Source organism: Pseudomonas sp. LAMO17WK12:I5 (assembly GCF_900215165.1).
Lineage (GTDB): Bacteria > Pseudomonadota > Gammaproteobacteria > Pseudomonadales > Pseudomonadaceae > Aquipseudomonas > Aquipseudomonas putida_A.
Genome location: NZ_OBDS01000010.1, coordinates 71,829 through 127,858 on the forward strand (window position 1 = coordinate 71,829; position 56,030 = coordinate 127,858).

The window sequence follows — 56,030 nt, forward strand, 5'->3', positions numbered from 1 at the left end:
CAGTTGTACCTGAATTTTCTGGGTGGCCGGGAAGGTATTGAAGATGTTCGCCAGATCCAGCGTCTTCAGAGCACCCGGGGCCGCGCAGGTAAATTGATAGTGCGCGTGGATTTCGCTGTGATCGTGATGATGCGCTTCACCGCCCTTGGCATCTTCTTCGTGGTCATCATCGTCATGCTCGTCGGCAGCCGGCTTGTCGCCGAACAGCGGGCTTTCCAGTTCCTGGCTGGTGACTTTGCAACCGGCGGCGGCCGGCAGGCTGAACAGTACCAGCGGGTTTTCCAGTTTCGTACGTGCGGCGGCGACCTTGGCCTTATCGGCGTCGCTGGTGGCGGCATGTTCGAAGCCCACCAGGTTCATCGCCGGGCTTTCCAGTTCCAGCTCCAGGGTCTGGCCGTCGAGTGCAGCGTTCAGTCGGCCGACGCCATGTTCGTGGGCACCGAGGCTGCCGTGCTCGTGGTCATGATCGTGCTCATCGGCGGCGTGGGCGATGGCCAGCGGCAACAGGGCAAACGGCAAAGCGAGCAGCAGACGACGCATGGCGGTCTCCGGGAAGTAAAGTGAAGAGTTTGTTATGTAATCTTATAACGAAAGTCCGCAGAGTTTGCCCGTGCGCTTGGCGATGCACAAGTCCCGTGGGAGCATGCAGGTCAGAAATGTGCAGGAGCGAAGCAGATGTTGCGGATACGCGGAACCGTCGGCGCGATGCCGGTGGATTTGACGGTGGAACTGGATGACAGCGATTGGGCGAAGCTCGGCGCAGCCCTTGGCGCGCAGCCGCAGGGCGATCAGCCTGAAGCGGCATTGAGCACGCCGGCAGCGAAACCACTGAACCAGGATGATGCGTTGTGGCAGGTCGCGCAGGATCTGTTGCGCAAGGCCGGGCAACTCAGCGGGCCGGATTTGCTGGAGCAGCTTGAGGGATTGACCGGTAGCGCGGCGGCGGGCAAGCGCCTGCTGGTGCGCCTGCGCCACAGTTCACAGGTGAAAGTGGCGAGCGGCGGCGATACGCCGCTCTACAGCTGGGTCGAGTGAGCGGTTAGTACAGTGCAGCGAAGACCTTGCGCCGGTAAGCGGTCACCAGCGGATGATCGTTGCCCAGCAGTTCGAACACCTGCAGCAACGTCTTGTGCGGCAACCCTTCGCCGTAGCTACGGTTACGGATGAACAGCTTGAGCAACGCCTCCAGCGCCGCTTCGTATTGCTGACGCGCCAGTTGCTGGATCGCCAGTTGATACACCGCTTCGTCTTCTTGCGGATCTTTGGCCAGACGCGCCTTGAGGTCGGCAGCATCCGGCAGATCACGGGCAAGTCCCAGAAATTTGATCTGCGCCTTGGCCCCGGCCAGTGCAGCCTTGTGCTCATCGCTCTTGACCGCGTCGAGCACGGTTTGCGCTTCGTCCAGTTCGCCGCGTTCGGTCAGGCAGCGGGCGTAGAGGATCAGCGCCCTGGCGTTGCTGTTGTCTTCGGTGAGCATCACCACCAGCGCCGCTTCCGCGTCAGCGAAACGCCCTTCATCGAACAGCGCCTGCGCCTGTTCGAACGGATCGGCGGCGGCCGGCGGCGGCATTTGCACATGCGGCTCAAGCAACGCGCGCACTGCGGATTCCGGCTGCGCACCGGCAAAACCGTCCACCGGTTGACCGTCCTTGAACAGCACCACGGTTGGCAGGCTGCGGATGCCGAAGCGGGCGACGATGTCCTGTTCTATGTCGCAGTTGACCTTGGCCAGCAGCAGTTCGCCCTGATAGCTCTCGGCAATGCCTTGCAGCATCGGCATCAACGCCTTGCACGGCGCACACCACTCGGCCCAGAAATCCACCAGCACCGGTTTGTTGAAGGAGGCTTCGATCACCGACTGGTCGAAATCGGCAGTCGTGGCGTCGAAGATGTACGGCGTTTGCTGACTCATGGGGGATCTCGTAAAAGCGTGGATGGGGCAACTATACGGCTTGGCGGGGTGTGGCCGGAAGCGGTCAGTCTTTGAGAGGTGTGTTGCCTGCCAGAATGCTTTCGCGAGCAGGCTCGCTCCCACATTTGGAATGCGTTACCCCTGTGGGAGCGAGCCTGCTCGCGAAGCTTTTAGTCACGCCGCGCATGGTAAAGACTGACATGTCTGAACTCTTCCGGCTCCGCCAGATCCGGCAAGGTCATCGCCTCAAGCATTTCGATTCGCTCATACAACGGATGGCGGAAATCCCGGACCCGTGAATCCGCCACCAGCGCCTCGCGGCCACGGCTGAGAAACGCATCGAGCAGCGGCAGGTTCTCGCGGTCGTAGAGCACGTCCGCCACCAGAATCAGATCGAAGCGATCAGCCTCGGCAAAGAAGTCCGTCGAATAACTCATCTGCACATCATTGAGTTGAGCATTAGCCCGGCACGCAGCAATCGCCAGCGGATCCAGATCACAGGCCACCACCTCCAAAGCCCCGGCCTTGACCGCAGCAATCGCGGCGATGCCGGAGCCGGCGCCGAAATCCAGCACCCGCTTGCCGCGCACCCACTCGGGGAACTCCGCGAGATAGCGCGCCACCGCCAGGCCGCTGGCCCAGCAGAAACTCCAATAGGGCGGCTCGTGAAGGATGCGTCGGGTTTCATCCGGGCTGAACTCGCGGTGCATGTTGTCACCGTCGATCAGCCACAGCTGCAAATCGGTGCCCGGCAATGCACAGGCCTTGAGCCGCGCATCACCGAGCAATTCACCCAACGCCTGTTGCAGGTCGAGCGGTACGGTCATGGTGCTTTGACAAATTGCAGCTGGCCCAGCGCCTGGGTGGTCGGCTGGGTAATGGTTTGCGACGGCAGGTGCAGGATCAACTGGCCCGACTGCGTGGCACGACCGCGCAGCTCAACCCGTGCGCCGGCCGGGAAGGCTTCCGGATTGAAGCGCAGGCGAAACGGCAGGATCTGGTTGTTGCCGATCAGGCTGGAACTGGCGAGCAGTTGTTGCGGGCGCGACTTTTCATCGATCACCAGCAGCGCCAGTTCGACTTCGGCCCCGGCCGGCACGCCTTGCAGGGTGCCACTCAGTTCCCGTTGATAGGCCGGCAGCGGACCAAGATCAGCGGCCTCGCGGGCTTTTTTCTGCGCCTGTTGTGGTGCAGGTCCCGGTGTTGGCGGTTGCGGTTTGGGCTTGTCGCTGCCGCAGGCCACCAGCAGGGCGAAAAGACTGAGCAAAACGAGCGGTCGTAGCGACATTGGCAGCTCCAGAAAATGAAATCCGTGGATCAAACGATCATGGCAGTCTGTATACCGCAAACCCTATGGCTTGTCTTGCCACCGGGATGCGCTACCATGGCCCTCCCTTTTTTTGTTGCCAGCCACCATGCACTGTCCCTTCTGCGGTGCCAACGACACCAAGGTCATCGACTCGCGTCTGGTCGCCGAGGGCGAACAGGTGCGCCGCCGGCGTGAATGCCTGGCCTGCGGCGAACGTTTCACGACATTCGAGACGGCCGAACTGGTGTTGCCGCGCCTGATCAAAACCGACGGCAGCCGCCAACCGTTCGACGAAGAAAAACTCCGCGCCGGCATGCAACGCGCGCTGGAGAAACGTCCGGTGAGCGTCGAGCGCCTCGAATCCTCTCTGGTTCACATCAAGCACAAGCTGCGCGCCACCGGCGAGCGCGAGGTCAAATCCCTCGTGGTCGGCGAACTGGTGATGGCCGAGCTGCAAAAGCTCGATGAAGTGGCCTACATCCGTTTCGCTTCGGTATACCGGCGCTTCCAGGACCTTAACGAGTTCCGTGAAGAGATCGACCGCCTCGCCCGCGAACCGGTGAAAGAATGACCCGCGCCGCCGAGCAGGCGATCCTCGACGCCCACTTCATGGCGCGCGCGCTGGAACTGGCGCGCAAGGGCCACTACACCACCCATCCCAATCCACGGGTTGGCTGCGTGATCGTGCGTGACGGGCAGATTGTCGGCGAAGGCTTTCACGAGCGCGCCGGCGAACCCCACGCTGAAGTTCACGCCCTGCGCGCTGCCGGTGAACTGGCCCGGGGCGCCACGGCTTACGTGACCCTTGAGCCGTGCAGCCACCATGGCCGCACACCGCCGTGCGCCGATGCGTTGGTGAATGCCGGTGTTGGCCGGGTGGTCGCGGCGATGCGTGATCCCAATCCGCAAGTGGCCGGGCGCGGTTTGCAGCGTCTGGCCGATGCCGGTATAGCGACTGAAAGTGGTGTGCTGGAAGCCGAAGCCCGTAAGCTCAATCAAGGTTTCCTGAAGCGCATGGAACATGGCTTGCCGTTCGTGCGGGTCAAGTTGGCGATGAGTCTCGACGGGCGCACGGCGATGGAAAGTGGCGAGAGCCAGTGGATCACCGGCCCGGCCGCGCGTTCCGCCGTGCAGCGTTTGCGCGCGCAGGCGGCCGTGGTGTTGACCGGCGCCGACACCGTACTGGCCGACGGCGCGCGCCTGACCGTGCGCGCCGACGAACTGGGTCTGGATGCTGAACAAACCGCACGGGCCACGAGCCGTCCGCCGCTGCGGGTGCTGATCGACGGGCGCTTGCGGGTGCCGTTGGATGCGCCGTTCTTCAAGGCCGGCCCGGCGCTGGTCGCCACCTGCATGGCGGTCGAAGAGCAATACGCCAATGGCCCGGAGTGCCTGATCGTGCCGGGTGATGACGGTCAGGTCGATCTGCATCAACTGCTGATCGAGCTGGCCAACCGTGGCGTCAACGAAGTGCTGGTCGAGGCCGGCCCGCGTCTGGCGGGCGCGTTCGCTCAGCTCGGTCTGGTCGACGAGTTCGTGATCTTCATTGCCGGCAAGTTCCTCGGCTCCACGGCGCGACCGTTGCTGGACTGGCCGCTGGCCTATATGAAGGACGCCCCCGAGCTGAAAATCACTGAAATCCGCGCGGTTGGCGATGACTGGCGAGTCACTGCGACGCCAGTCGTTTCGGCGAGCGTATAATTCCCGGCCATCGCCTTAGCGCTGGCTTCGTTCTCAAGGAGAACCCCATGTTTACCGGCATCATCGAATCCATCGGCAGTATCCGTGCACTCACCCCCAAGGGCGGTGATGTGCGGGTGCATGTCGAAACCGGCAAGCTCGACCTGAGCGACGTCAAACTCGGCGACAGCATCGCGGTCAACGGCGTGTGCCTGACGGCGGTTGAACTGCCGGGCAACGGTTTTGCCGCCGACGTCAGCCGCGAAACCCTCGACTGCACCGCCATGAATGACCTGAAAAGCGGCAGCCCGGTCAATCTGGAAAAAGCCCTGACCCCGACCACCCGTCTCGGCGGGCATCTGGTCAGCGGTCACGTCGACGGTGTCGGCGAAGTGGTGTCGCGCAGCGACAATGCCCGCGCCGTCGAATTTCGCATCCGCGCGCCGAAAGAACTGGCCAAGTACATCGCCCATAAAGGCTCGATCACCGTCGACGGCACCAGCCTGACCGTGAACGCGGTCGATGGCGCCGAATTCCTGCTGACGATCATTCCGCACACCTTGAGCGAAACCATCATGGCTTCCTACAAGCCGGGCCGCCGGGTGAACCTGGAAGTCGATTTGCTGGCGCGTTATCTGGAGCGTTTGCTCCTCGGCGACAAGGCTGCTGAGCCAAGCGCTGGCGGTATTACTGAAAGCTTTCTGGCCGCCAACGGCTATCTCAAATCCTGACTGAAGGGGGTGCCTTGTGGCGCTCAATAGCATCGAAGAACTGGTTGAAGACATCCGCCAAGGCAAGATGGTCATCCTCATGGATGACGAAGACCGCGAGAACGAAGGCGACCTGATCATGGCCGCCGAATGCTGCAAGGCCGAGCACATCAACTTCATGGCCAAGCACGCCCGTGGCCTGATCTGCATGCCGATGAGCCGCGAGCGTTGCGAGCTGTTGAAGCTGCCACTGATGGCGCCACGCAACGGTTCCGGTTTCGGCACCAAGTTCACCGTATCGATCGAAGCCGCCGAAGGCGTCACCACCGGTATCTCCGCCGCCGACCGTGCGCGCACCGTGCAAGCGGCTGCGGCAAAAGACGCCAAGGCTGAAGACATCGTCAGCCCGGGCCACATCTTCCCGCTGATGGCCCAGGCCGGCGGCACCCTGGCGCGCGCTGGTCATACTGAAGCGGCCTGCGACCTGGCGCGTATGGCCGGTTTCGAACCAAGCGGCGTGATCTGCGAAGTGATGAACGACGACGGCACCATGTCCCGTCGCGCCGAGCTGGAAGCGTTCGCCGCCGAACACAACATCAAGATCGGCACCATCGCCGACCTGATTCACTACCGGATGATCCACGAACGTACCGTTCAGCGGATTGCCGAGCAGCCGCTGGACAGCGAACTGGGCCAATTCAACCTGGTGACCTATCGTGATTCGGTGGAAGGCGACGTGCACATGGCGCTGACGCTGGGCACCGTTTGCGCCGAAGAGCCTACCCTGGTTCGCGTGCACAACATGGACCCGCTGCGCGACCTGCTGATGGTCAAGCAACCGGGCCGCTGGAGCCTGCGCGCCGCGATGGCTGCGGTGGCCGAGGCCGGCAGCGGTGTGGTGCTGTTGCTCGGCCACCCGCTGGACGGCGATGTGCTGCTGGCGCATATCCGCGAAACCGCTGATCAGGCGGCGGTGAAAAAGCCGACCACTTACAGCATCGTCGGTGCCGGTTCGCAGATCCTGCGTGACCTCGGCGTACGCAAAATGCGCCTGATGTCTGCGCCAATGAAATTTAATGCGATATCCGGTTTCGATCTGGAAGTTGTAGAATACGTGCCCTCCGAATAATGACCCGGTGAATTCGGCATTGTTGATGTAGATCCTTGTGGTGAGGGGATTCATCCCCGACGGGCTGCGTAGCGGCCCTATTTGGTTGGGGCTGCTGCGCAGTCCATCGGGGATGAATCCCCTTGCCACAGGGGTGTAGTCGAACAGCAATGCGGTGTTTCCGGTCATGAATTTGTGGCTAATATCACTGAGGGATGCGTACGAAACGTGTCCCGGCTCTTTAAGAGATCTGACGAATGACCCTGAAGACCATCGAAGGTACCTTCATCGCCCCTAAAGGCCGCTACGCTCTGGTAGTGGGCCGTTTCAACAGCTTCGTGGTTGAAAGCCTGGTCAGCGGTGCAGTTGATGCCCTGGTTCGCCACGGCGTGAGCGAAAGCGACATCACCATCATCCGCGCGCCTGGCGCCTTCGAAATCCCGCTGGTTGCGCAGAAAGTCGCCCAGAAAGGCGAGTTCGCAGCCATCATCGCCCTCGGCGCGGTCATTCGTGGCGGCACTCCACACTTCGAATACGTGGCAGGCGAGTGCACCAAGGGTCTGGCCCAGGTGTCCATGGAGTTCGGCGTACCGGTCGCGTTCGGCGTCCTGACCGTTGATTCCATCGAGCAAGCCATCGAACGTTCCGGCACCAAGGCCGGCAACAAAGGTGCTGAAGCTGCCCTGTCCGCTCTGGAAATGGTCAGCCTGCTGGCGCAGTTGGAGGCCAAGTGATTAGCGACGATAGCGATCGTTTCAACCCGCGCGATCCGAAACCTGCGGATGCCGGCAAGCCATCGAAAAGCGTCAAGCGTCGCGAAGCCCGTCAGCTCGCGACCCAGGCCCTGTATCAGTGGCACATGGCCAAGGCTTCGCTGAACGAGATCGAAGCGCAGTTCCGCGTTGATAACGATTTCACCGATGTCGACGGCGCGTATTTCCGCGAAATCCTCCACGGGGTTCCGGCGAGCCGCACCGAAATCGACACCGCGCTCAAGCCGTGCCTGGACATCGAAATCGAAGAGCTGGACCCGGTTGAACTGGCTGTTCTGCGCCTGTCCACCTGGGAACTGCTCAAGCGCGTCGACGTGCCATACCGCGTGGTGATCAACGAAGGTATCGAGCTGGCGAAAGTCTTCGGTTCGACCGACGGCCACAAGTTCGTCAACGGCGTACTCGACAAGCTGGCTCCGCGCCTGCGTGAAGCTGAAGTGAAGGCGTTCAAGCGCTGATACGCGCTTGAGACCTCATGGGCGAGTTTGAGCTGATCCGCAATTTCTTCGCCGCCGCGCCTTGTGCGCAGGGCGGCGAGGGCGTTGCTCTGGGGATCGGCGACGACTGCGCCTTGCTGGCGGTTCCCCCCGGGGAACAGCTGGCGATTTCCACCGATACGCTGGTGGCCGGCGTGCACTTCGCCGATCCCTGCGATCCGTTTCTGCTCGGTCAGCGCTCGCTGGCCGTCGCGGTCAGCGATCTGGCCGCCATGGGCGCCACGCCCGTTGCCTTTACCCTTGCCCTGACTGTGCCGACGGTGACTGCCGATTGGCTGCAAGCCTATGCCCGCGGTTTGAATCGCATGGCGCAGAGCTGCGGCGTCGCGCTGGTTGGCGGCGACACCACGCGTGGGCCGTTAAGCCTGACCGTCACGGTGTTCGGTCGCGTTCCGGCCGGGCAGGCGTTGACCCGCAGCGGCGCACAACCGGGCGACCTGCTTTGTGTTGGCGGCGAACTGGGCAATGCCGCCGGTGCCTTGCCGCTGGTGCTTGGCCAGCGTGAAGCCGCAACGGATATCGCCCAGCCGTTGCTCGATCATTACTGGTCGCCCCAGCCGCAACTGGCTCTTGGTCAGGCGCTGCGTGGCAAGGCCACTGCCGCTCTCGACATCTCCGACGGCCTGCTCGCCGACTGTGGGCATATCGCCCTGGCCTCGCAGGTTCGCCTCGAAGTTGAACGTGAGCGCGTACCGTTGTCCGATGCTTTAGTGGCTTTTCTCGGTCAGCGCGGTGCCGAACGGGCGGCGTTGAGCGGCGGCGATGACTATGTGCTGGCCTTCACGCTACCGTCCGTCGAGTTGCCGGCACTGCTGGCCGATGGCTGGCCGATCCATGTGATCGGGCGTGTGGCGCAGGGCCAGGGTGTGGTCCTGCTGGATCGCGAAGGACACGACATCACCCCGCAAATCCGGGGTTATCAACATTTTCAGGAGACACCGTGACAGATCACCCGAAACAGGTTCCGGCCGAATTCGTTCCGCCGTCGGTCTGGCGCAATCCCTGGCATTTCCTCGCGTTCGGCTTTGGCTCCGGCACCTTGCCGAAAGCGCCGGGCACGTGGGGTTCGTTAGTTGCGCTACCCTTTATCCCGTTGTGGCAGATGTTGCCCGACTGGGGTTACTGGCTGATGCTCGGAATCACCATGCTGTTCGGCTTCTGGCTGTGCGGCAAGGTCGCCGACGATCTGCGGGTGCACGACCACGAAGGCATCGTCTGGGACGAAATGGTCGGGATGTGGATCACCCTGTGGCTGGTGCCGGAAGGCTGGTACTGGTTGCTCGCGGGTTTTCTGGTGTTCCGCTTTTTCGACATTCTCAAGCCATGGCCGATCCGCTGGATCGACCGGCATGTACACGGTGGCGTCGGCATCATGCTCGACGACGTGCTGGCCGGCGTGTTCGCCTGGCTGGCGATGCAGGGGCTGGTGTGGATTTTCGCCTGATCCGGATCGTCAGGATTAAGTGAGGAAACTAGGGATGGCTCGACGCTGGTTGGCGCTTGTGATGTTTACCTTGCTGGGCACTGTCGCCAGTGCGCAGGAAGCTGCGCCGACGCCCGCGGTCATCCATCTGGCCAGCGAAGACTGGGAAGACTACACCGCCGACGACGGCCATGGCCTGGGCTGGGACGTGCTGCGCAAGGTGTTCGAGCCGGCCGGGGTGAAACTCGACATTCGCAGCGAACCATACACTCGTTCAGTTGGGCTGGCCCAGCGTGGCGAGGTCGATGCTTGTGTCGGTTCTTATCATGAAGAATTCAGCGACCTGCTCTATCCGCGCTGGAATTTCGACACCGACCACATCTACGCCCTGGGCCTGGCGAGTAATCCGGCACCGACCCCGGAAACCCTCGGTCAATATCGGCTGGCCTGGGTTCGTGGTTACGACTATCAGAATTATCTACCCGGCGTACGCAACTTCAACGAGGTCGTGCGACGTACCGGGATCCTCTCGATGCTCACCCACAACCGCGCCGACTATTACATCGATGCTTTGACCGAAATCGATTACGTGCTTGGCCGGGCCAGGGAACCGACGCAGTTTCGCAAGACGCATATCGCCGAACTGCCGCTGTACCTGTGCTTCGCCAACACACCGCAATCGCGCATGTTGATGGCAGTGTTCGACCGGCGCATGGAGCAGTTGGTCAAGAGCGGCGAGCTGAAGCCGATTTTCGAGCAGTGGAGGCAGCCGTATCCGTTCGAGCCGAACTGACAGGGCCGTCCCCCCTGTGGGAGCGGGCTTGCTCGCGAATGCGGTGTGTCAGCCAGCCTATTGATCGACTGACACGACGCTTTCGCGAGCAAGCCCGCTCCCACAGGGATCTGCAATGGCCGGGTGTTATCAAACTTTTTGATCGTTATGCCCGATAATTCAGCCTAAGCGTCTGCAGGAACCTGCTGTTACAATGCCGGCCTGCGAATTTTCAGAATTTTTAGATCAGGAGCACACCGGTGCCTGTCGTTTTTGTCGCCGCTTCCAAGCTGCCAACGCCTTTTGCGCAATTCACCATGCACGGTTTTCTCGATGAGGCTACCGGCCGCGAGCACGTTGTGCTGAGCCTGGGTGATTTCGCCGACGGTGCCCCGGTTCTCGGCCGGTTGCACTCCGAGTGCCTGACCGGTGATGCGCTGTTCAGCCAGCGCTGCGACTGCGGCTCGCAACTCGAAGCGGCGCTCAAGGCCATCGCCCGTGAAGGCCGTGGCGTGCTGCTGTACCTGCGTCAGGAAGGTCGCGGCATCGGTCTGCTGAACAAGATCCGCGCCTACGAGTTGCAGGACGGCGGCGCTGACACTGTTGAAGCCAACGAGCGTCTGGGCTTTGCCGCCGATCAGCGTGACTACGCCATGTGCCTGCCGATGCTCGAGCATCTGGGCGTGAAGTCGCTGCGTCTGATGACCAACAACCCGCGCAAGGTCAAAGCCCTGACCGACATGGGCATCGTCGTCGCCGAGCGCGTGCCGCTGCACACCGGCCACAACCCGCACAACAAGCTGTACCTGGCGACCAAGGCCAGCAAGCTCGACCACATGATGGGCAACGAGCATCAGGGCGAGGTCGACCGCGCGTGACCCGCGGTCAGGTGCGACGCCGCCTGGCGGTCGACTGGTGGAAATACCTGGCGCTGGCGCTGCTGCCGCTGTTTGTCCTCAATGGCCTGTTCGGCCAGGGCGAAGGCATTCTGCCGGTGCTGGCCATGCCGTTGTTCATTGCCGGCGTGGCCTCGATGTTTGTCAGTCTGAAGTTTTTCGGCCGCTACAAGCACGCGCTGATCGCCACGCAAAAAGCCCTTGATACCCCCGACGAACCGGCGGCCTGGATTGCCTTGGCGGCCCAGCGTCGCAGTGCATTCCTCGCGGCCGCACTGCCGGCATGGATCGGTGCGCTGGCGGTGTTCGTCGGCCTCGAAGCCGTACCGCTGATGCTGCTGGCGTTGTCCACGGCGGTGCTGTTCTACCTCTATCGCATCCCGCGTCAACTCGGCTGATGCGTCGTCTGTGGCTGGCGGTTCTGCTGCTGGCCTGCGCCGGCCCGGTGCTGGCGAGTCTGCGAGTGGTCAGTCTCGCGCCTTCTCTGTCTGAAATCGTTGTTGAGCTGGGCTCGGTCGATCTGCTGGTTGGCGTGCTCGATGCCGGCGAGCGTCCGGCTGCCATTGCCGATGTTCTCTCGGTGGGGCGTTATGGCCAACTCGACATGGAGCGCCTGCTCAGTCTCAAGCCGGATTTGCTGCTGCTGTGGCCCGGCAGTGTCGGCCCGGCACAACGCGATCAGCTCAAACGCCTGAACATTCCGACCTACGTCGCCGAGCCGCATAATCTTGAACAGCTGTCTGCGCAGATCGAGACGATTGCCGCGCAACTGGGGCGACCTGAGCGTGGGACGAAACTGGCGGCGGACCTGCGCCAGAAGCTCGATGACTTGCGCCAACGCTATCGTCGGGACACGCCGCTGAAAGTGTTTTATCAAGTCTGGGACAAGCCGCTGTACACCGTCGGTGGCGGGCAGATCATCAGCGATGCGCTCGAGGTCTGTGGCGCACGCAATGTGTTTGCCGACCTGAGTTTGCCGGCGCCGCAGGTGAGTATCGAGGCGGTGCTGCAGCGCAATCCGGAGGTGATTTTGGCCGGTGATCAGGCCCAGCTCGATGCGTGGAAGGCCTGGCCGCAGGTAGCCGCAGTGAAGCAAGGGAAACTACTGTTGGTTACCGATAAAGGCCTTGAGCGCCCAAGCGGCCAAATGATTGATGCCACCGCCAAACTCTGCCATTTGATTGCGCCTGAGCGCTGAGACCGAGGTGAATTCTTCGCGAGCAAGCCCGCTCCCACAGTTGGAATGCGTTACCCCTGTGGGAGCGGGCTTGCTCGCGAAGAGGTCAGTCAAATCAGCGAAAACCCTGGATCAGAGCTCCGGTGTCCAGGTCACCCCAAACACCCACGCCCGACCTTCCTCGCGATAGCCATACTGCCTGCCGTCATAGCTGTACAGCGCACGGCTGTAACCCTTGTCCAGCAGATTCTCGACCTTCAGATCCAGTTTGATCTCGCGATTCAGCGCCCAGTTGCTGCGCAGTCCAAGCGTGCCGTAGCCACCCAACGGCTGGGTGTTGTTCAGATCGTCGTAACTGCCGCTGACCAACTGCCAGCTCGCGCCCACGCCCAACTGGTCGAACTGGCGATCCAGATCCCAACTCATCGTGCGCCGCGCACGACGCGCCAACGTGTGCCCGCTATCGCGATCACGCGGGTCGATAATCGCCACACCGAGATTGCTCTGCCAGCCGAACAGTTCCTGTTTCAGCGCCGCTTCAAAGCCATTGATCCGCGCCGAGGCCACGTTCTCCGGGCGTGAGTTGCTGCCAAAGATGATCGCGTCTTGCAGATCAGTGCGGTAAATCGACGCCTCCAGCCGACTGCTATCGCTCAACTGACTGCGCCATTGCAGCTCGTAGCTTTTCGAGGTTTCCGGCTTCAGATCAGGGTTGCTGAAGTCCGGGTAGTACAGGTCGTTGAAGGTCGGCGCGCGGAAGCCTTCGCTGTAGCTCAGCAACAGATCGTTGTCCGGGTTCAGCGGCAGGGTGAAGGTGCCGCTCCAGGTGTTCTGGCTACCGAATTGCTGGTTGTCGTCGTGGCGCAGACCCAGTTCGGTGGAGAAGCTGTCGGCCTGATAACGATGCTGGATGAACGCGGCGCGGTTCCAGCGGCTGTCTTCATTGAACGCGGTGCTGCTGTTGACCCGGTCTTCGTACCAGTCGCCGCCGAGGATCAGGCTGTTGCGCGCATCCAGAGTCAGGTCGTTCTGCCAGTTCACCGAATCGCGATAGGTATTGAACACCGTGCGCTCGTCGCTGAGCTTGTCGAAGGTTTTCTCGCGATTTTCGCTGTGACCGAATTCGACGCGGGTTTTCCAGATTTCGTTGACCCGGGCATCGACGTAGCTGCTGACACTGCTGACGTTGAAGTCGCTGTAAGGCTGCTGTTGCACCGACTCGAAAGTAGTCGTATCGAAGCGGCCGAACGGGTTGTCGAACTCGCTTTTGCCACGGTTATCCAGCAGGTTGGCGCCGACTTCGATGTCATCGGTCAGTGCATGGCTGAGACTCAGGCTGACGGATTTATTGCGGTAGGCATCATGATCGCTGTCGCTGGGATAGGACTCGTGAGTGCGGTCGAGACCGGCGGTGTCATCGAGGCTGGCGCCCAAGTTGAAACGGGTCTTGTCATCGCCACCGGACAGGCCGAGGCTGCGTTCCCAGGTCTGGTTGCTGCCGAAGCCGACGTGCAAGCGCGGCTGCAGGCCTTGTTCGGTGCCGCGGCGGGTGAAGATCTGAATCACCCCGCCAATCGCATCGCTGCCGTAAATCACCGAACGCGAACCGCGCAACACTTCCACGCGTTCGATCTGGTCGATGTTCAGGTGCTGCAGATTGCTATCGCCGGAGGTCGAACTGCCAATGCGCTGGCCATCGACCAGCACCAGACTCTGCGCCGATTGCGTGCCGCGAATGTAGATCCCCGGCAGGCTACCGCGCCCACCGGCCTGCGCCACTTGCACACCCGGCACCCGCTGCAGCAGATCGGTGACGCTGCCCGGTTGCAGGCGGTCGATGTCTTCGCGGGTGAACACGGTGTTGGCGGCGCTGCTGTCGTTGCGCGCTTCGACCTGGCGGTTGGCGCTGATCAGCGTGTCAGACAGCTTCAGCGCTTCGTCGCGTTCGAAGGTGTCGGCGAGGGCGCTGGCGGCTGGCAGCAGGAGAAAGGGCAGGGCGAGGCGCGAGAGGTTCATCGGTGTTCCCGTGGGTATTTCTGATGTACACAAATCAAATGTGGGAGCGGGCTTGCTCGCGAAGGCGGTGTATCAGTCCACTCATCATCGACTGATCCGACGCCTTCGCGAGCAAGCCCGCTCCCACATGGGTATTGCGTGTTACTTGTTGAGCAGTTCCAGGCGCTCACGAATCGAAGCTTCGATTCCCGCTTCGTCCAGCCCGCACTCGGCCAGCATCTGCGCGGGTTTGGCGTGCTCGACGTAGATGTCCGGCAAGCCCAGATGCAGCATCGACTTGAGGATGTTCTCGCGCGCCAGGAACTCGCTGACCGCGCCACCGGCACCGCCCATGACCGCGTTCTCTTCGATCGTCACCAGCAATTCGTGGTTGCCGGCGATTTCGCGCACCAGTGCCTCATCCAGCGGCTTGACGAAGCGCATGTCGACCACGGTCGCATCCAGCTTCTCGGCGACTTTCAGCGCTTCGGTCAGTTGCACGCCGAACACCAGCAGGGCGACTTTGCTGCCCTGGCGGCGGACGATGCCCTTGCCGATTTCGATCGGCTCGAGATCCTTGTCGATGGTCGCGTTCGGGCCGGTGCCACGCGGGTAGCGCACCGCCGCCGGGCCGTTGTACAGGTGGCCGGTGGTGAGCATTTTGCGCAATTCGTTTTCATCGCTCGGGGTCATGATGACCATGCCCGGAATGCAGCGCAGGTAAGACAGATCGAAGCTGCCGGCGTGAGTCGGGCCGTCTTCGCCCACCAGACCGGCGCGGTCGATGGCGAACAGCACGTCGAGGTTCTGCACCGCGACGTCATGCACCAACTGGTCGTAACCGCGTTGCAGGAACGTCGAGTAGATCGCCACCACCGGTTTGGCGCCTTCGCAGGCCATGCCGGCGGCGAACGTCACGGCGTGCTGTTCGGCAATCGCCACGTCGAAGTAGCGCAGCGGGAAGCGTTCGCTGAACGCCACCAGGTCCGATCCTTCCTTCATCGCCGGGGTAATCCCGACCAGGCGCGGATCAGCCGCGGCCATGTCGCACAGCCATTCGCCGAACACCGCCGAATACTTCGGCCCGCCGGCCTTTTTCGGCGCAGCAGCCGGGGCGTCGACCGGCTCGAGCTTGGTGATCGCGTGGTAACCGATCGGGTCGACTTCCGCCGGGGCGAAGCCTTTGCCTTTCTTGGTGACGATGTGCAGAAACTGCGGGCCCTTCAGATCGCGCATGTTGCGCAGGGTGGCGATCAGGGTCGGCAGGTCGTGGCCATCGATCGGGCCGATGTAGTTCCAGCCCAGCTCTTCGAACAGGGTGCCGGGGACCAGCATGCCTTTGGCGTATTCTTCGGTGCGACGGGCGATTTCCCAGGCGCCGGGCAGGCGCGACAGGACTTTCTTGCTGCCCTCACGCATGCTCGCGTAGGTGCGGCTGGACAGGATCTTCGCCAGATAATTGGACAGGCCACCGACGTTGCGCGAGATCGACATGTCGTTGTCGTTGAGGATCACCAGCATATTGGCGTTGACTTCCGGCGCGTGGTTCAGCGCCTCGAAGGCCATGCCGGCAGTCAGCGCGCCGTCACCAATCACCGCAATCGCCTTGCGATCACTGTTCTGCAGGCGGGCGGCAATCGCCATACCCAGCGCTGCGCTGATCGAGGTGCTGGAGTGGCCGACGCCAAAGGTGTCGTACTCGCTCTCGGCGCGACGCGGGAAGGCGGCGATGCCGTCCTTCTGACGCAGGGTTTCCATGCGCTGGCGGCGGCCGGTGAGGATCTTGTGCGGATACGCCTGATGACCGACGTCCCACACCAACCGGTCATCCGGGGTGTCGAAGACGTAATGCAACGCGATGGTCAGCTCGATGACGCCCAGGCCGGCACCGAAATGTCCACCGGTCTGGCCGACCGTGTAGAGCAATTCCAGGCGCAACTCATCGGCCAGGGTTTCCAGCTCGGCTTCGCCTAACCGGCGCAGGCCGTCCGGCGTGTTCGCGCGGTCGAGCAGGGGCGTGGTCGGGCGCTTGCGGGGAATCTCATGAAACGTCGTGGGCATCAGGCGAATCGTTATAGGTATAAAAGATGCGGCAGTTTACCTGATGCATCGCCCCCTGCCCACGCGTTGGTCTTTTTTGGCAGGTTGGCGTTCAGTTGCGCCGCTCGACGATATACCGGGCCAGGTCGCGCAAAGGCTCGGCTGCCGCGTCAAACGGTCGCAGCGCGTGCAGCGCCTGATCGCGCAGTTCTAGGGCGTAGACCTTGGCCGCGTCCAGCCCCAGCAGGGCCGGGTAGGTCGGTTTGTCGCGAGCGATGTCGGCGCCCTGGCGTTTACCGAGGGTTTCGGTATCGCTTTCGACGTCAAGAATGTCGTCCTGCACCTGGAAGGCCAGACCGATGGCCTGTGCATAAGTCTGCAAAGCCTTGAGTTGGTCTTTTTCGGCACGGCCGCTGGCCAGAGCGCCAAGTTTGACGCTGACCTCGATCAGCGCGCCGGTCTTGTGTCGGTGCATCTGCTCCAGCGCTTGCTGATCCAGCTTCAGGCCGACCGAGCCGAGGTCGATGGCCTGACCGCCGACCATGCCTGCCGGGCCGGCCGCATGCGCCAGCGCCGTGACCTGTTGCAGACGGATGTCAGCGTCCAGATCGCTCAGGCGCGGGTCGAGCAGGGCGCTGAACGCCAGGCTCTGCAAGCCGTCACCGGCGAGAATCGCGCAGGCTTCATCGAATTTCTTGTGGGTGGTGGGCTGGCCGCGACGCAGATCGTCGTCGTCCATCGCCGGCAAATCGTCGTGTACCAGCGAATAAGCGTGGATCAGCTCCACCGCGCAAGCCGCACCGTTGGCTTGCTCAGCCTTGCCGCCCAGCGCTTCGCACGCAGCGTAGGCGAGTAGCGGACGTACGCGTTTGCCGCCGATCATCACGCTGTAGTGCATCGCCTCATACAGGCGCGACAGCTCCGGCAGCGGAGCCTTGAAGAGGATTTCCAGTGCCGCATTGACCCGCGCCTGGCTGGTCGCCGAATACGCGGCAATCATTCTGGCTGTTCCGCGTCGAAGGGTTCCTCGGCGAGTTCGCCATCGCGCTCCAGCAGCACTTGCACCTTCTGCTCGGCCTGGGCCAGCGCTGCCTGGCAGTCACGGGTCAGACCGATGCCCTGCTCGAAAGCGGTCAGCGAGTCTTCCAGCGACAATTCACCGTTCTCCAGACGCTCGACCAGTGTTTGCAGGTCGGCGAGGGACTGTTCGAAATCCAGTGCAGCTTTTTTGCGGGCCATGGCGGCGATTTCCGGTTGACGTTAAACCGGCGCGACACTAGCAGATAGGGGGTTTATGGGCAAATGAGTGGGCCGACGGACAAGGGTGTCAGTCGGTCGAGTCACCCGGATATTGAATCTGATACCGAGTGCTCCGCCCCCCGCCCGGAAGACGTTGCAGGCAGCCTTTTTCCAGCAGTTCCGCCAGATGTCGGGTGGCCGTGGCTTTGGAAACCTTGGCCACACTCTGGTATTGCGCTGCACTGATACCGTGCTCGAAACCACGCTCACCACCGTCGAGCAAACGATTGAGCACTTTGATCTGCTCCGCCGACAGCCCGGATTCGCGGTGCGCCTGCCAGAAGCGTGATTTTCCCAACACACTTTCAATCCGCGCAATGGCCTGTTGCAGACTGCGCAGTAAGGTTTGCAGGAACCATGTGAGCCAGTCGGTAATGTCCAGCGTGGCTTTCTGACTGGATTCGAGAATCCGGTAATAGCCCGCACGATCATCGAGGATGCTGGCGGACATCGCATAAAAACGAATCGCCTGCGCTTCGCTCTGAGCCAGTGCCAGATCGGTAAGGGTGCGAGTCAGGCGTCCATTGCCGTCGTCGAACGGATGCAAGGTGACGAACCAGAAATGTGCGATGCCAGCTCGCAAGAATGGATCGAGGCCTGCCTGTTGCCGACTGGCGTCGAACCACTTGAGAAAACTGTCGAGTTGCCGCTCAAGGCCTTGTCGCGGTGGCGCCTCGAAGTGCACGGTCGGACGGTCGATTCGCCCTGAAACCACCTGCATCGGCTCATCGCCGCGTAATGCGCCGACATTGATTGCACGCGAAAGGAAACCACTCTCCTGTTCTGGAAACAGCCATGAATGCCATTCCAGCAATCGTTGCAGTGTCAGCGGTTCGGCAAAGCGTTGAGTGGCATCGAGCATCAGTTGCGCGAGCCCTTCGCTGCGCTTGCTGACGTTGTCGCCATCAGGCGATTCCAGCCCCAGGCGTCGTGCCAGTGAAGAACGCACGGATTCAACATTCAATTGTTCCCCCTCGATGGCCGAGGAGGTCACGATGTTTTGCAGCAACGCGTCCAGTTCAGTCTGAGCGCTCAATGAATTGCCCACTGATCCCGCCATGCCCATCAATTGTCCCTGCGCCTGAACGCATTCGCGCAACAGCGCAGTGAGACGCTCTGCCTGCCAGTTGAAGTCGGGCCAGTCGGGCTGCTGCCAGATCCAGTGAGTTGCCATGAAATGCCATTCCTGAGTGCGTGAGCCGAATAGAAACGCTATTCGGCTCATTTCGTGAGCCGAATATGACGCCTATTCGGCTCATCGTCCACCCGAGGGCGTGATTCCTGCCGCATTTCAAGATGTATCCGATTGTTAAAAAACTGCCGAATCGCTAATCTTCGCGCCTTCTACGACCCCATAGTCACGGGTCTTTCAGACGAAACGCAGTTTCCACCGCTGTGAAGTACCGAGGATCGGGTGCAAGGTTTCGTTCAGGCATGGCAGGAGGCATTACATGCGTTCATTTCTTTGGCTGCTGATCGGTCTGGCTTGCGCGCCTGCGCTGCTGGCAGCGCCGACTGCCGAGCTGTCGGAACCATCCGGTGGCTGGCGTTATAACGGCTTGCTTGATCGCAGTGAAAACCCACAAGTCGCCTATCCCACGTCGCCGATCGATCGCGGCATTCAGCGCAATCGCACGATGATTCAGGGCCAGCTCAAGGCCATCGGCAATCAGCGCGGGCCGCATACGCTGGCGGTCAACGGCAATCCATTGAATCTGTACACCGACGATGACGGGCGGTTCGCCCGGCCGTATGCGTTCGGCGCCGGTTCCAACAGTGTCGAAGTGCGCAGTGCCGAGGGCCAGTCGCTCAAGCGTGTGCAGTTCTACGAAGCGAACAACCTGCGCACGCCGGCGAAAATCCGTGTGGTGCTGGGTTGGGACGATCCCAAGGCCGAACTCGACCTGCACATCATTACGCCCGACGGCCAGCATGCGTTTTTCGCCCACACGGCGTTGACCAACGGCGGCGGTCTGGACCCGGATGGTGTCGATGGCCCCGGCCCAGAAATGTTCACCATGACCGCGCCGCTGCATGGCACCTATCTGGTTTACGTCAACTATTGGGGCAACTTCGGCGACGGCGGCTATAACTTCGAGGAGGCCAGCAATCAGAACGAGGTGATCACCTCGCAAATCACGCTGGTGCTCAACGAAAATACGGTCGACGAAAAACGCGAAACATTCATCGTGCCCCTGCGGGCGATCGGTGATCTGCTGCTGGTCAAGACTTTCAACTATTAAGCATCCCGCACCACGGATGAACTTCGGGTTTTGTGAACATGAGTGATAACGCTGCTTCTCCGGCCGTCCCGACACCTGCCGGCCAAACCTCCCGGCGCTGGCCGGCGCTGCTGATCGGCCTGGTCCTGGTAGCCGGGGTGGCCGGTGGTCTTGGCTGGCTCCTGCACAAGCCCAAGGTGCCGGCGGCGGCACTGGCCAGTGACAAACTCGGCCTGAGTCGTCCGGATGCGCTGCTGGAAACCCGCTCCCTGAGCCAGTTGCCCAAGGACCTGCTGACGGTGCCGTTCCTCAAGGCCACGCTCACCGAGGATTTCGTCTTCTATTACGAAACCCACGCCGACCGCCTGGGGTTGATCGGCAGCCTGCGCCGGATCATTTACGAACACGACCTGAAGCTGCAGGACAGCCTGATCGAGCAGCTTTTCGATCAACCGGCCGACGTCGCGCTGTGGCGTGGCGCCGATGGCCGGCTCAAGGATTTTCTGTTGGTGATGGATCGCGGCGGCTTGGCGAAGCTGCTCGAACCGTTGGCGAAAGTCGCGCTGGACGATTCGCAGCTCAGCGTCTTCGGCAGCCTCAAGGTCGGCAGCGACGAAGTGCCGCTGTACCAGCTCAGCTACAACGCCAGCAAATCGCTGCTGTTCGCTTCGCGCGGCGACAAACTGGTGGTGCTGTCCAACCCGAACAAATATTACGACCCGGCCAACGGCGAGTCCGAGGAGTCCGGGCACGTCTCGCCGCAAGCGCTGGCAGCGCTGCTCAACGGCGACAAACTGTTCCCCGAGGCCTTCGGTCTGCCGGCCAAGGCGCCGGAGATCAAACAGCGTCTGTCGGTCAATTCCAGCGTCCTTGCGATGGGTTACCAGCGCTTCATCCCGAACTTCGCCGGGCTGCGTTTCGACATGGACGACAAGGGCTGGCACAGCTACCTCGCCATGGACGAACTGGATAATCAGCCGGACTTCGATTTCAAACCGGTGTGGCAAGCCATGCCCTTGGGCGCCAGTGCCTGCGTGACCTTGCCGGTGGCGGCCGAACCGCAGAAACCGCTGCTGGTGAAACTCGGCGCCGACGAAGCGGTGGCGCAGAAGCTCACCGAGCATGTGGCCGGCGCGGCGGGCCTGTGCTGGTACGCCGATTCACGGTTGTACACGCCGTTGCTGGTCGCCAGCCTGAAGGACGAAGACAGCGGCAAGCTCGATGGCGACCTGGGCACGTTGTTCGGTTCGATGGTGGGCGCCTACGAGGCGAATATCGATGAACACGCATTCCCGGTGGTCGAGAAACAGGAAGGCCAGAGCCATGTCTGGCAGCGTCAGGTCAGCTCGAACTTCGGCCCCTACGCAGCGAAGACTGCCGAGAATCCGGATGCGATCAGCGGTAAAGCGTTCATGAAAGTCAGCCTCGCCCGTCACGGTTCGACGCTGCTGTTTTCCCTCGACGACAAACTGGTGGACAAGGCTCTCGGTACTCTCGACAAGCGCTTCCCGCCGATGGCCGACGTGCTGCCGAAAGATGTGCTGATGCCGATCTACTTCGGTCCGGATTCGATGGCGCAACTGATGCAGCAGGAAACCCTCGACAGCCTGCCGCAGGACATGGAGCCGGTGTTCTACAACGCCGCGCAAACGTACCTGATTCCGAAACTGCGCACCCTCGGCGGCTACGGCAAATACGCCCTGACCCTGCCGGAAGGCAGCGAGCCTGACGGCCACTGGCAATGGCTGCCGCTGGAGTGGAAAGCGCTGTGACGACACTGATCCGCAGCCTCGGCCTGCTCGCGCTACTGCTCAGCGCGGGCGCCCGAGCCGTCGAAACGCCGGCGCTGGATCCGGCGCAGTCCCAGGTGTTCCGCGCCTGGTTCGTGCGCATCGCTCAGGAACAACTGAGCCAGGGCCCTAGCCCGCGCTGGTATCAGCAGGACTGCGCCGGGCTCGTGCGTTTCGCCGCCAACGAAGCGCTGAAAGTCCACGACGACAAGTGGCTGCGCAGCAATGGCCTGTCCAATCGCTACCTGCCGCCGGAGCTGACGCTCAGCGATGAGCAGCGCAAGCTCGCCCAGCAATGGCAGCAGGGCGGCGGCAAGGTCGGGCCGTACGTCAACGCGATCAAACTGATTCAGTTCAACAGCCATCTGGTCAGCCGCGACGTGTCCCAGGCACGCCCCGGCGACCTGATGTTTTTCGATCAGGGCGACGACCAGCACCTGATGATCTGGATGGGCCGCTACATCGCCTATCACACCGGCACGACCACCCCCACTGACAACGGCATGCGTTCGGCAAGCCTGCAGCAACTCATGACATGGAAGGACACCCGATGGATACCCGACGCAGCCAACCCCAACTTCATCGGCGTCTATCGACTGAACTTTCTCTCCCAATGACCGGTGCCCGCATGCTGCGACTCTGCGCTCGAATTCCCCTGCTGCTGGCGCTGTTGCTGCCATTGGCGACCGTCAACGCTGAAGATTCGGTGGAGCCGAGCGGCTACACGCCGGTCGCCGGTGAAAGCTTCTTCCTGCTGGCCGACAGCAGTTTCGCCGCCGACGAGCAGGCGATGGTGCGTCTCGAAGCACCGGGCCGCGACTACCGCCGCTTCCGCATGGAACCGTACGGCGGCGCCGACATTCGCGTGTACCGGATCGACAAGCCGCTGGATTTCCTCAAGCGCCAGAAGAATCTGCACCGCGTGGTCAGCGACGGTCAGTTCAAGGGCGAAGGCCTGTCCAACACCCTCGCGTACCTGTGGGACAACTGGTACCGCAAATCGCGGCGGGTGATGCAGCGCGCGTTCTCCTACGAGTCGCGCAAGCAGGTCACCGAGGAAGTGCCGGAGCTGAAGATGGGCACCGCCATCGCCGCGCCAACCCCGTACGACGCGCAGCCGCAATTCGCGCTGATTCCGGGTCTGCCGGTGGTCAGCCAGTTCCGCTATCCGCTGTGGCAGGCCAAACCGATACAGCCGCCGGCCGGGGTCAATCTGGCCGGGTCTTCCAGCGAGTTCGTCAGCGTTGCACCGGGTAACGTCTACATCCCGCTGGGCAACCTGAAGCCGGGCCTGTACCTGGTCGAAGCGCTGATCGGCAAGTATCGCGCGACCACCATGGTCTTCGTTTCCAACACCGTGGCAGTGAGCAAGATTGCCGGTGATGAATTGCTGGTCTGGGCCGCACGCAAACACGAAGGCAGTTCGGTGCCGAAGGTCAATGTGCTGTGGACTGACGGCCTCGGCGTGATGAGCAGCGGTGCCACTGATGCCGATGGTTTGCTGCGCCTGAAACACGTCAGCCCCGAGCGTTCGTTCGTCATTGGCGAGGACGAAGAGGGCGGGGTGTTCGTCTCGGAAAACTTCTATTACGACAGCGAAATCTACGACACCAAGCTCTACGCGTTCACCGACCGACCGCTGTATCGCCCGGGGGATTGGGTGTCGCTGAAAATTGTCGGTCGCGAGTTCAAGAATGCGCGGGATTCGGTGCTGCCGGGCGCTGCTGACGTCAACGTCAGTGTGCTTGATGCCACCGGCACCGAGCTGCAACGCCTCGACCTGAAACTCGATTCCAAGGCTGGTACCCAGGGCCGGTTCCAGTTGCCGGACAACGCTGTGGCCGGTGGTTACGAGATCCGCTTCAACTACAAGGATCAGGCCTACAGCAGCGCCTTCCGCGTGGCCGAGTACATCAAGCCGCACTTCGAAATTTCGCTGAATCTGGCCAAGCAGGATTACCGCACCGGCGAGCCGGTGAAGGGCAGTCTGGTGCTGCTGTACCCGGACGGCAAACCGGTGGCCAACGCCAAACTGAGCCTGAGCCTGCGTGCCCAGCAACTGTCGATGGTCGACAACGAGCTGCAATACCTCGGGCAATTCCCGGTGGAGTTGACCAGCACTGAACTGACCACCGACAGCAAGGGCAACGCGACCCTCGACCTGCCGGCCGCCGACAAACCGAGCCGTTACATGCTCACCGTGTTTGCCAGCGATGGCGCGGCGTATCGGGTCAAGACCACCAAGGAAATCCTCATCGACCGTGGCGCCGCGAGCTTCCGCCTGAGTGCGCCGCAACGTTTCAGCGCAGTCAACGACAAAGTCGCGTTCAGCTACGCCAACGAGGGCGGCAGCGAGCAGAGCAAAGCTGTGACCCCAAGCAGCTACAGCTGGGTGCGTCTGGAAGACCAGAGCACTGGCGAAGGCAAACTCGCGGCGACTGACAAAGGCTTTAGTCTGGCCTTCGAGCGTCCGGGTACTTACAACCTGACGCTGAAAGATCAACACGGTCGCGTCCTCGGCGCCACCGGCCATTCGGTCACCGGCGACGGTGTCAAAGCGGTGCCGGGCACTGTGGAAATCGTCCTCGACAAGCCCGAGTACAAGGCCGGCGATGAAGCGCTGGCACTGATCACCTTCCCGGAGCCGGTCAGCGATGCACTGCTGTCGCTGGAGCGCGACAAGGTCGAAGCCACCGCGCTGCTGGCCAAGGGCGGCGACTGGCTGAAACTGGAAAAACTCAGCGACACCCAATACCGCGCGCGCATTCCGGTGAAGGACAACTTCGCGCCGAACCTGACCTTCTCGGTGCTCTACACCAAGGGCGGGCAGTACAGCTTCCAGAACGCCGGGATCAAAGTGATTGCCCCGCAAATCGACGTGGCGATCAGCACCGACAAACAGGTGTATCTGCCGGGCGACACGGTGACCGTCGACCTGACTACGCAGTTCGCCGGTAAAGCAGTTCCGGCGCATCTGACGGTGAGTGTTGTCGATGAAATGGTCTACGCGCTGCAACCGGAAGTCGCGCCGACCATCGACCAGTTCTTCTACCACCCGCGTCGCAATAATGTGCGCACCAGCGCCAGCCTGTCGTTCATCAGTTATGACGTGGCGTTGCCGGGCAGCCCCGGCGCGCCGGGCAAGGCCAACCGCAGCGAACGTGGGGTGAAAGTGCTGGAGCGCCCACGTCGTGAAGACGTCGACACCGCCGCGTGGCAGCCGGAATTGCTCACAGGTGCCGACGGCAAAACCCGTTTCACCTTCAAGATGCCGGACTCGCTGACCCGCTGGCGCATCACCGCCCGGGCCATTGCCGATGACGGTCAGGTCGGGCAGAAGAAGCAGTTCGTCCGTTCGGAAAAACCGCTGTACCTGAAGTGGAGCGGGCCGAGCAAATTCCGCAAGGGTGATCAGCCGCAACTCGGTGTGTTTGCCTTCAGCCAGGCCGAAAAACCGGTCAAGGCTGAGCTGGTCACCCATTACGCTGGCGCCGAACAACGCCTGCCGGTAATCCTGAACAACGGCATCAACTACGTGCCGCTGCCAGCGTTCGCCCTGGCCTCGGGTGAGTGGACCGCCGAGCTGGTGCAGGATGGCAAAACCGCTGACGCCCTCGCCGTGCGCCTGAGCGCGACCGGTGACGGCTGGCAAGTCACGCAAACCCAGAGCCTCGACGTAGCCAGCGGCGACACCCCGTTGAGCCTGCCGGCCGACGCCACCGACATTCGCCTGCGTCTGGATGACAGTCCGCAAGCGCTGTTCCGTTCCGCGCTCGACGATCTGCTGAGCTACCCGTACGGCGGCGTCGAGCAGACCGCCAGCCGTTTGCTGCCGCTGAGCATCGCCTATCCGTCGCTGGCATCGAGCCCGCAGATCCGCGATCGCCTGCGCCTGATCATGCAGAACAGCCGTCTGCGTCTGGTGCAAATGGCCGGGCCGTCGGCGAGCTTCACCTGGTGGGGCTTCGACGGCGAGCCGGACGCGTTCCTCACCGCTTACGCCTACTACGCCGACTGGAACGCCAGTCAGGTGCTGGAACTGACCTTGCCACCGGAGCACTGGCAGCGAGTGCTGGAGGTCTACGCCAAGCAAGCGCCGAACACGCCGCTGCTGCAGCGGGCACTGATTCTGTCGTTCGCCAAGCAGATGCACCTGCCGGTGAATACCCTGCTCAGCGGTTTGATGGACGATCTGACCAAGGCCGGTGAGGGCAATGCCGAAAACCTGATGGACGACGGTGAAGACAGCCTGGTGATGAGCGACCCGGATTCGGCGCTCGGTTTGGCGGCGGCGCGGGTGTTGACCGCGGCGCTGGCCACGCAGTCGAAAGTTGCGTTGCCGGACGCATTCAACCGTCAGGTCGGCGCGGCGCAACAGCGTCTGGCGGTCAGTTCGCAGCCGTTTGCCGAAGCGCTGAACCTGTCGCTGCAACCGTTTGATCAAGCGCGGGCGACGGCGTTGTTGCAACGTCTGTTGCCACAGCAATCGACCCTCGAACGCGCCTTGGCGCTGAGCTGGTTGCAACGCAGCATCGCTCAGGCCTCGCCGACCATCGCGCTGCTGCCGGGTGAAGGCTGGAAGAAAAACTACGGCGCAACCGGTGAGATGTTCTGGACCTGGCAGGGTGCGACGCCGGTGCCGAGCGTGTTGTCGGTGTCCGGCACTCAGGAGCGACCGCTGCGCGCGGCGCTGAGCTTCCAGACCCAGCAACCGGCCTTCGATCCAATGGCCGTGACCATCACCCGCCGTTTGTCGCGGCTGGTGCCGGGCGACGAAGCGTTCACCTTCAAACTGGAGCCGGTCGGCAGCAAACCGCTCTCCAGTGACAGCCTGTATCTGGACGAAGTGATCCTCACCAGCAAGGCGCCGAAACCGCTGCGCTACGGCATGCTCGAAGTGCCGCTGCCACCGGGCGCCGACGTCGAGCGCACCACCTGGGGCATCAAGTTGCAAGGCAAGGACGGCACCGAACCGACCGCGCTGGAAAAGGCGCGCTTCGAACCGGGGCAATTGGCCTACGCGGTGCCGGTGGATGCGCTGAGCGGCGAATTGCGCCTGCGCCATCTGGTGCGGTTCTCGCAGAAGGGCCAGTTCAACCTGCCGCCGGTGCGCTTCACTCAGGTCTACGCGCCGCAGCATCAGGCCCGGGAAGCGAAAGCCGCCCTCGGTCAGGTCACGGTCAACTGACATGAACCGGCCGCTGCTGTGGCTGCTGATGTGTGTGATGCCTGCGCTGGCGACGGCGCAGGATGAGCCGCTGCGGCTGGCGTACAAGGGCGAGTTGCTGTCGTTGAATCAGACGCAACTGATCGCTCGCGAGCCGTTGCCGTCGACGCTGGATACCCCGCTGGGCAGCCTGTGGAAATTGTTCGTCTATGCGTGGCTGGTGGATACCGGCGCGCGCGAGCCAGCGTATGAATGTCGCGGGCAGTCGAAGGAAGAGGTTTATTGCTGCTCGGCGGGCGGCAGGATCGAGCGTGATCAGGCGTTGGTCAAATCCTGCGGCTTGTACTTTGAGCCGGCGAGATTGGGCATTACTGCCGCCGATTGGCGCACCTATTGGCAGGCGCGGCAGGCGCCGTCGTGGTTGCTGGATTTGCCGACCGTGCAACCGGCTACTCGGGTTTCCGTGACGGACTTGCTGAAGGTGTTGTCGGTGCTGCCAGCGCAGGAGCAGATGCGCCGCGTGTTGCTCGACGTCGTGCTGAATGCGGCGGACGGCAATGTCGTCGGCGAACTGGGTGGTCGCCTGCGGGTTAAGACCTGGAGCTGGCTCGGCGATCAGGATCCGCAATCGCGGCAGGGCGGTTTCGCCGGTTGGACGGCGGACGGCTCGCCGATCTGGGCCAGTGGGCGTGGTACCAGTCAGATGGTTTTGCGCCATTACGGTCAGGCGCTGGCGACGGTGCTGCCTTCTTCGTGGCCGGCGGAAGCAGGGCGTTGTGTTGAGGTTGGACTGTTCTCGCGCTATCCGCTGACGCGTGTTCTGGCAGGGGATCGGGTGATGTCTTCCGGCCCGTTGCAAGGCGACTACCGCGTCGAATTCGCCAACGGTAACGCGCTGGATATCCACAGCGCCGGCGAACTGTTTCTGCTCAACGGCAAACTCGTTGCACGGCTTGATCGCGAAGAATACGTCGCCCGCGTCCTTGAGCGCGAAGCCAAACCCGAACCTGCCGAAGCCGCCAAGGCACTGGCCGTGGCGATCCGCACCTATCTGCTGCAAAACGCCACGCGCAATGGCGATTGCCTGAGCATCGACGACAGCAGCAACCGTCAGCGCGTCGCTCCGCGTCCGGCCTCCGCCGAGTCGCGCAACATCGCCGCATGGACCGCGGATCTGGTGCTGGCCGGCAGCACCGTCACCTATCACTCCGATCAACCCGGCCCGGACAAACTCGCCTGGCAACAAGCCGTCGAACAGGCCAACGCCGGTCAGCGCTACGACGCGATTCTGCTGCACGCCTATCCGCGCGCCAGCCTCAGCCGTTGGGACAACCCGGTTGCTTCCTGCGAAGCACTGCCCGCCGCACAGGACTGGCTGCAAAAGCAGCGTCGCGGCTGGCGTCCGACGCTGGAAAGCGAAACCGGCTACAACGAAGTCAGCTCGTTCGCCGTGTGCAAACTGGCGTTCGGCCGCCCGTTTGTCGATCGCGAACGCCAGCGCATTTACGTGCGCGGCGTGCTCACGCTGCAGGATCGCCTCGACCTGACTCACGAATACCTGCACCTGGCCTTTGAAGCACATCCCAATGGTCAGGATGAAACCTACATCGAAGGGCTCGCCCGTCACCTCTTGCTGGAATAGACCATGACACTCCGTTATCCACAGGTCTTGCTGTTGCTCTGTGCGTTCAATGCATTGCCGATGGCAATGGCCGCCGACAGCGTCAAACTCGACACCCCGGTCGGCGGCTGGCGCACCGGCGCGCCCGAGGGCGAAGGCGAAAATTTCCGCCAGACCGTCAACTACCCGGCTTCCTCGGTCAACACTCCGGTGGGCCAGGCCAACACGGCGCGCATCAGCGGCGAAATCAAAGCCACCCCCAAGAGCAGGGAACCCGGCCGGCTGATCGTCAACGGCGTCAGCATGCCGCTGAAAATCGACGACAGCGGCCGCTTCGACCGCCCGTTCTCCTTCCCCAACGGCAGCAACAGCGTCGAAGTGCGCAGCCCCGACGGCCAGCAACGCCATCGCACGCAGTTCCTCAACGCCAGCGGCGGCGCCACCCCGGCCAAACTGCGCGTGCTGCTGTCGTGGGACAGCGATGGCACCGACCTCGACCTGCACCTGATCACCCCCGACGGCGCGCACATCTGGTACGGCGATCGCGTCGCACCCAACGGCGCCGCGCTCGACGTCGACGTCACCACCGGCTATGGCCCGGAAATCTTCGCCATGCCGGCGCCGATCAAGGGCCAATATCTGGTGTATGTGAACTACTTCGGCGGAGGTTATCGGGGGGATGATGAAGGCGGGGAGGAGGCGGTGCAGCCGCTGACCACGGCGCAGGTGACGGTGATTACCGAGGAAGGCACGCCGAGCGAGAAAATGGAGACGTTTGTGGTGCCGATGCGGGCGGTGGGTGAACTGACGTTGGTGAAATCGTTCAGCTATCCCTGAGCAGCAGCCTGCTCAGGGTTGCACTAGAAACCGGGCGGAATATAACCAGGCACGAACGGCACGTTGATGCACTTGCCGTGGATGATCTTTCCGTCTTCGATTCTGAACAGCACGATCTTTTTCGCCTTGTTGACGGTGGCTTCGAGCTTGCAATCCGAGCTGTGGCCGACCGTCTCGTAGTACTCGGTGTAAACCATGCCGTTACCGGTGTGATTCATTGAAGTACCGGCCGCTTCCGTGGTGGTCCAACTGGACGATTTGTACCAGGTGAGCACAGCCAGATTCTCGCCGTTGGCCCCGGTCTGTTTTTTCATCGAGTCAGGTTTGCCGAACAGATCGAGCGCTTCCTGAACATCGCGTCCTTCCCAGCGCGACTGGGCAATCAAGTGGCAGCCACTGGTCAGCAAAACAGCGGGCGTTATCAGCAGCGCCAATAACGTTTTAGTCCATGGGTTCATCGTGATTCCCGCCGCTTACTTGTTGCCCAGGATCGAGTCGAGGTTGTCCATCATCTGGCCTTTCTCCTGAATCGGCGCCAGCTTGAAGAACATCTGCTGCAGACCCTGAATCATCTGCAGGTACTCCATCTTGCCCAACGCGATCATGTCCTTTTTGGCAGGTGAGCAAACGAACTCGCTGGTGCGCTGCACCCAGAACTCTTTCGGCTGCTGCCATTGGTCATTAACTTTCAGGTTGCGCATCATGTAGGCGATGCGATCAACCGACTGGCCATTGAGCATTCGGACCTTGTTCGTCGAACACTGAACTTCGAGGTTGTAGGCATCGATCATCGGTTTGCCGGGTTCCTCATACACCAGCGTCACGGCGACCAACTTGGCCCCTTTGGTCTGCTTCGACGGCACGACTGAAGTGCTGTCGGCGACATACATGATGTTCTTGTGGGGAACGCCGTTGCCGTAAATGATCCACCAGTCACCGACGAGCTTCTGCTCCTCTGCCATGGCTGAAGAGGTAGCGGTCAGGAGTGCGGTCAGTAGAACAACGGATTGATTGAGTTTGAAAAACGACGACATGGTGTTGCTCCATTCCTTGGCGCTTTTGTAATGCACAAAAACAGAATGGAAATTTAGTGGTGAGGTTGGGCGCGGGGCAATTAGGGCGGATGTGCTAATGGCTTATTGCGATGCCTGAGTGGCGGGTGCTGCCCGGTTAATCTGTCGAGCTCGTCAAGATAACGTTGCTTTCAGGCAGGCATTAAAAAGCCGGCTTGTGGCCGGCTTCTCGGGGACTGGCTTGGTTTATTTTTGGTAAACCGCGTCAGCCTTCAAAACGTACACCCGGATCTGCGTCCGGCTGTGGGACTTGGTCAGACGTTGGTCTGCCGCGTCAGGCGTCATCTGAGCCGCGGGAGCGGGTCGATGCGCAAATGTGGGGCGCAGGATACTGAGTTTTGTTGGGGATTCCCAGCCTCAACTGCGGAATAGAGCCACTGCGGCGGTCGATATTTGTAATTTGTACTGATTTTCGGGGCCTCTTCGCGAGCAGGCTCGCTCCCACAGGGTTTGGTGCAGGGTTGAAGATCCGTATCCGATCAGAGAAACGGCACCACCGGCCGGCGTTTGCCCAGGGTCGACCACCAGAATACCCAGCCCAGAATGTGGATCCGCTGCTCATCGATCTGCGCTGCGCGGAAGATTTCGTCCGGGTATTCGGCGCTGTTGTGGCTGCGCAGGCGCAGGGCGTTGCCGGGCATGCGGTGCAGGTATTTGATGCGCAGCATGCCGTCGTGTTCGATGGCGTAGATTTCGCCGTCGACCACCTGGGTCAGGCCGCGGTCGATGCCGACGATGGAGCCGTCTTCGATGCGCTCGGCCATGCTGTTGCCGATCATGTGCGCGCAAATGGCGTCGCTTGGGCGGATTTCCAGTTGGGCGAGATGGGCCCGGGGCAGGCGGACGGTCTGCTCGGGGTCGAGGATGACGTGGGTTTTGTCGGCGCCGGCGCTGAGCGGTGTTTCCTTGAAAAACGGCAGTTCGATGTCGTTGGGGTTGATGATGGAATAGACGCCGTTGACGGACTGCGCGTCGAAGGTGTCGCCGTTGCTGGCAGGCGTTTGCAGGCGGGGTGACTCTTTGCTGCCTTCGCCGGTTTTCAGCCACTCGCTGTTGACCGAGAGCAGGCGTGAGACTTCCTCCATGCGATACGCCGGGACGCCCCGGGTGTACCAGTTATGAATGTTTTGGGCTTCCGTGCCCCAGAACTTTGCGAATCCCGTGGTGGTGATGTTCGCTGCTTCCAGGAGTGCCTTGAATCTTGGACCGCTAGTGTTCTTTCTCATAAACACCGAGTCTACGGCCGTGCCAGAGCGGTTTGAATAAACCGGCTGTTCAAAAAAAGCCTGTATTTTGCGACTGGATGTAAGACGTGCTTGTGGGAAATCACTCACTTCGAAACTTTTCTGTAGTCCGCAATAAACACACTGTTTAAAGCGGCGTTTCTCAGGCACAAAAAACCCCGGATCAACCGGGGTTTTCTTCAAGCGTCATGCAGCCAGCCGGCGCTTAGCCCTTGTAGGCAGCAACCGACTTGGTGATCGCGTCGCGAGCGGCATCAGCGCCAGCCCAGCCTTCGATCTTGACCCACTTGCCTTTTTCGAGATCTTTGTAGTTCGCGAAGAAGTGCTCGATCTGCTGGATCAGCAGCGGTGGCAGGTCGGTGTATTCCTTCACGTCGACGTACAGCTGGGACAGCTTGTCGTGTGGGACTGCGATGACTTTGGCATCGCCGCCGCCGTCGTCGGTCATGTTCAGGATGCCGACTGGACGCGCGCGGATCACCGAGCCTGGAGCAACCGGGTAAGGGGTCACAACCAGCACGTCGAGGGGATCACCGTCGTCAGCCAGGGTGTTCGGGATGTAACCGTAGTTGGCCGGGTAGAACATTGGGGTGGCCATGAAACGGTCAACGAACAGGCAATCGCTGTCTTTGTCGATTTCGTATTTGATCGGCGCGTGGTTGGCCGGGATCTCGATCGCGACGTAGATGTCGTTCGGCAGGTCTTTGCCAGCCGGAATCTTGCTGTAGCTCATTGGGCGTTGCCCCCGTAGTTGACCAAAAACACTTGGCCGGATTGACCAAAAAGTGGCGGCGATTATAGGCATATTCCTACGCCGACGCCACGTACCAGAAGTCGTGCAGCGCTTACTCGTGCGCCTGATAGACCGGGTCTGTGGCCTGAAGTTGCCGCAGCCTGCCCAACGGATCCTGCCGGTAGAAAAGCTGCAGTTGCAAGTAGACCTGTGGATAAGCCGCGTGCAGCAGATCCGGAGCGCTGAAGAAGTATTCGCTGGTGACCGCAAAGAACTCCGCCGGGTTTTCCGCGGCGTACGGGTCGATGGCGGTTTCGGCGTCGGGGTTGCGGTCGAGCTGGCGGTTGAGGTCGTCGTAGGCGTGCTGCATTACTTCGGCCCAGTCGCTGACGCGCATGTCGGCGTGCAGCGGCGGCAGGCCGTTGGCGTCGCCGTTGAGCATGTCGAGTTTGTGCGCCAGTTCGTGGATCACCAGGTTGTAGCCTTCCCAGCCACCACTGGCCATCACCCCCGGCCAGGCGAGGATGATCGGCCCCTGTTGCCAGGCTTCGCCGCTGTGCTCGCCGTCCCACTCGTGCTCGACCCCGATGGCATCGCGATGGCGTTGCGGACTGAGGAAGTCGTCGGGGTAGAGGACGATTTCGTGGAACCCCTGATACCAGTTCAAGTCGCCCAGATTGAGCAGCGGCAACTGGGCCTGCGCGGCGAGCAGCAGGCGCTGTTCCTGATGCAGTTCGACACCAGGCAGGGCGGTCAGGTGTTTTTCTTCGAGGAACAGCACGCTGGCTTCACGCAACCATTGGTCTTCGGCGGCGCTGATGCCATCGAGAAAGCTCAGGTGATGGCGCACCCGTTGCCAGAGGTCGTCGGCAATCGGGTGCCTGGCCAGAATGCGCCGGCGACGCCAGGCGCTCAGTGACCACATCGGATCAGTGGGTTTCGGCTTTGGAGCTGGAGCCGCCGAAACGGCTGCGCACCACGCCGATGATCATCGGCACCAGCGACAGCAGGATGATGCCAACCACCAGCAACGACAGGTTCTTCTTGATGAACGGCACGTTGCCGAAGAAGTAACCCAGGGTCACCAGGCCGCCGACCCAGAGGATGGTGCCGAACACGCTGAACGCGAAGAAACGCGGGTAGGGCATTTTCCCGACGCCGGCGACGAACGGGGCAAACGTGCGGATGATCGGCAGGAAGCGCGCCAGGGTCACGGTTTTGCCGCCGTGCTTGTCGTAGAAATCGTGGGTTTTTTGCAGGTAATCGCGACGGAAGATTTTCGAATTCGGGTTGCTGAAGAGTTTTTCGCCCGCCGTTCGTCCAATCACATAGTTGGTGCTATCGCCAAGGATCGCCGCGAGCATCAGCAGCCCGCCCAACAGCACCGGATCCATGCCACCGCCCGCCGCCACGGCACCGGCGATGAACAACAGCGAATCACCCGGCAGGAACGGCATCACCACCAGACCGGTTTCACAGAAGATGACAGCGAACAGAATCGCGTAGATCCACGGCCCGTAGTTGGTGACCAGCAAATCGAGGTACACATCGAGATGCAGGATAAGGTCGAGCGGGTTGAAATCCATGGGGGCACCTGTGGTGACGGCCCGACTCGGCAGGCCTGTGCGGATGATTCGGGTGTAAGCCTACAGTGGGGTGTAGTTTTTCTTACAAGCCGGAAAGCTCGGGATTATACGGTCTGAGAGGTGAAAAGCGCGTTGGTTTTGTAGCGAGGGATGTCGGGGTGTGAACAAATGTCAGGCAGACTTCGGGTTTGATAAAAGATCAAAAGATCGCACCTTCGGCAGCTCCTGCATTGGAATGCGTTCTGCCGAAGGCTGCGATCTTTTGATTTCAGAGCTCGTCGCTGATCGGCAGCACGTAGTTCTTGAACTCGGTGTCTTCCTTGAAACCAATGGATTCGTAGGTTTTCTGCGCCACTTCGTTATTGCTGCTGGTGGAAACGCGCATGCGCACGGCCTGGGTTTCCTTGGCCATTTTCTTAGCGGTGCGGATCAGGTTGTCGGCCACCAGTTGGCGGCGGGCATCTTCGGCGACATAGATGTCGTTGAGGATCCACACGCGCTTGAGCGACAGCGAGGAAAAGCTTGGATACAGCTGGCAGAAACCCATGAGCTTCTTGTCGTCATCATCGGCCAGGGCCAGATAAATCACCGACTCCTTGCGACGCAGGCGTTTTTCGAGAAACGCGCGGGAGGAATCCGGGTAGGGCAGGGAACCGTAGAACTCGCGATATTTGACGAACAACGGGGTCAACAAATCCAGGTGTTCGAGGGTCGCTTGAATAATCCGCATGATAGGTCTCGTCTTCAAGTGGCTGTCTTCAACTGCTCTGACGGCGATGGGAAACCCTGCGGCCGTGCGTCGATCCTGCCTGAAAGCAGCGCAGAAACGCAATGCGGAAACGGTTCAGGTTGTGGGCGGATCAAGCAGGAAATTTCCCTTCATGTCCGCACCGGCGTCCGACTCCAGCGTCTGCACCTGTGCTTCGTCCTTCAGATTGACCCCCGACAGCTGCCGCCGGCAGGCTTCGCGCATCAGATACAGCAAGCGATGCGCCGCCATGCCGTAGCTCAAGCCCTCAAGCCGCACGTTGGAGATGCAATTGCGGTAGGCATCGGTCAGCCCGACTTTTGGATTGTAGGTGAAATATAAACCGAGGCTGTCGGGCGAGCTGAGGCCCGGACGCTCTCCGATCAGCATGACGACCATTTTTGCACCCAGCAACTGGCCGATCTCGTCACCGATGGCGACGCGACCCTGTTCCACCAGCACTACCGGGGCAAGCGACCAGCCGTCGGCGCTCATCTGCTCCTCCAGGCGGGTCAGAAACGGCAGGGTATGCCGATGCACCGCCAGTGCCGACAGACCGTCCGCCACCACAATCGCCAGATCGACCCCGCCGGGGTGCGCCTCTGCGTAATCCCGCAGGGACTGCGCCGAGGCGTCGCTGAGCTTGCGCCCCAGATCCGGGCGTTGCAGGTAGCTGTTGCGATCAGTCGCGGCGCTGTGAAGCAACAAGGTCTCGCGCCCGCGCTCGCTCAGTTGCGCGCTGAGCCCGGCGTGGTCGAACGGCAGATGCACCGCATCCCGTGCCTGAGCGTGGGCGAACTGGAAATCCAGCTGGGCGCTGGTTGGCAGGCTGGTGCCGGTACGGCCCAGAGCGATGCGCGCCGGGGTCAGGCGGCGCAGCTCCAACCATGGGTTTTGCGGGTCGACAGGCGGTTTGTCCATCACACTCATCCCAGTTGCGCCAGCGCCTGGCGGAAGGCCGGCGGCAGGTTGTTGCCAAAGCGAACCTTGCCGTCCGCCTGGGTGAAAATGCCCATGTTCGCCAGCCATTGCTCGAACTCCGGCGCCGGTTTCAGGCCCAGGGTCTGACGGGCGTAGAGCGCGTCGTGGAACGAGGTGGTCTGGTAGTTGAGCATGATGTCGTCGGAGCCGGGGATGCCCATGATGAAGTTGATCCCGGCCACACCGAGCAGGGTCAGCAGGGTGTCCATGTCGTCCTGATCGGCTTCGGCGTGGTTGGTGTAGCAGATGTCGCAACCCATCGGCACGCCGAGCAACTTGCCGCAGAAATGGTCTTCGAGGCCGGCGCGGATGATCTGTTTGCCGTTGTAGAGGTATTCCGGGCCGATAAATCCTACGACGGTGTTCACCAAAAACGGCTTGAAGTGTCGCGCCACGGCGTAGGCTCTTGTCTCGCAGGTCTGTTGATCGACACCGTGGTGGGCGTTGGCCGACAAGGCGCTGCCTTGCCCTGTTTCAAAATACATCAGGTTCTGCCCCAGAGTGCCGCGCTTCAGACTCAGCCCCGCGTCATAGCCTTCCTGCAATACATTGAGGTTGATGCCGAAACTGGCATTGGCCGCTTCGGTGCCGGCAATCGACTGGAACACCAGGTCCAGCGGCACGCCACGGTTGATCGCCTCGATCGAGGTGGTGACGTGGGTCAGCACGCAGGCCTGGGTCGGAATGTCGTAGCGCTGGATGATCGCGTCGAGCATCTCCAGCATCGCGCAGATCGAGGCGATGCTGTCGGTGGCCGGGTTGATCCCGATCATTGCGTCGCCATTGCCGTACAGCAGGCCGTCGAGAATGCTCGCGGCGATGCCGGACGGTTCGTCGGTCGGATGGTTCGGTTGCAGCCGGGTCGACAAGCGCCCGCGCAGGCCGAGGGTGCCGCGAAATTTTGTGACCACGCGGATCTTCTGCGCCACCAGCACCAGATCCTGCACGCGCATGATCTTCGACACGGCGGCGACCATTTCCGGGGTCAGGCCGGGGGCGAGGGCGCGCAGGCTGGTTTCGTCCGCCGCGTCGCTGAGCAGCCAGTCGCGGAAACCACCGACGGTGAGGTGGCTGACCACGGCGAAGGCTTGTTTGTCGTGGGTGTCGATGATCAGTCGGGTGACTTCATCGGCTTCGTAGGGAATCAGCGCTTCCTGCAGAAAATGCGTGAGCGGGATGTCGGCCAGCGCCATTTGCGCGGCCACGCGTTCGCCGTCATTGAGCGCAGCAACGCCGGCCAGAAAGTCACCGGAGCGCGCCGGGCTGGCCTTGGCCATGACGTCCTTGAGGCTGTCGAAGCGGTAGGTCTGGGCGCCGACGGAATGGGCAAATGCGGCCATGGGGCGGTGTCCTCCTGATTCTGTGGGTAACTCGGTCTCCCTGTGGGAGCGGGCTTGCTCGCGAAAGCGTCGTGTCAGACGACATCGTTGTTGGATGAGACGACGCCTTCGCGAGCAAGCCCGCTCCCACATTGGATCTTCATGCACTTCTATATAGCGGGCACCGGGCGACAGGCCCGGTGCCGGTGCAACTAGATACCTTCGAGCATAGCGTCTGCCGGGGCTTCGGCGCGTTGCCTGGCGGTGAGCTGGAAGTACAGATAACCAGCGGCCATGAAGCCAAGGAACACACAGCCGATCAGCGTGTTGAACCAGGCCATCGCCACCAGGCACACCACGGCCAGAAACAGCGCAATCGCCGGCACCACCGGATAGCCCGGGGCGCGGAAGGTGCGTTCCAGGTTCGGTTCGGTCTTACGCAGTCTGAACAGGCTGAGCATGCTGATGATGTACATCACGATGGCGCCGAACACCGACATGGTGATCATCGCGGCGGTCAGGGTCATGCCTTGCAGGTTGACCAGTCCGTCGCTGTAGATCGCCGCGATGCCGATCACGCCGCCGGCCAGAATCGCCCGGTGCGGGGTCTGGAAGCGCGACAGCTTGGCCAGGCTTTTCGGCAGGTAACCGGCGCGGGCGAGGGCGAAGAACTGTCGCGAGTAGCCGAGGATGATCCCGTGGAAACTCGCCACCAGGCCGAACAGGCCGATCCACACCAACATGTGCATCCAAGATGAGTTGTTGCCGACCACCGCTTTCATTGCCTGTGGCAGCGGGTCATTGATGTTCGACAGTTGACGCCAGTCGCCGACGCCGCCGGCCATCACCATCACGCCGATGGCAAGGAACACCAGGGTCAGAATGCCGCTGACGTAGGCCTTGGGAATCGTGCGTTTCGGATCCTTCGCTTCTTCGGCGGCCATGGCCGCGCCTTCGATGGCGAGGAAGAACCAGATCGCGAACGGGATCGCGGCAAAGATTCCGGGGATCGAGCCCAGGGTGAACTCGTTGGCACCCGACCAGCCGTTGAGCACGAAGTTGCTGAAGCTAAAGCCCGGCGCGACCACGCCCATGAACACCAGCAGTTCGGCGACCGCCAGCACGGTGACCACCAGCTCAAAAGTCGCGGCAATGCTGACGCCTAGGATGTTCAGGGTCATGAACACGAAATACGCGCCGACCGCTGCCACCTTCGGATCAAGCTCCGGGTACTGCACATTGAGGTAGGCGCCGATGGCCATGGCGATCGCCGGTGGGGCGAAGACGAATTCGATCAGCGTGGCGATGCCGGCGATCAGTCCGCCTTTTTCGCCGAACGCCCGGCGGCTATAGGCAAACGGCCCGCCCGCGTGGGGAATCGCGGTGGTCAGTTCGGTGAAGCTGAAGATGAAGCAGGTGTACATGGTCGCGACCATCAGCGCCGTGACCAGAAATCCGAGGGTACCCGCGGTGCCCCAGCCGTAACTCCAGCCGAAGTATTCGCCGGAAATCACCAGGCCGACGGCAATACCCCAGAGGTGCAGGGTGCCGAGTGTGGGTTTGAGCTGTGTGGTGGAAGTCATAAGTCCTCTCTGTTTTTTATTGTTCGATCTGTTGGACTTTCGGGTGCAGTGGTTGAGGTGGATGGATGCTGTTCACGCAGCGGCAGTTTTTGTGCAAATCCTGAATGACGGGTACGCAAGGGCCGTGCCAGAGCGGCCAGGCCTTGTGTTGTGTCATTGAGGACGCCATCGCGAGCAGGCTCGCTCCCACAGTGGATTTGTGCCGAGCCTGTGTATGTGGTGCGACACGACTCCCTTGTGGGAGCGAGCCTGCTCGCGAAAGCGGTCGAAAGGGCGACACAGAAATATCTGTATCGCCCCCGGGTTTTAGAAGAAGCCCAACGGATTGATGTCGTAGCTCACCAGCAGGTTTTTCGTCTGCTGATAGTGATCGAGCATCATCTTGTGGGTTTCACGGCCGACGCCGGACTTCTTGTACCCGCCGAACGCGGCGTGCGCCGGGTACAGGTGGTAGCAGTTGGTCCACACACGACCGGCCTTGATCGCGCGGCCCATGCGGTAGGCGCGGTTGATGTCGCGGGTCCACAGGCCGGCGCCGAGGCCGAACTCGGTGTCGTTGGCGATCGCCAGGGCTTCGGCTTCGTCCTTGAAGGTGGTGATGCTTACCACCGGGCCGAAGATTTCTTCCTGGAACACGCGCATTTTGTTGGTGCCCTTGAGCAGGGTTGGCTGGATGTAATACCCGGTTGCCAGGTTGCCCTCGAGTTTTTCCACCTTGCCGCCGGTCAGCAGCTCGGCGCCTTCACCCTTGGCGATTTCCAGGTACGACAGGATCTTGTCGAATTGCTGTTCGGACGCCTGCGCGCCAACCATGGTGTCGGTGTCCAGCGGGTCGCCGCGTTTGATCTGCAGGACTTTCTTCATCACCACTTGCATGAATTCGTCGTAGATCGATTCCTGTACCAGTGCGCGGGACGGGCAGGTGCAGACTTCGCCCTGGTTGAAAAACGCCAGCACCAGGCCTTCGGCAGCTTTTTCGATGAAGGTCGGTTCGGCCTGCATGATGTCTTCGAAGAAGATGTTCGGCGACTTGCCGCCCAGCTCCACGGTCGATGGAATGATGTTCTCGGCCGCGCATTTCATGATGTGCGAGCCGACCGGGGTCGAGCCGGTGAAGGCGATCTTGGCGATGCGTTTGCTGGTGGCCAGGGCTTCGCCGGCTTCTTTGCCGAAACCTTGCACCACGTTGAGCACGCCCGGTGGCAGCAGATCACCGATCAGCTCCATCAGCACGCAGATGCCCAGCGGGGTTTGCTCGGCAGGCTTGAGTACCACGCAGTTGCCAGCGGCCAGTGCCGGGGCGAGTTTCCACGCGGCCATCAGCAGCGGGAAGTTCCACGGGATGATCTGCCCGACCACGCCCAGCGGTTCATGGATGTGATAGGCCACGGTGTTGCCGTCGATTTCGGCTGCGCTGCCTTCCTGGGCGCGCAGGCAACCGGCGAAGTAGCGGAAATGGTCGGCAGCCAGCGGGATGTCGGCGTTGAGGGTTTCGCGGATGGCTTTGCCGTTGTCCCAAGTTTCGGTGATCGCCAGCAGTTCGAGGTTCTGTTCGATGCGGTCGGCGATTTTCAGCAGGATCAGCGAGCGCGCCTGCACCGAGGTCGCGCCCCACGCATCGGCAGCGGCGTGGGCGGCGTCCAGTGCCTTGTCGATGTCTTCGGCAGTGGAGCGGGGGAATTCGGCAATCGGCTGGCCATTCACTGGCGAGGTGTTGGTGAAGTACTGACCTTTGACAGGCGCGACGAACTCGCCGCCGATGTAGTTACCGTACTTGCTCTTGAACGAGACTTTGGCGCCTTCAGTACCGGGGTGAGCGTAACGCATGATGTTGTTCTCCTTGGCTTTGTACTTATTAGAGAAACGCGCAAGTGCGCTTGCGATAAGCGTAGAGCAAAGGTCGGGCCACTGCCGTGCAGGGCAGGCAAATCAAGGCTTTGCGCGGTTTGTGTCGGACGGGCGGACGCAGCCTGTGATGGTTTCGGTACAGAGGGGGTGACAGTTTGTACCGCTTTTGGCACAGCCAGTGACCGGCTGGTCTTGCCAGCATTGCAATGCCGGGGCGGCTGGAGGATGCTGGGCCTCACCTCAGCATTGGGCCATCGAGCCTCGGGGAGAATAATAAGAAATGCACGACAACCATTTGAGTCGCCATGCCCAGCAGGTTCTCACCGTCAGTCAGGGCAAGCCGCACCTGCACGGGCCCGGTGCCGATCCGTCGATTGCCCGCTCGTGGCTGCGCTGTCTTGAGGACTATCACCTCGATCCGGCCCTGACCATGGCGCCCACCGTGCTCGAACACGGGCGCGTGCTTGAAAGCCGCGAACGCCTGCAACAGGTGTTGCAGATCGCCGGTAATGAAATGAGCAGCCTGCATCAACAACTCTCCGGCGCCGGTCATGCGGTGCTGCTGACCGACGCGCGCGGGGTGATCCTCAACTGCGTCACCGCGCCGGCCGAGCGCAAGATTTTCGAACGCGCCGGTCTCTGGCTCGGCGCCGACTGGAGCGAAGCCTGCGAAGGCACCAACGGCATCGGCACCTGTCTGGTCGAGCGCCAGGCACTGACCATCCATCAGGACGAACACTTTCGCGGCCGCCACACCGGCCTGACCTGCTCGGCGAGCCCGGTGTTCGACCCGCACGGCGAACTGCTGGCGGTGCTCGACGTGTCCTCGGCGCGCCACGATGTCTCGCGGCAGAGCCAGTTCCACACCATGGCGCTGGTCAACCTGTCGGCGAAGATGATCGAGAGCTGCTATTTCCTGCGCTGCTTTGATAACCAGTGGCTGCTGCGTTTTCACTTGCAGGCCGAGTCCGTCGGCTTGTTCAGCGAAGGGCTGCTGGCGTTTGACGGGGAAGGGCGGATCAGTGCGGTCAACCAGAGTGCGCTGAACCTGCTCGGGCATATTCGCGGTGGTTTGCTCGGCAAACCGGTGGAAGCGTTTTTCGATTGTTCGCTGGATGAGCTGCTCGGTCGGGCCAGCGCCAATGCCAGCGCCAGTTGGCCGCTGCGCACCCGCGACGGACGGCATCTGTTTGCCTTGTTGCGCGGCGAATCGCGCAAGCCGGCGCCGATCCTGCCGGCCCCGGTCGTGGCCAAGCCTCAAGCGCTGGTGGGCATTTGCCTCGGTGACGCGGCGCTGCAAGCGGATTTCCGCAAGGCGCTGCGGGTGTTCGAACGCGACGTGCCGCTGCTGATCAACGGTGAAACCGGCTCCGGCAAGGAAGCCTTTGCCAAGGCTGTGCATCACGCCAGCCAGCGCGCCAACAAAGCCTTCGTCGCCCTCAATTGCGCGGCGATCCCGGAAAGCCTGATCGAGAGCGAGCTGTTCGGTTATCGCGGCGGCAGTTTCACCGGCGCGCGCAAGGACGGCATGCGCGGCAAGCTGCAGCAGGCCGATGGCGGCACGTTGTTCCTCGATGAAATCGGCGACATGCCGCTGGCGCTGCAAACCCGGTTGTTGCGAGTGCTGGAAGACCGGCAGGTGGTGCCGATTGGCGGCGAGCCGGAAGCGGTCAACGTGCGGATCATCAGCGCCACGCACCGTAATCTGCTGGAGCGCGTGGCGGACGGCAGCTTCCGCGAAGATCTGTATTACCGTCTCAATGGCCTCGAAGTTGCGCTACCGGCGTTGCGCGAACGCAGTGATAAATCGCAGTTGCTGGATTTCCTGCTGGCCGAGGAGGCCGGCGGCGAAACAATCTTGATCGACGAACCGGCGCGTCAGGCGTTACTGACCTTCAACTGGCCGGGCAACGTGCGGCAGTTGCGCAATGTCTTGCGCACATTGGCGGCATTGTGTGATGAAGGGCGAATCGGGCTGGAGGATTTGCCGGCGATGATTCGGCAGGGGCGGCCAACGCTGGAACTGAAGTCGGTTGAGTCCGAGCATCCGCTGGAAGACGCTGAACGTCTGGCGTTGCTCGATGTGCTGGAGCAAACGCGCTGGCACATGACCCAGACCGCGCAGCAGCTCGGGGTCAGCCGCAATACCCTCTATAGAAAGCTTCGTAAGCACGCGATCTCCCGTTAAACCGCGTCGCGTCATTCGCGAGCAAGCCCGCTCCCACAGGATCAGCGCCAACCTTGTGGGAGCGGGCTTGCTCGCGAAGGCGTCGGCGCAGGCGAAACACCAGGTGCGATTTCCCCCTCCCTGCGCTAACCTGCGGCCATGTTTTACGAGGTCGACTATGCACATTCATATTCTGGGTATCTGCGGGACTTTCATGGGCTCGATGGCGGTTCTGGCCAAAGAGCTGGGCCATCACGTGACCGGCTCCGACGCCAACGTCTATCCGCCGATGAGCACGCAGCTTGAGGCCCAGGGCATTCAGCTGACCCAGGGCTACGACCCGGCCCAGCTCGATCCGGCACCGGATCTGGTGGTGATCGGCAACGCCATGTCCCGCGGCAACCCGGCGGTGGAATATGTGCTGAACAAAGGCCTGCCGTACGTCTCCGGCCCGCAATGGCTGGCCGATCACGTGCTGCAAGGGCGCTGGGTGCTGGCGGTTGCCGGCACGCACGGCAAAACCACCACCAGCAGCATGCTCGCCTGGGTGCTGGAACATGCCGGGATGAGCCCGGGGTTCCTGATCGGCGGCGTGCCGCAGAACTTCTCGGTGTCCGCGCGTCTGGGCGGCACGCCGTTCTTCGTGATCGAGGCCGACGAGTACGACAGCGCGTTTTTCGACAAGCGTTCGAAGTTCGTCCACTACCGTCCGCGTACCGCGATCCTCAACAACCTTGAGTTCGATCACGCCGACATCTTCCCCGATTTGCCGGCGATCGAGCGGCAGTTCCACCACTTGGTGCGGACTATTCCGAGCGAAGGTCTGGTGATCCACCCCACCACCGAACCGGCCTTGCAGCGCGTGATCGAAATGGGCTGCTGGACCCCGGTGCAGACCACCGGCGTCGGCGGTCAGTGGCAGGTCAAGTTGCTCAAAGACGATGGCTCGGCGTTCGAAGTAATGTTCGAAGGCGTGTCCCAGGGCACGGTCGAATGGGAGTTGACCGGTCAGCACAACGTCGCCAACGCCTTGGCTGCGCTGGCAGCGGCGCGGCATGTCGGTGTGGTGCCAGCGATGGGCATCGCCGGGTTGAGCGCATTCAAGAACGTCAAACGCCGGATGGAGAAAGTCGCCGAAGTACGCGGCATCACCATCTACGACGACTTCGCCCACCACCCGACCGCCATTGCCACCACCCTCGATGGCTTGCGCAAGCGCATCGGCGACGCACCGCTGATCGCGATCATCGAGCCGCGCTCCAACTCGATGAAGCTCGGCGCACACCGTGACGGTCTGCCGGACAGCGTGGTCGATGCCGATCAGGTGATCTGGTACGCCCCGGCCAACCTCGGTTGGGATCTGGGCGCCACTGCCGCACTGTGCAGCGTGCCGTCGATTGTCAGCGATTCGCTGGAAGGCATCATCGAACGCGTGAAGAGCCAGGCCCAGCCCGGTACTCACGTGGTGATCATGAGCAACGGCGGCTTCGGCGGCCTGCACGGCAAACTCGCCGAGGCACTGCAATGAACACTTTTGCCCAGAGCGGCGGCCCGGAACGCATCACGCTGGCGATGACCGGCGCGTCCGGCGCGCAGTATGGATTGCGCCTGCTCGACTGTCTGGTACGGGAAGATCGCGAAGTGCACTTCCTGATCTCCAAGGCCGCGCAACTGGTGATGGCTACCGAGACCGATGTCACGCTGCCGCCCAAGCCGCAGATGATGCAGGCGTTCCTTACCGAATACACCGGGGCGGCCGCCGGGCAGATTCGCGTGTACGGCAAGGAAGACTGGATGTCGCCGGTAGCCTCGGGCTCCGGCGCACCAGCGGCGATGGTGGTGGTGCCGTGTTCCACGGGTACCTTGTCGGCGATTGCCACGGGCGCGTGCAACAACCTGATCGAGCGCGCGGCGGACGTCACCTTGAAGGAGCGCCGCCAGTTGATTCTGGTACCGCGCGAGGCGCCGTATTCGAGTATTCATCTGGAGCACATGCTCAAGTTGTCGAACATGGGCGTGACCATCCTGCCGGCCTCGCCGGGTTTCTATCACCAGCCGCAGACTATCGATGACCTGATCGATTTCGTCGTGGCGCGGATTCTCAATCTGCTGGGCATTCCTCAGGACATGCTGCCGCGTTGGGGCGAGCATCATCTGAGCAGCGATGAATAAGCTGTTGATGATTGCGCTGGCGCTGCAACTGGCCGGCTGCGCCACCGCGCGCACGCTGGATGCGGCCAAGCCGGGGGCGCCGGTGGTGTATTCCGGGACACGCCTGGATTTGTACGCGATGAATGGCGGGTGCTGTGCGATGGACCGCTTCGGGGCTGAGGCGCCGAGTTATCCGGGAGTGGACCTGCCGGCGAGTGCGTTGCTTGATACGCTGCTGTTGCCGTTGTCTTTGCTGACCGTGATTGGCGTGGGGTTTCAGGCGACTGGTGGGTTGTAGGGGAGTGTGGCGAGGGGATTTATCCCCGATGGGGTGCGCAGCGCCCCCAAAATCTGAAAAACGACGACTGCTGCGCAGCCGATCGGGGATAAATCCCCTCGCCACAAAGTACGGTGTTTACTTGCCGAGCTTTCGCAGCTCATCCGACTCGACGATCCGCACCCCATCCTGTTCTTCCAGCGCCAGGCGCCACATCGCCCGGGCCAGTTGGCAGGCTTCGATGCCGCGGTACTTGCCGGGAATCAGTTTGGAAAACGGCGCCGCCAGCTGTTCGCCCAGGCGCGGTTCGGTACGATCACCCAGCAACAGCGATGGCCGGCAGATGGTCAGTTGCGGCCAGTCCTGCGCGCGCAACGCCTGCTCCATCTCGCCTTTGACCCGGTTGTAGAAAATCGACGATTTCGGATCGGCGCCCAGCGCGCTGATCACGATCAGGTGCCGCGCGCCCATCTCCCGCGCGCGTTTGGCGAAGGCCACGACCATGTCCAGATCCACCGCGCGGAACGCGGCTTCGGAGCCCGCCTGTTTGATGGTGGTGCCGAGGCAGCAATAGGCGATATCGACGCGACCACTGAGTTGCGGCAGAAACGCCTGTGGGTCGCCCACCGGGTTTTCCAGATGCGGATGTTCCGCCAGCGGCCGACGGGACGGCGCGAGCACGCGGGTGATCGTCGGCTCGTTGAGCAAACGGTCGAGCAGATGCTCGCCGGTCAGTCCGGTGGCTCCGGCAAGCAATACGTGCTGAGGCGTCAAGTACATAGTGTTTCTCCCTTGATACTGTTCAGCTTAGTTGCTGTTTGTTGCTCCGTCGTTCAATGCAGCACTCTGCAACGCTTTTCTGGCCTGCTGTTTACGCAGCAGTTGCCAGTGCGCCAGCACGGTTTTCGGTGCCCAGATCTGTGGCTCCGAGGCTTCGAAGTTGTCCGCCAGTTCGCGCTCGGCGACGGTGGCCTTGGCCAGTTTGAAGGCTTGCTCCAGATCGTCGGTCTGGTTCAGGGCCTGAGCGAACAGGGCGTCGCCGAAGTAGGTGAAGTTGGCTTCTTCCGAGCAACCGAACGACACGCGGTCGGCGCGCGAGGCGGTCATGATCAGTGTGCGCTCATCTTTCAGCGCGGGGATGAAACCGCCGGAATAGCACGATGAGATCACGATCACCTTGTCGCGATTTTTCAGTGGAGCAAGCACGGCGGCGAGTTCGTCGGCGGGCAGGTCGGCCAGCTCCATGCGCGGCTGGTCGAGCACCAGCTCGTGTTCGGCGGTGCCGTGGCTGGTCAGGTAGATGAACACCAGGTCTTCCGGGCCGCTGCGTTCAGCGAGGGTCTGCGCGGCGCGGCGCAGGTTTTCGCGGGTGGCCATCGGCCGGTCGGCGAGATGCTCGCGGTGGTTGACCAGACGAATCTGGCCGTAGGCACCGAAACGTGTGGTGAGCATGTTGGCGACGTAGTCGGACTCGCGCAGGAACACGCTTTGCTTGCCGTCGCCGCCGAGGGTCAGGGTGTACAGCTCGACTGCCGGAGTTGAGGCAGGCACGGCGGCCAGTGCGTCATCGAGCAGACGCCCTTGGGCCAGCAAGCCGAGTTCGAGGGTGTCGGGCAACAGCTTGCCGTCGGCGTCACGTACGCGCTGGCCGTTGATCCACGTGCCGCTGAGCACGGTGCCGTCAGTCAGCACCAGAGTGCCGCGTCCGGCGTAGCTGTCGCCGTCGAACCCGCCGATGTAGAAGCTGCCGTCAGACAGGTTCAAGCGGCCCTGACCGCTGAAGCGCCAGTCGTTGAAGAAGCCGATGTAATGGCTGCCGTCGGCACCGATCAGTTCGCCCTTGCCGGTCAGCGCACCTTCCTTGAACTGGCCGAGCCACACGTCGCCGTCGGCGTTCTCGTAGCGGCCCTTGCCGTGCAACTGACTGTTCTTGAAACCACCGACATAGATGTCGCCATCGGCACTGTTGAATGTGCCATTGCCTTCGAGCTGGCCGTTGACGAAATGGCCGCTGAAGGTATTGCCGCTAGAGTCGCCGCGCTGGCCTTCGCCGTTGGGTTTGCCGTGGGCGAACTGGCCCTGATAGGAACTGCCGTCGTCCATTTCCAGACGACCCAGCCCGGAATACTGGTCAGCCTTGAACTCGCCACGGTAGGTCATGGCGTTTTCCTTGAGGGTGCCTTCGCCGTCGCGTCGGCCCTGCTTAAAACCGCCGGTGTAACTGCTGGCGTTGGTGGTCAGGCTGCCCTGGCCATCGAACAGGCCCTGCTGGAACTGGCCGCGATAGACCTCGCCGTTGCTGCCGTGCCACTCGCCTTGGCCATGCCATTGGCCCTTGTCGAACTGCCCGGCGTACCAGCTGCCGTTAGGGTAGTCGACCCGGCCCTGGCCTTGCAGCAAGCCGTTGACCAGTTCACCGCGATAGCGTCCGCCGTCCGGCAGCCGTGCATCCGGGGGCAACAGCGATTCGCCGTCGCCGCACGCGGTGAGCATCAGGGTCAGGGCAAGGGGTGCAAGAGAAGCGAGTGGGCGCATAGCGGGATCCGGGCAATTAGGCGACCGAGTATGCCGCAGCTATGTGACCTTATACAGCCGGGAAAACAGCGCTGATGCGAAACAGCGTGCGCTGTTTCGCATCCCGTGACTCAAACGAAGCAGAGCGACAGCGGTTCGGCGATATAGGCCGGTTTGTCCGAGCCTTCTATCTCAAGCGTTGCGGTGGCCTTGAGCAGCCATTGACCGGGTTTTTTCTCGGTCACTTCGGCCAGATCGACTTTCAGGCGCACTTTTGAATTGACCTTCACCGGCTGGATGAAACGCACGCTGTCCAGGCCGTAATTGACCACCATCTTCAGGCCTTGCGGCAGCACGAGGATGTCTTCCATCAGTTTCGGGATCAGCGACAACGACAGGAAACCGTGGGCAATGGTGCTGCCAAAAGGCGTTTGCGCGGCTTTGACCGGATCGACATGGATGAACTGATAATCCCCGGTGGCTTCGGCGAACAGGTTGATGCGCTCCTGATCGATGGTGAGCCATTCGGAACGTCCGAGTTCCTTGCCGACATAATCTTTGAGCTCTGCAACGGGAACATAGGGCATTGAGACTCTCCTTGGGTTCATCGGTTTTATAGTTTTTCAGGTGGGGGATTTGACCGCCCTGCGAACCACTGTAGATCAACATGGCGATTTGCTCCGGTCAACCGACCATGCTTTTGGCGAATGCCGATCCATAGCGCTGCCGTGCTTATAATGCCGAGGACTTGCGGGGGGAGATGTCTGATGTTGTTACGTGGCCTGACCATGCTGGTGCTGTTCCAATTGCTCGGCACGGCACTCAACCATTTGCTGTTGCCGGTGCTGCCGGGGCCGATCATCGGTCTGCTGCTGTTGCTGGTGTTCCTGATCATTCGCGGTGAAGTCGGCGAGCCGCTGAACCTCGCGGCCGGCAGCCTGCTGCGCTATCTGCCGTTGCTGCTGGTGCCGCCGGCGGTGGGCGTGATGGTTTATGCGAGCGACATTGCCGCCGATTTCTGGGCGATTGTCGGCGCGCTGGTGCTGTCGTTGATCCTGTCGATGGCTTTCGCCGGGGTGCTGATGCAACGCCTGGTCAAGCGCCATGCGCCGCACTCGGAGGAGTCGTGATGCTCTTTGATTGGCAAGGCGCCTGGGCTTCGGTGATCCATCATCCGCTGTTCGGCATCGGCATCACCCTCGGTGCCTATCAACTGGTACTGGCGGCGTTCGAGAAAACCCGCTGGATCTTTCTGCAACCGGTGCTGGTCTCGATGCTGGTGGTGATCGGCGTTCTGGTCGGCTGCGGCCTGACCTACGCCGAGTACCGCAAGAGCACCGAAATCCTCAGCATTCTGCTGGGCCCGGCGACGGTGGCGCTGGCGGTGCCGCTGTATCTCAACCTCAAACGCATCCGCCAATTGTTCTGGCCGATTTTTACTACGCTGGTGATAGGCGGCGTGGTCGCCACGGGCATGGGCGTGTTGCTCGGCTGGTGGTTCGGTGCCGAACACATGATTCTGATGACCATGGCGCCGAAGTCGGTGACCTCGCCGATTGCCATGCTGGTGGCCGAGCAGATCGGTGGCGTGGCGGCGCTGGCGGCGGTGTTCGTGCTGATCACCGGGGTGATCGGCGCGATCTTCGGCCCGGCGCTGCTGACCCGGCTCGGCGTGCACAGCCCTGAGGCGCGCGGCATGGCGCTGGGCATGACCGCACACGCGGTAGGCACCTCGGTGGCGTTGCAGGAAAGCGATGAGTGCGGCGCCTTCGCGGCGCTGGCGATGAGTCTGATGGGCGTGGCCACGGCGGTGTTCCTGCCGTTGGCGGTGTCGATGGTGGTGTAAGGAAATGTCTATGAGTCTGCCGCTTTTTCCGCTCAACACAGTGCTGTTCCCCGGCTGCAACCTCGACTTGCAGATCTTCGAGGCGCGCTACCTGGACATGATCGGCCGCTGCATGAAACAGGGCGGCGGTTTCGGCGTGGTGTGCATCCTCGATGGCCACGAAGTCGGCGTTGCGCCAGAGGGCTTTGCCCTGGTCGGCTGCGAGGCGCGGATCACCGATTTCCAGCAACAGGACAACGGTCTGCTGGGGATCCGGGTGCAGGGCGGGCGGCGTTTTCAGGTGTTGCGCACAGAGGTGCAGCGCGATCAGTTGATCCTCGCCGACGTCGAGTGGCTGGACGATGAGCCGGAGCAACCGTTGCAGGACGAAGACGCCGATCTGGTGGCGCTGCTCAAGGCCTTGGCCGAGCACCCGATGGTCGAGGCGTTGAACATGGGCACCGAAGCGCTGGGGCAGCAGTCGCTGGCCAATCAGCTGGCGTATCTGCTGCCGTTCGCCGAAGAAGACAAGATCGACCTGCTGCAACTCGACGATCCGCAGCAGCGACTGGATGCGATCCAGGCGCTGCTCGATGAGTTGCAGGGTGAGCTGTTCGCCTGAGTATCAGTAGGCGTAACGCAACATCGTGTCCGGCAGATGCCGAAACACGAACAGGCTGAACAGCACCAGCAGCGCGGGCAGAACCAGCCACCAGACCTTGAACGGCATGGCATTGAGCGGTGCCTTGCGCTGACTCAGCCACAAGCCCGCCGCACATACGCATGCCGCCAGCATTGCGCCGGCCAGAATATCCGTCGGCCAGTGCGCCCCCAGATAAACCCGTGACAAAGCAATCGACAGCGCCGGAATACAGCCGAGCAGCAGCCAGGTCAGGCGCATGCGCGGCGGTTGGCCGCGACCGGCGAGAACCGCCAGCACCAGAAACAGCGCGAACGAACCGGAGGCATGACCGCTGGGCATGCTGTAGCTGGTCAGCGGATCGGTCAGCACTTCCGGGCGGACCCGGGCGAAAAACTGTTTGGTGACGGTATTGAGGAGCGCGGTGCACAGCAGCACGCCACCGGCAAAGATTGCCTGACGCCATTGCCGGCACAGCAGCAACAGACCGGTGAGCAGGGCGCTGAACATCAACATATTGCGGAATTCACCGATCAGGGTGAAGGTCACTGCGATTTCATCGAGCATCGGCTGCCGATGTTCCTGCACCAGGGTCATCACGCCCTGGTCGAGGGCGTGCAGATACGGATAGCCAATAAACAGGCCGATCAGAATCAACAGGCTCATGCTGCTGATCCAGATCGTCGCACGGCGATGCTGGCGCAAGCTGCTGTTCACGCTCATGCCGACCATCACCGCAATACTGGCGGCAACGATGCCGGCCTGCAGCCAGAAACCTTCCGGCAGCGGCAGACGGATCGCCGCGCCGGTGGCCCAACCCGGCAGCAGGTAGGCGACGCTCCAGCCGGCGGCGGCCAGCAGGCTGACGGCGGCGAAACGCGGGAAGGGCATGTCGCACATCCCGGCAACCATCGGCAACATCGGCCGCAACGGGCCGATGAAGCGCCCGACCAGCAGACTGGCGATGCCGTAACGCTGGAAGTAGGTTTCGGCCCCGGCCATCCATTCCGGATGGTGGCGCAGTCCCGGCAGGCGGCGGATGTTCTGATGGAAATGGCGGCCGAGGAAGTACGAGATCACATCGCCGAGTATCCCGCCGAGAAAGCCCAGCAGCAGGGTTTCACTCAACGACAGTGCGCCGCTGCCGGCGAGTACGGCCACGGCAAACAGCAACACCGTGCCGGGCACGATCAGCCCGGCAATTGCCAGGCACTCCACGCAAGCGACGATAAATACCGCAGCGGCCAGCCACTGCGGATTGGCGGCGAGCCACCCGGTCACGCTATCGAGCCATGGGCCCATACACACAACTCCATCAAATCTTCAAATTGATCCTTGTAGGAGTGAGCCTGCTCGCGATGGCGCCTGGTCAGTCGATTTCTTCGTTGACTGACGCACCGCTATCGCGAGCAGGCTCACTCCTACAGTGAATTACTTTTACTTCAGCCCTGCCTCTAACCCCGGCAGCAAAAAATAATCGCGACCTTCGACCTGGCCCCGGCGCAGCGGGTTCCGCGTGCACCACTGGGCATACGCGGCGTCGACGAAACGGTACATCAGGTGTTCGTCGCGGCCATGGGGGATGCCCAGGCGGGTGGTCTGGATAATCTGGGTCGGCGCCGGCCCGGTGTCTTCCACCAGCATCAGCTCGTGATCGAAACGCTTGGCGTCCCACATCGGCACCTTCAACCCCAGCGCCTTGCACAGCAGCGTCTGCCCGGCGCAAAGTTTTTGCGAAGGGCGCGGCCGGCCTTGGGCATCGGGGTTGTTCAGCAGCATCTGCGCCAGACTCGCCGGCCCACTGATTTCATCGACCCACGGGTAGGCGGACTTGATCAGCACCGCGTTGCCCGGCCCCTGAGCACTGAAGTTCAGCGAATCGCCGCCCCTGGCGTAATACATATAGATGTGCCCGCCATCCAGAAACAAAGCCTTACGTTTTTCCGTGTAGCCGAGCGATGCATGACTGCCTTTTTCCGCGCAGTAATAGGCTTCGGTTTCGATGATCCGGGCGCTGAGCCACAGATCGCCGACCCGGTGGCGGATGACTTTGCCGAGCAGATCGCGGGCCAGCACTTGCGCGTCACGGTCGAAAAAAGCGTCCGGAAGGCCCAGTGGCAGGCGCTCGGCGGTGGCGCGAAAGGTCAGGTTGGACATGGCAAACGGTGGTTATCCAGGCGAAGGAGGTCGTGATGATAACAATCCGAGGCTTAATTACGGCTGAACGTCGGCAAATTGCAGTCCATTTCGACCATCCGCCTGTCACCGCTGTTAGTCCCGGGACGCGACAGCTATAATCTGCCGCTTTCCTCTTTGCCAAGACCCCAGCAGACCATGACTGAGTCCGTTCTTGACTACATGACCCGATTGGGTCGCGCCGCCCGCGAAGCTTCCCGGGTCATCGGCCGTGCCAGCACCGCGCAGAAAAACCGCGCCTTGCAGGCTGCTGCCAATGCGCTGGACGCTGCTCGCGCCGAGCTGGCCGCAGCCAATGAACAGGATCTGGCCGCCGGTCGCGCCAACGGTCTGGAGCCGGCCCTGCTGGAGCGTCTGGAACTGACCCCGGCGCGCATCGACGGCATGATCGTCGGCCTGCGTCAGGTGGCAGCATTGCCCGATCCGGTCGGTGCGATCCGTGACATGAGCTTCCGCCCGTCCGGGATTCAGGTCGGCAAGATGCGCGTACCGCTGGGTGTGATCGGGATCATCTACGAATCCCGGCCCAACGTGACCATCGATGCCGCCAGCCTGTGCCTGAAGTCCGGCAACGCGACCATCCTGCGCGGTGGCTCCGAGGCGATTCATTCCAACCGCGCGATTGCCGCGTGCATTCAGCGCGGTCTGGCCGAGGCCGAATTGCCGGCAGCCGTGGTGCAAGTGGTCGAAACCACCGACCGTGCCGCCGTCGGCGCGATGATCAGCATGCCCGAGTACGTCGACGTGATCGTGCCGCGCGGTGGCCGTGGCCTGATCGAACGTATCAGCCGTGATGCCCGGGTGCCGGTGATCAAACACCTGGACGGCATCTGCCACGTATTTGTCAGCGAGCACGCCGATCTGGCCAAAGCCCAGCGCATCGCCTTCAATGCCAAGACTTACCGTTATGGCATCTGCGGCGCGATGGAGACCTTGCTCGTCGATCAAAGTGTTGCGAAGGATTTCCTGCCGCCGATGGCTGCCCAGTTCCGCGAGAAAGGCGTCGAGCTGCGTGGCTGCGAACGCACCCGCGCGATCATCGACGCGGTGGCGGCCAGCGAAGACGACTGGAGCACCGAGTATCTGGCGCCGATCCTGTCGATCCGTGTGGTCGACGGACTGGATCAGGCCATCGAACACATCAACCATTACGGCTCGCATCACACCGACTCGATCGTCAGCGAAAACCTCGCCGACACCCGGCGTTTCGTCGCGGAAGTCGACTCGGCGTCGGTGATGATCAACACCCCGACCTGCTTCGCCGATGGATTCGAATACGGATTGGGTGCCGAGATCGGCATTTCTACTGATAAGCTGCACGCCCGCGGCCCGGTGGGCCTCGAAGGACTGACCTGCGAGAAGTACATCGTGGTCGGTGATGGCCAGTTGCGCGGCCAGGCGACGGTCTGACTTGACCGACCTCGACTTGACAGCGCCGCTGCCTGACGGCGAACTCCGACCCCGGCGCATCGGCGTACTGGGCGGCACGTTCGACCCGGTGCACATCGGCCATTTGCGCGGTGCGCTGGAAGTTGCCGAAGCGCTGCTGCTCGACGAGCTGCGCATGATGCCCAGCGCCCGGCCGCCGCACCGCGATACGCCGCAGGTGTCGGCGCAGGATCGGTTGGCAATGGTTGAATGCGCGGTGGCCGGAGTGCCGCCGCTGGTGGTGGACGCCCGCGAATTGCAGCGGGACAAGCCGTCTTACACCATTGATACCCTGGAGTTGATGCGTGCCGAAATGGCCGCCGAGACCCAGGTTTTTCTGCTTTTGGGCTGGGACGCATTTTGCGGCCTGCCCACTTGGCATCGCTGGGAAGAGTTGCTCCAGCATTGCCACATCCTGGTGCTACAGCGCCCGGACGCCGACAGCGAACCGCCGGATGCCTTGCGCAACCTGCTGGCAGCGCGTTCGGTGAGCGACCCGCTGGCCCTGAAAGGGCCGAGCGGACAGATTGCATTCGTCTGGCAGACACCGCTCGCGGTTTCCGCCACCCAGATCCGTCAACTGCTGGCCAGCGGTAAGTCGGTACGTTTCCTGGTGCCCGACGCGGTCCTGGCCTACATCGATGCGCACGGTCTTTACCGTGCGTCGAACTGAACAAGGCGTGCTTCACTGATACGAATCCACGTATCGCCAAGCCGCCGAATATACGAGCAAAACGAGTTTTATATGACTGACAAAGACGTAAGCAAAGTTAAGCGCAAAGGCACGTTCAAGAGCGCACCGCTGCCGGAAGTCGCCAACACCAACGAGCCGCTCAAGGGCGACGAGCTGGTCAAGGTTGCCGTGGCAGCCCTGGAAGACGTCAAGGCACAAGACATCCAGATCATCGATGTGCGCGACAAGCAGAGCATCACCGACTACATGATCATCGCCACCGGTACGTCCAATCGCCAGATCAACGCGATGCTGGACAAGGTCCGTGAAGAAGTCAAAAAGCAGGGCGCCAAGCCGCTGGGCGAAGAAGGCAAGGGCGACAGCGACTGGGTTCTGCTCGACCTGGACCTGGTGATCGTGCACATGATGACTGCCTCGGCACGTCAGTTCTATGATCTGGAGCGCCTGTGGGCCGGTGCCGAGCAAAGCCGTGCGGCAGACGCCAAGCACCACAGCCCGGAAAACACCCACGAGCATTTCACCAAGCTCAACAAAGACCAGCTGTAAGGGATTGCTGTGCGACTGCGACTGATCGCCGTCGGTTCACGCATGCCCAAGTGGGTGGAAGAAGGCTGGCATGAATATGCCAAGCGTCTTCCGTCCGAGCTGGCGCTGGAACTGGTGGAAATTCCGCTCAATACCCGTGGCAAGAACGCCGACGTGGCCCGTTTCATCCGCCAGGAAGGCGAAGCCATGCTGGCCAAGGTCGGGCCGAACGAGCGGATCGTCACGCTGGAAGTCCACGGCAAGCCCTGGAGCACCGAGCAACTGGCGGTCGAACTCGACCGTTGGCGGCTGGATTCGCGCACGGTCAATTTCATGGTCGGTGGCCCCGAAGGGCTGGCGCCGGAAGTCTGTGCCCGCGCCGATCAGCGCTGGTCGTTGTCGCCGCTGACCTTGCCGCACCCGCTGGTGCGGATCCTGATCGGCGAACAGCTGTACCGTGCCTGGACCGTGCTGTCCGGCCACCCTTACCACAAGTAGTCCTGCTCTCATGTCTCAGCCGATCCGCATCAAGGACCACGAAAAGGACGCCCGCCTGGTGCGTAGCCGCGTCGTGTTCGGGGCCATTGCGGTCATGCTGTTGATCTGCGTGCTGATTGCGCGGCTGTACTACTTGCAGGTGATCCAGTACGAGTACCACTCGACACTCTCGGAAAACAACCGCGTCCACGTGCAGCCGATTCCACCGACCCGCGGCTTGATCTTCGACCGCAACGGCGTGGTGGTGGCGGACAACCGTCCGAGCTTCAGCCTGAGCATGACCCGCGAGCGTTCCGGCGACTGGCAGCAAGTGCTCGACGTGATCGTCGAAGTGCTGCAACTGACGCCCGAGGACCGGGTGATCTTCGAGAAACGCATGCGTCAGGGGCGTCGGCCATTCGAGCCGGTGCCGATCCTGTTCGAACTGACCGAAGAGCAGATCGCCCGGATCGCGGTGAACCAGTTCCGCCTGCCTGGGGTGGAAGTGGTCGCGCAACTGGTGCGCCACTACCCGCAGGGCGCGCATTTTGCGCACTCGGTGGGTTACATGGGGCGCATCAACGAGAAAGAGCTGAAGACCCTCGACCCGGTCAACTACAGCGGCACCCACCACATCGGCAAGACCGGCATCGAGCGTTTCTACGAGCCGGAGCTGCACGGCCAGGTGGGGTACGAGGAAGTCGAAACCAACGCTCGGGGCCGCGTATTGCGCGTGCTCAAGCGTACCGATCCGATTCCCGGCAAGGACATCGTCCTGAGCCTGGACATCAAA

At 62.0% G+C, this 56,030-nt stretch carries 56 protein-coding genes (2 of these 56 cut by a window edge); 31 read left to right on the top strand and 25 right to left on the bottom strand.

The genetic code is table 11. From position 1 onward, the window contains the following. On the bottom strand, window positions 1-540 hold the 5' portion of the coding sequence (locus tag CRO59_RS18665; protein ID WP_097089384.1) for a DUF2796 domain-containing protein. Its footprint begins 63 nt before the window's first position; the window shows 540 of its 603 coding nt (coding positions 1-540); its start codon is at window positions 538-540; the stop codon falls past the left edge of the window. 135 nt (window positions 541-675) lie between these two features. On the opposite strand from CRO59_RS18665, the gene CRO59_RS18670 reads away from it, so the two are divergent. Continuing rightward, on the top strand, window positions 676-1,035 hold the full coding sequence (locus tag CRO59_RS18670) for a hypothetical protein (protein ID WP_097089382.1): 360 nt from the start codon (window positions 676-678) through the stop codon (window positions 1,033-1,035). A gap of 4 nt (window positions 1,036-1,039) precedes the next feature. Here CRO59_RS18670 and trxA read toward each other — a convergent pair whose 3' ends face one another. The 3 genes from trxA to CRO59_RS18685 all read right to left on the bottom strand — a co-directional run bounded on the left by trxA (window position 1,040) and on the right by CRO59_RS18685 (window position 3,200). Next, complete coding sequence (gene trxA / locus CRO59_RS18675) at window positions 1,040-1,912, bottom strand: thioredoxin (protein WP_097089380.1); 873 nt, start codon at window positions 1,910-1,912, stop codon at window positions 1,040-1,042. Window positions 1,913-2,082: 170 nt separating this feature from the next. After that, window positions 2,083-2,739: a methyltransferase gene (locus CRO59_RS18680; protein WP_097089378.1), complete on the bottom strand. Its 657-nt coding sequence runs from the start codon at window positions 2,737-2,739 to the stop codon at window positions 2,083-2,085. Further along, entirely contained in the window at window positions 2,736-3,200 is a 465-nt protein-coding gene (locus CRO59_RS18685; RefSeq protein ID WP_027612936.1) for a YbaY family lipoprotein, read from the bottom strand. The genes CRO59_RS18680 and CRO59_RS18685 overlap by 4 nt, the downstream gene beginning before the upstream one ends. Before the next feature lie 127 nt (window positions 3,201-3,327). On the opposite strand from CRO59_RS18685, the gene nrdR reads away from it, so the two are divergent. From nrdR to CRO59_RS18750, 12 genes are all read left to right on the top strand, one after another. Then, a complete protein-coding gene (nrdR, locus tag CRO59_RS18690) occupies window positions 3,328-3,792 on the top strand; it encodes a transcriptional regulator NrdR (RefSeq protein WP_003228656.1) in 465 nt (154 codons plus the stop codon). Beyond that, entirely contained in the window at window positions 3,789-4,922 is a 1,134-nt protein-coding gene (gene ribD, locus CRO59_RS18695) for a bifunctional diaminohydroxyphosphoribosylaminopyrimidine deaminase/5-amino-6-(5-phosphoribosylamino)uracil reductase RibD (protein WP_097089376.1), read from the top strand. The genes nrdR and ribD overlap by 4 nt, the downstream gene beginning before the upstream one ends. A 47-nt stretch (window positions 4,923-4,969) precedes the next feature. Then, on the top strand, window positions 4,970-5,632 hold the full coding sequence (locus CRO59_RS18700; RefSeq protein ID WP_095139117.1) for a riboflavin synthase: 663 nt from the start codon (window positions 4,970-4,972) through the stop codon (window positions 5,630-5,632). Between the two features lie 16 nt (window positions 5,633-5,648). Continuing rightward, window positions 5,649-6,740 (top strand): bifunctional 3,4-dihydroxy-2-butanone-4-phosphate synthase/GTP cyclohydrolase II, encoded by a 1,092-nt coding sequence (gene ribBA, locus CRO59_RS18705; RefSeq protein WP_007966103.1) that lies wholly within the window; start codon window positions 5,649-5,651, stop codon window positions 6,738-6,740. A gap of 236 nt (window positions 6,741-6,976) precedes the next feature. Beyond that, complete coding sequence (ribE, locus tag CRO59_RS18710; RefSeq protein ID WP_003228649.1) at window positions 6,977-7,453, top strand: 6,7-dimethyl-8-ribityllumazine synthase; 477 nt, start codon at window positions 6,977-6,979, stop codon at window positions 7,451-7,453. Further along, on the top strand, window positions 7,450-7,950 hold the full coding sequence (nusB, locus tag CRO59_RS18715; RefSeq protein ID WP_003228643.1) for a transcription antitermination factor NusB: 501 nt from the start codon (window positions 7,450-7,452) through the stop codon (window positions 7,948-7,950). The genes ribE and nusB overlap by 4 nt, the downstream gene beginning before the upstream one ends. A 17-nt stretch (window positions 7,951-7,967) precedes the next feature. Then, complete coding sequence (gene thiL / locus CRO59_RS18720) at window positions 7,968-8,933, top strand: thiamine-phosphate kinase (RefSeq protein ID WP_097089374.1); 966 nt, start codon at window positions 7,968-7,970, stop codon at window positions 8,931-8,933. Further along, a complete protein-coding gene (locus CRO59_RS18725) occupies window positions 8,930-9,433 on the top strand; it encodes a phosphatidylglycerophosphatase A (protein WP_007910933.1) in 504 nt (167 codons plus the stop codon). The genes thiL and CRO59_RS18725 overlap by 4 nt, the downstream gene beginning before the upstream one ends. Before the next feature lie 34 nt (window positions 9,434-9,467). Further along, window positions 9,468-10,205, top strand: coding sequence for an ABC transporter substrate-binding protein (locus CRO59_RS18730; RefSeq protein ID WP_097089372.1), 738 nt, complete (start codon window positions 9,468-9,470; stop codon window positions 10,203-10,205). Window positions 10,206-10,444: 239 nt separating this feature from the next. Continuing rightward, complete coding sequence (gene ribA, locus CRO59_RS18740; protein ID WP_027612931.1) at window positions 10,445-11,062, top strand: GTP cyclohydrolase II; 618 nt, start codon at window positions 10,445-10,447, stop codon at window positions 11,060-11,062. After that, window positions 11,059-11,478: a hypothetical protein gene (locus CRO59_RS18745; protein ID WP_027612930.1), complete on the top strand. Its 420-nt coding sequence runs from the start codon at window positions 11,059-11,061 to the stop codon at window positions 11,476-11,478. Before ribA ends, CRO59_RS18745 begins: the two co-directional genes overlap by 4 nt. Beyond that, window positions 11,478-12,278, top strand: a complete 801-nt coding sequence (locus CRO59_RS18750; protein ID WP_097089368.1) for a cobalamin-binding protein — start codon at window positions 11,478-11,480, stop codon at window positions 12,276-12,278. Before CRO59_RS18745 ends, CRO59_RS18750 begins: the two co-directional genes overlap by 1 nt. Window positions 12,279-12,389: 111 nt before the next feature. Here the strand turns inward: CRO59_RS18750 and CRO59_RS18755 are convergent, their stop codons facing one another. The 5 genes from CRO59_RS18755 to CRO59_RS18775 all read right to left on the bottom strand — a co-directional run bounded on the left by CRO59_RS18755 (window position 12,390) and on the right by CRO59_RS18775 (window position 18,765). Then, window positions 12,390-14,273, bottom strand: a complete 1,884-nt coding sequence (locus CRO59_RS18755) for a TonB-dependent receptor domain-containing protein (RefSeq protein ID WP_097089367.1) — start codon at window positions 14,271-14,273, stop codon at window positions 12,390-12,392. 141 nt (window positions 14,274-14,414) lie between these two features. Beyond that, window positions 14,415-16,313, bottom strand: a complete 1,899-nt coding sequence (gene dxs / locus CRO59_RS18760) for a 1-deoxy-D-xylulose-5-phosphate synthase (protein WP_027612927.1) — start codon at window positions 16,311-16,313, stop codon at window positions 14,415-14,417. 91 nt (window positions 16,314-16,404) lie between these two features. Next, window positions 16,405-17,292 (bottom strand): (2E,6E)-farnesyl diphosphate synthase, encoded by an 888-nt coding sequence (gene ispA / locus CRO59_RS18765; RefSeq protein WP_097089365.1) that lies wholly within the window; start codon window positions 17,290-17,292, stop codon window positions 16,405-16,407. Beyond that, the gene (locus CRO59_RS18770; protein ID WP_003228627.1) at window positions 17,289-17,531 is read right to left on the bottom strand and encodes an exodeoxyribonuclease VII small subunit; all 243 of its coding nucleotides are present in this window, start codon (window positions 17,529-17,531) and stop codon (window positions 17,289-17,291) included. Before CRO59_RS18770 ends, ispA begins: the two co-directional genes overlap by 4 nt. A gap of 88 nt (window positions 17,532-17,619) precedes the next feature. Further along, a complete protein-coding gene (locus CRO59_RS18775) occupies window positions 17,620-18,765 on the bottom strand; it encodes a Fic family protein (protein WP_027612924.1) in 1,146 nt (381 codons plus the stop codon). Window positions 18,766-19,042: 277 nt separating this feature from the next. On the opposite strand from CRO59_RS18775, the gene CRO59_RS18780 reads away from it, so the two are divergent. Genes CRO59_RS18780 through CRO59_RS18805 form a run of 6 tightly spaced genes read left to right on the top strand, consistent with a single transcriptional unit; the run spans window position 19,043 to window position 29,228 of the window. Next, window positions 19,043-19,834, top strand: a complete 792-nt coding sequence (locus CRO59_RS18780) for a YfaP family protein (RefSeq protein ID WP_097089363.1) — start codon at window positions 19,043-19,045, stop codon at window positions 19,832-19,834. A 38-nt stretch (window positions 19,835-19,872) separates the two neighbouring features. Continuing rightward, complete coding sequence (locus CRO59_RS18785) at window positions 19,873-21,585, top strand: DUF2138 domain-containing protein (protein ID WP_097089361.1); 1,713 nt, start codon at window positions 19,873-19,875, stop codon at window positions 21,583-21,585. Continuing rightward, complete coding sequence (locus tag CRO59_RS18790) at window positions 21,555-22,220, top strand: DUF1175 domain-containing protein (protein WP_045121987.1); 666 nt, start codon at window positions 21,555-21,557, stop codon at window positions 22,218-22,220. Before CRO59_RS18785 ends, CRO59_RS18790 begins: the two co-directional genes overlap by 31 nt. After that, entirely contained in the window at window positions 22,217-26,791 is a 4,575-nt protein-coding gene (locus tag CRO59_RS18795) for an alpha-2-macroglobulin (protein ID WP_097089359.1), read from the top strand. The genes CRO59_RS18790 and CRO59_RS18795 overlap by 4 nt, the downstream gene beginning before the upstream one ends. A 1-nt stretch (window position 26,792) precedes the next feature. Beyond that, complete coding sequence (locus tag CRO59_RS18800) at window positions 26,793-28,412, top strand: DUF2300 domain-containing protein (RefSeq protein WP_097089357.1); 1,620 nt, start codon at window positions 26,793-26,795, stop codon at window positions 28,410-28,412. Window positions 28,413-28,415: 3 nt separating this feature from the next. Then, a complete protein-coding gene (locus tag CRO59_RS18805) occupies window positions 28,416-29,228 on the top strand; it encodes a YfaP family protein (RefSeq protein WP_097089355.1) in 813 nt (270 codons plus the stop codon). Between the two features lie 23 nt (window positions 29,229-29,251). Here the strand turns inward: CRO59_RS18805 and CRO59_RS18810 are convergent, their stop codons facing one another. The 11 genes from CRO59_RS18810 to CRO59_RS18860 all read right to left on the bottom strand — a co-directional run bounded on the left by CRO59_RS18810 (window position 29,252) and on the right by CRO59_RS18860 (window position 40,322). Then, window positions 29,252-29,686, bottom strand: a complete 435-nt coding sequence (locus CRO59_RS18810; RefSeq protein WP_097089354.1) for a hypothetical protein — start codon at window positions 29,684-29,686, stop codon at window positions 29,252-29,254. Between the two features lie 15 nt (window positions 29,687-29,701). After that, window positions 29,702-30,262 (bottom strand): hypothetical protein, encoded by a 561-nt coding sequence (locus CRO59_RS18815; protein ID WP_027612916.1) that lies wholly within the window; start codon window positions 30,260-30,262, stop codon window positions 29,702-29,704. 518 nt (window positions 30,263-30,780) lie between these two features. After that, on the bottom strand, window positions 30,781-31,527 hold the full coding sequence (locus tag CRO59_RS18820) for a helix-turn-helix transcriptional regulator (protein WP_027612915.1): 747 nt from the start codon (window positions 31,525-31,527) through the stop codon (window positions 30,781-30,783). Between the two features lie 223 nt (window positions 31,528-31,750). Beyond that, window positions 31,751-32,278: an inorganic diphosphatase gene (ppa, locus tag CRO59_RS18825; RefSeq protein WP_008052339.1), complete on the bottom strand. Its 528-nt coding sequence runs from the start codon at window positions 32,276-32,278 to the stop codon at window positions 31,751-31,753. A 112-nt stretch (window positions 32,279-32,390) separates the two neighbouring features. Continuing rightward, the gene (locus tag CRO59_RS18830) at window positions 32,391-33,203 is read right to left on the bottom strand and encodes a zinc-dependent peptidase (RefSeq protein WP_097089352.1); all 813 of its coding nucleotides are present in this window, start codon (window positions 33,201-33,203) and stop codon (window positions 32,391-32,393) included. 4 nt (window positions 33,204-33,207) lie between these two features. Further along, window positions 33,208-33,864 (bottom strand): DedA family protein, encoded by a 657-nt coding sequence (locus tag CRO59_RS18835; protein ID WP_027612912.1) that lies wholly within the window; start codon window positions 33,862-33,864, stop codon window positions 33,208-33,210. A 268-nt stretch (window positions 33,865-34,132) separates the two neighbouring features. Then, window positions 34,133-34,594 carry an N-acetyltransferase gene (locus CRO59_RS18840; RefSeq protein ID WP_003228592.1) on the bottom strand — a complete coding sequence of 154 codons (462 nt, stop codon included), beginning with the start codon at window positions 34,592-34,594 and terminating at the stop codon, window positions 34,133-34,135. Window positions 34,595-34,708: 114 nt separating this feature from the next. Further along, complete coding sequence (gene eutC / locus CRO59_RS18845; protein WP_097089414.1) at window positions 34,709-35,533, bottom strand: ethanolamine ammonia-lyase subunit EutC; 825 nt, start codon at window positions 35,531-35,533, stop codon at window positions 34,709-34,711. 5 nt (window positions 35,534-35,538) lie between these two features. Next, window positions 35,539-36,933 (bottom strand): ethanolamine ammonia-lyase subunit EutB, encoded by a 1,395-nt coding sequence (locus CRO59_RS18850; protein ID WP_096796313.1) that lies wholly within the window; start codon window positions 36,931-36,933, stop codon window positions 35,539-35,541. A 191-nt stretch (window positions 36,934-37,124) separates the two neighbouring features. Then, window positions 37,125-38,495, bottom strand: coding sequence for an ethanolamine permease (eat, locus tag CRO59_RS18855; protein ID WP_097089351.1), 1,371 nt, complete (start codon window positions 38,493-38,495; stop codon window positions 37,125-37,127). 306 nt (window positions 38,496-38,801) lie between these two features. Then, window positions 38,802-40,322: an aldehyde dehydrogenase family protein gene (locus tag CRO59_RS18860; protein ID WP_025108675.1), complete on the bottom strand. Its 1,521-nt coding sequence runs from the start codon at window positions 40,320-40,322 to the stop codon at window positions 38,802-38,804. Between the two features lie 301 nt (window positions 40,323-40,623). On the opposite strand from CRO59_RS18860, the gene CRO59_RS18865 reads away from it, so the two are divergent. From CRO59_RS18865 to CRO59_RS18880, 4 genes are all read left to right on the top strand, one after another. Beyond that, the gene (locus CRO59_RS18865; RefSeq protein WP_097089349.1) at window positions 40,624-42,531 is read left to right on the top strand and encodes a sigma-54-dependent Fis family transcriptional regulator; all 1,908 of its coding nucleotides are present in this window, start codon (window positions 40,624-40,626) and stop codon (window positions 42,529-42,531) included. 157 nt (window positions 42,532-42,688) lie between these two features. Beyond that, window positions 42,689-44,038 carry a UDP-N-acetylmuramate:L-alanyl-gamma-D-glutamyl-meso-diaminopimelate ligase gene (gene mpl, locus CRO59_RS18870; RefSeq protein ID WP_027612907.1) on the top strand — a complete coding sequence of 450 codons (1,350 nt, stop codon included), beginning with the start codon at window positions 42,689-42,691 and terminating at the stop codon, window positions 44,036-44,038. Next, on the top strand, window positions 44,035-44,682 hold the full coding sequence (ubiX, locus tag CRO59_RS18875; protein ID WP_007968137.1) for a flavin prenyltransferase UbiX: 648 nt from the start codon (window positions 44,035-44,037) through the stop codon (window positions 44,680-44,682). The genes mpl and ubiX overlap by 4 nt, the downstream gene beginning before the upstream one ends. Next, the gene (locus tag CRO59_RS18880) at window positions 44,675-44,959 is read left to right on the top strand and encodes a YceK/YidQ family lipoprotein (RefSeq protein ID WP_096796309.1); all 285 of its coding nucleotides are present in this window, start codon (window positions 44,675-44,677) and stop codon (window positions 44,957-44,959) included. The genes ubiX and CRO59_RS18880 overlap by 8 nt, the downstream gene beginning before the upstream one ends. A gap of 117 nt (window positions 44,960-45,076) precedes the next feature. On the opposite strand, the gene CRO59_RS18885 is transcribed toward CRO59_RS18880, so the two are convergent. The 3 genes from CRO59_RS18885 to CRO59_RS18895 form a co-directional block, all read right to left on the bottom strand. Beyond that, window positions 45,077-45,718: an oxidoreductase gene (locus CRO59_RS18885; RefSeq protein WP_007968134.1), complete on the bottom strand. Its 642-nt coding sequence runs from the start codon at window positions 45,716-45,718 to the stop codon at window positions 45,077-45,079. Window positions 45,719-45,745: 27 nt separating this feature from the next. Continuing rightward, window positions 45,746-47,473, bottom strand: a complete 1,728-nt coding sequence (locus CRO59_RS18890) for a C13 family peptidase (RefSeq protein ID WP_097089347.1) — start codon at window positions 47,471-47,473, stop codon at window positions 45,746-45,748. 110 nt (window positions 47,474-47,583) lie between these two features. Further along, the gene (locus CRO59_RS18895; protein ID WP_003228575.1) at window positions 47,584-48,039 is read right to left on the bottom strand and encodes a MaoC family dehydratase; all 456 of its coding nucleotides are present in this window, start codon (window positions 48,037-48,039) and stop codon (window positions 47,584-47,586) included. Between the two features lie 180 nt (window positions 48,040-48,219). Here CRO59_RS18895 and CRO59_RS18900 point away from each other — a divergent pair, with 180 nt between their 5' ends. The 3 genes from CRO59_RS18900 to CRO59_RS18910 are packed head-to-tail and all read left to right on the top strand — an operon-like array spanning window position 48,220 to window position 49,899. Further along, the gene (locus CRO59_RS18900) at window positions 48,220-48,582 is read left to right on the top strand and encodes a CidA/LrgA family protein (protein ID WP_095139173.1); all 363 of its coding nucleotides are present in this window, start codon (window positions 48,220-48,222) and stop codon (window positions 48,580-48,582) included. Then, a complete protein-coding gene (locus CRO59_RS18905) occupies window positions 48,582-49,298 on the top strand; it encodes an LrgB family protein (RefSeq protein ID WP_027612903.1) in 717 nt (238 codons plus the stop codon). Before CRO59_RS18900 ends, CRO59_RS18905 begins: the two co-directional genes overlap by 1 nt. Window positions 49,299-49,308: 10 nt before the next feature. Then, a complete protein-coding gene (locus CRO59_RS18910) occupies window positions 49,309-49,899 on the top strand; it encodes an LON peptidase substrate-binding domain-containing protein (protein WP_007960613.1) in 591 nt (196 codons plus the stop codon). A gap of 3 nt (window positions 49,900-49,902) precedes the next feature. Here CRO59_RS18910 and CRO59_RS18915 read toward each other — a convergent pair whose 3' ends face one another. Continuing rightward, entirely contained in the window at window positions 49,903-51,219 is a 1,317-nt protein-coding gene (locus CRO59_RS18915) for a bifunctional DedA family/phosphatase PAP2 family protein (RefSeq protein WP_097089345.1), read from the bottom strand. A gap of 135 nt (window positions 51,220-51,354) precedes the next feature. Beyond that, entirely contained in the window at window positions 51,355-52,074 is a 720-nt protein-coding gene (locus CRO59_RS18920; RefSeq protein WP_097089343.1) for a DNA-3-methyladenine glycosylase, read from the bottom strand. A gap of 177 nt (window positions 52,075-52,251) precedes the next feature. Here CRO59_RS18920 and CRO59_RS18925 point away from each other — a divergent pair, with 177 nt between their 5' ends. From CRO59_RS18925 to mrdA, 5 genes are all read left to right on the top strand, one after another. Continuing rightward, entirely contained in the window at window positions 52,252-53,523 is a 1,272-nt protein-coding gene (locus CRO59_RS18925) for a glutamate-5-semialdehyde dehydrogenase (protein WP_097089341.1), read from the top strand. Further along, on the top strand, window positions 53,492-54,214 hold the full coding sequence (gene nadD / locus CRO59_RS18930) for a nicotinate-nucleotide adenylyltransferase (RefSeq protein ID WP_049827899.1): 723 nt from the start codon (window positions 53,492-53,494) through the stop codon (window positions 54,212-54,214). The genes CRO59_RS18925 and nadD overlap by 32 nt, the downstream gene beginning before the upstream one ends. 72 nt (window positions 54,215-54,286) lie before the next feature. Then, window positions 54,287-54,781, top strand: coding sequence for a ribosome silencing factor (rsfS, locus tag CRO59_RS18935; RefSeq protein WP_007960601.1), 495 nt, complete (start codon window positions 54,287-54,289; stop codon window positions 54,779-54,781). A gap of 9 nt (window positions 54,782-54,790) precedes the next feature. Continuing rightward, entirely contained in the window at window positions 54,791-55,258 is a 468-nt protein-coding gene (rlmH, locus tag CRO59_RS18940) for a 23S rRNA (pseudouridine(1915)-N(3))-methyltransferase RlmH (protein ID WP_003185785.1), read from the top strand. Between the two features lie 10 nt (window positions 55,259-55,268). Further along, window positions 55,269-56,030: the beginning of a penicillin-binding protein 2 gene (mrdA, locus tag CRO59_RS18945; protein ID WP_096796302.1), read on the top strand. 1,134 nt of this gene lie beyond the right edge of the window; 762 of the gene's 1,896 nt are visible here — the first part of the coding sequence; the start codon lies at window positions 55,269-55,271; its stop codon lies off the right edge, out of view.

Bases quoted from the DNA above. Each gene is read 5' to 3' on its own strand.
- CRO59_RS18805 (WP_097089355.1), top strand. From the start codon at position 28,416: ATGACACTCCGTTATCCACAGGTCTTGCTGTTGCTCTGTGCGTTCAAT.
- CRO59_RS18755 (WP_097089367.1), bottom strand. From the start codon at position 14,273: ATGAACCTCTCGCGCCTCGCCCTGCCCTTTCTCCTGCTGCCAGCCGCC.
- CRO59_RS18750 (WP_097089368.1), top strand. From the start codon at position 11,478: ATGCGTCGTCTGTGGCTGGCGGTTCTGCTGCTGGCCTGCGCCGGCCCG.
- CRO59_RS18850 (WP_096796313.1), bottom strand. From the start codon at position 36,933: ATGGCCGCATTTGCCCATTCCGTCGGCGCCCAGACCTACCGCTTCGAC.
- trxA (WP_097089380.1), bottom strand. From the start codon at position 1,912: ATGAGTCAGCAAACGCCGTACATCTTCGACGCCACGACTGCCGATTTC.
- CRO59_RS18865 (WP_097089349.1), top strand. From the start codon at position 40,624: ATGCACGACAACCATTTGAGTCGCCATGCCCAGCAGGTTCTCACCGTC.
- CRO59_RS18905 (WP_027612903.1), top strand. From the start codon at position 48,582: ATGCTCTTTGATTGGCAAGGCGCCTGGGCTTCGGTGATCCATCATCCG.
- rsfS (WP_007960601.1), top strand. From the start codon at position 54,287: ATGACTGACAAAGACGTAAGCAAAGTTAAGCGCAAAGGCACGTTCAAG.
- nrdR (WP_003228656.1), top strand. From the start codon at position 3,328: ATGCACTGTCCCTTCTGCGGTGCCAACGACACCAAGGTCATCGACTCG.
- ispA (WP_097089365.1), bottom strand. From the start codon at position 17,292: ATGATTGCCGCGTATTCGGCGACCAGCCAGGCGCGGGTCAATGCGGCA.
- CRO59_RS18885 (WP_007968134.1), bottom strand. From the start codon at position 45,718: ATGTACTTGACGCCTCAGCACGTATTGCTTGCCGGAGCCACCGGACTG.
- CRO59_RS18815 (WP_027612916.1), bottom strand. From the start codon at position 30,262: ATGTCGTCGTTTTTCAAACTCAATCAATCCGTTGTTCTACTGACCGCA.
- CRO59_RS18900 (WP_095139173.1), top strand. From the start codon at position 48,220: ATGTTGTTACGTGGCCTGACCATGCTGGTGCTGTTCCAATTGCTCGGC.
- CRO59_RS18840 (WP_003228592.1), bottom strand. From the start codon at position 34,594: ATGCGGATTATTCAAGCGACCCTCGAACACCTGGATTTGTTGACCCCG.
- CRO59_RS18785 (WP_097089361.1), top strand. From the start codon at position 19,873: ATGAGTGATAACGCTGCTTCTCCGGCCGTCCCGACACCTGCCGGCCAA.
- CRO59_RS18730 (WP_097089372.1), top strand. From the start codon at position 9,468: ATGGCTCGACGCTGGTTGGCGCTTGTGATGTTTACCTTGCTGGGCACT.
- eat (WP_097089351.1), bottom strand. From the start codon at position 38,495: ATGACTTCCACCACACAGCTCAAACCCACACTCGGCACCCTGCACCTC.
- CRO59_RS18910 (WP_007960613.1), top strand. From the start codon at position 49,309: ATGAGTCTGCCGCTTTTTCCGCTCAACACAGTGCTGTTCCCCGGCTGC.
- thiL (WP_097089374.1), top strand. From the start codon at position 7,968: ATGGGCGAGTTTGAGCTGATCCGCAATTTCTTCGCCGCCGCGCCTTGT.
- CRO59_RS18880 (WP_096796309.1), top strand. From the start codon at position 44,675: ATGAATAAGCTGTTGATGATTGCGCTGGCGCTGCAACTGGCCGGCTGC.
- ppa (WP_008052339.1), bottom strand. From the start codon at position 32,278: ATGAGCTACAGCAAGATTCCGGCTGGCAAAGACCTGCCGAACGACATC.
- CRO59_RS18925 (WP_097089341.1), top strand. From the start codon at position 52,252: ATGACTGAGTCCGTTCTTGACTACATGACCCGATTGGGTCGCGCCGCC.
- CRO59_RS18680 (WP_097089378.1), bottom strand. From the start codon at position 2,739: ATGACCGTACCGCTCGACCTGCAACAGGCGTTGGGTGAATTGCTCGGT.
- ribD (WP_097089376.1), top strand. From the start codon at position 3,789: ATGACCCGCGCCGCCGAGCAGGCGATCCTCGACGCCCACTTCATGGCG.
- CRO59_RS18795 (WP_097089359.1), top strand. From the start codon at position 22,217: ATGACCGGTGCCCGCATGCTGCGACTCTGCGCTCGAATTCCCCTGCTG.
- CRO59_RS18780 (WP_097089363.1), top strand. From the start codon at position 19,043: ATGCGTTCATTTCTTTGGCTGCTGATCGGTCTGGCTTGCGCGCCTGCG.
- CRO59_RS18920 (WP_097089343.1), bottom strand. From the start codon at position 52,074: ATGTCCAACCTGACCTTTCGCGCCACCGCCGAGCGCCTGCCACTGGGC.
- CRO59_RS18810 (WP_097089354.1), bottom strand. From the start codon at position 29,686: ATGAACCCATGGACTAAAACGTTATTGGCGCTGCTGATAACGCCCGCT.
- ribE (WP_003228649.1), top strand. From the start codon at position 6,977: ATGACCCTGAAGACCATCGAAGGTACCTTCATCGCCCCTAAAGGCCGC.
- CRO59_RS18670 (WP_097089382.1), top strand. From the start codon at position 676: ATGTTGCGGATACGCGGAACCGTCGGCGCGATGCCGGTGGATTTGACG.
- CRO59_RS18835 (WP_027612912.1), bottom strand. From the start codon at position 33,864: ATGGATTTCAACCCGCTCGACCTTATCCTGCATCTCGATGTGTACCTC.
- CRO59_RS18700 (WP_095139117.1), top strand. From the start codon at position 4,970: ATGTTTACCGGCATCATCGAATCCATCGGCAGTATCCGTGCACTCACC.
- CRO59_RS18800 (WP_097089357.1), top strand. From the start codon at position 26,793: ATGAACCGGCCGCTGCTGTGGCTGCTGATGTGTGTGATGCCTGCGCTG.
- nadD (WP_049827899.1), top strand. From the start codon at position 53,492: ATGGCCAGTTGCGCGGCCAGGCGACGGTCTGACTTGACCGACCTCGAC.
- CRO59_RS18915 (WP_097089345.1), bottom strand. From the start codon at position 51,219: ATGGGCCCATGGCTCGATAGCGTGACCGGGTGGCTCGCCGCCAATCCG.
- CRO59_RS18790 (WP_045121987.1), top strand. From the start codon at position 21,555: ATGGCTGCCGCTGGAGTGGAAAGCGCTGTGACGACACTGATCCGCAGC.
- mpl (WP_027612907.1), top strand. From the start codon at position 42,689: ATGCACATTCATATTCTGGGTATCTGCGGGACTTTCATGGGCTCGATG.
- CRO59_RS18685 (WP_027612936.1), bottom strand. From the start codon at position 3,200: ATGTCGCTACGACCGCTCGTTTTGCTCAGTCTTTTCGCCCTGCTGGTG.
- CRO59_RS18830 (WP_097089352.1), bottom strand. From the start codon at position 33,203: ATGTGGTCACTGAGCGCCTGGCGTCGCCGGCGCATTCTGGCCAGGCAC.
- CRO59_RS18820 (WP_027612915.1), bottom strand. From the start codon at position 31,527: ATGAGAAAGAACACTAGCGGTCCAAGATTCAAGGCACTCCTGGAAGCA.
- CRO59_RS18890 (WP_097089347.1), bottom strand. From the start codon at position 47,473: ATGCGCCCACTCGCTTCTCTTGCACCCCTTGCCCTGACCCTGATGCTC.
- CRO59_RS18895 (WP_003228575.1), bottom strand. From the start codon at position 48,039: ATGCCCTATGTTCCCGTTGCAGAGCTCAAAGATTATGTCGGCAAGGAA.
- CRO59_RS18775 (WP_027612924.1), bottom strand. From the start codon at position 18,765: ATGGCAACTCACTGGATCTGGCAGCAGCCCGACTGGCCCGACTTCAAC.
- eutC (WP_097089414.1), bottom strand. From the start codon at position 35,533: ATGGACAAACCGCCTGTCGACCCGCAAAACCCATGGTTGGAGCTGCGC.
- CRO59_RS18860 (WP_025108675.1), bottom strand. From the start codon at position 40,322: ATGCGTTACGCTCACCCCGGTACTGAAGGCGCCAAAGTCTCGTTCAAG.
- dxs (WP_027612927.1), bottom strand. From the start codon at position 16,313: ATGCCCACGACGTTTCATGAGATTCCCCGCAAGCGCCCGACCACGCCC.
- ubiX (WP_007968137.1), top strand. From the start codon at position 44,035: ATGAACACTTTTGCCCAGAGCGGCGGCCCGGAACGCATCACGCTGGCG.
- CRO59_RS18770 (WP_003228627.1), bottom strand. From the start codon at position 17,531: ATGGCCCGCAAAAAAGCTGCACTGGATTTCGAACAGTCCCTCGCCGAC.